Source organism: Cohaesibacter gelatinilyticus (assembly GCF_900215605.1).
Taxonomy (GTDB): Bacteria; Pseudomonadota; Alphaproteobacteria; order Rhizobiales; family Cohaesibacteraceae; genus Cohaesibacter; species Cohaesibacter gelatinilyticus.
Genome location: NZ_OBEL01000001.1, coordinates 1672026 through 1728969, shown reverse-complemented (window position 1 = coordinate 1728969; position 56944 = coordinate 1672026). Strand labels below are relative to the sequence as shown.

The window sequence follows — 56944 nt, the reverse complement described above, 5'->3', positions numbered from 1 at the left end:
GCAGCAGGTCATTCGGGCACGCCAAGGTCTGCCTGCTGAACGAGTGCACACGACCCGTATGACCCCCAAGCGTCAGAAAGAGATTCTGGAAGGTGGGTCCATGTATTGGGTGATCAAGGGCGTGGTGCAGGCTCGCCAGAAGATACTTGATCTTCGGGAAGTGACCGGGAGCGATGGAATTAAACGCTGTGAAATTGTGATGTCACCGCAATTGATACGCACAGAGAATCAGCCCAAACGCGCGTTTCAAGGGTGGCGTTATCTGAAACTGGAAGACGCCCCAAGAGATCTGGGCTCCTACTCAGAAGATGACGATTTGCCGCCTGCCTTTCGTCGCGAGCTGGCGGACTTGGGGCTTTTATAGAACCCGGATAATCCGGATTTTCTTTGGATTGTCAGGGTTGTGTGGAAATTGTCTGGTTTTCTATTCAGGTTTCGACAAGTGGTGCCGTCGGGGCACTTACATCAATCATCACTCCGTCAGGGTCCTGCAAGAGCATGCGACGCTGTCCGTATGGCATGTCTGTTGGTTCGCTGACAATAAGGGCACCAAGCTCTTTTGCCTTTGTATAAATGCGATCACAATCCTCAACCACAAAAGTGACGATCATGCCTCCTGCATCTGATCGAGAGGCGACTGGAACGATGGCATGGTCTTTTTGCAAGATGCCATATTCCAGATCATTGATGTTGGGATGCGTCAGAATGATGAACCAATCCGAATTGAAATGGCGCGTCATACCGAGTAAATTTTCATAGAACTCGGCTGTTTTGGCGACATTGTCGCTCAAGATGTTTACGAATGCTCGTTGCATTGCCGTCGCCTCACCAGATTGGATCAAATTACCATAAGTATTGCTACTTAATATCGAGCGGTAAGACAATGATATTGTTTGATCTGCTATTGGTGCATTGCAATTTCAGTATAGCCTTTTATCAGACTTCAATATTGTCGATCAGTCTTGTTTTGCCAAGGCATGCTGCAGCGAGAAGGCGGTAATCCCCGAGCTGCTCCTGTGTTAGGTTTGATCCTGTAAATGGTTTCAGATCCTGACTTTCGTGCAAGGCCAGATAGTCCGGCTTGAATCCGGCAGCCTTCAATGCATCAAGTCCATCTTGCAGAACTGCTTTACAAAGCTCGCCATGCTGAAGACGTTGGGCAGTTTGGCGCATGATGGTGATGAGTTGAACGGATTTGGTTCGCTCTTCATTGCTTAGATATGCATTGCGGGAAGACATGGCCAATCCATCTGATTCACGCATGGTGGGGCCGCCCTGAATTTCGGTCGGCAGATTCAGATCCTTGGCAAAGCGCTGAATGACGCGCAATTGCTGGAAATCCTTTTCGCCAAAGATGGCTATGTCTGGTTGTGCTGCGAGCAACAGCTTGGTTACCACTGTTGCAACGCCCTGAAAGAAATGGGGCCGGAAATCGCTTTCCAAGCCTTGTGCCGGACCGCTCAAACCAACATGAGTACAGAATCCTTCCGGATACATCTCTTTGGCATTTGGGCAGAAAACTGCTCCGATACGGTAACCTGAGAGTTTGATGCAATCATCATTCTCAGTGCGGGGATAGGAGCTGAAATCCTCATGAGGGGCAAATTGGGTTGGATTGACAAAAATCGAAACGAGAACATGATCAGCTTGATCTTGCGCCAGCTCAACGAGACTGAGATGACCTGCATGCAGGGCCCCCATGGTTGGAACCATGGCATAGGTTTGTCCATTCCGGCGCCATGCATTCGTGATGGAGCGCAAGTCTTCGATTGTGCGGACGATGGTCAGGTTATGAGTGCTGGTCATTTTCTGTCTCACGTTTGCAAGGCCGTTGATCCCAAGAAGCAAGTGGCTTTGATGGCTGCTATAGCGCATATTGCGCTGCAATAAAACTCCCCATGTGTCGCAGATGCAGGGCTGATGTTCGGGTGGTTGTTTGCGGGGCAAAAAGCCATACATAATAGAAGAAAGATTTATTTGCTCTGCCAAATCGGGAAATTGGCAAACAAGGGAGGATCGGGTGAAAAAGAAGAAGTCCAAACAAGGTGATCTGTCTCCTATTGAGACTGGAGAGGTCAACAAACCGGCCGTGCGCTCTGACAAATCGGAAGTAGCTTCTTTTTTATCCAAAACAAGAATGGTGCGGCAGGCCCGTGACCAAAAGGGACTTGGTCATCCTACCGGGAGACTGATCTTTGCGTTGGATGCGACGATGAGCCGTCAGCCGAGCTGGGATCTTGCCTGTTCCTTGCAAAGTGACATGTTTGTGGAATCTCAACGTCATGGGCGGTTAGCGACGCAGCTTGTCTATTTTCGTGGCACCAATGAATGCAAAGCCAGTCGTTGGACCTTGCTTGCCGATGACATGATTGGGTGGATGGAACGTTTTCAGTGCCGTGCCGGACGTACTCAATTGGGTCGGATTCTTCAGCATATTCAAGATGAAGCGGTAACCCAGCCTGTGCAGGCTGTGGTTTATGTGGGAGATTGTCTGGAAGAAGATGCGGATCATATAGCGGGCCTTGCAGGTGAGGTTGCGTTGCGTTCGGTTCCCGTTTTTTTGTTTCAAGAAGGGGACGATGCTTATGCAAAAACCATGTTTCGCGAAATTGCCCGGATTACTGGAGGGGCCTATGCGCATTTTGATGGATCTGCCCGATCGAAACTGGCAGCCTACTTGCGTTCCATTGCTGCTTATGCGGCGGCTGGCAGGAACAGAGATTTATTGCCAAGCGAATTGAGGCAACAATTGCCTCGGTTGACATCACGTTGATATAGAGAGACCAAATCTTATCAAACGCTGATGTTTTTATAAGGTTTAGGGACCCTTCTTAGAAGGTTGAGGAATTTATGATTTATTTGTTGGCTGGTGGCTTTTTTGTTGCGGGCGTCTGGCTTGTCCTGAAATGGATTGCCCATGCCAATCCTGTCGATATTGTACAATTTGTATATCGAGTGATGGGGGTTCTGCTGGGACTATTCAGTGCGTTTTTGATGCTTCGTGGTAATTGGGTTTTGGCTCTACCCGTTGGAGTCATGGCTGCAAGCATGTTGATACGCAAGCCATCCAGAGCCGGAGCTGACCGTGAGAGTGGACGGGGATCGACTGTCAGAACAGCTGCACTGGAAATGACGCTGGACCATGATACCGGGATCATTATTGGTCAGGTTCTGGTCGGAAATTTTGAAGGGCGACAGTTGGAGGGCCTGACAGAGACCGAGTTGTTCAGTCTCTATCAGGAAATTGCTACGGATCAGGAGAGCACAGCCCTACTTGAAGCCTATCTTGATGGTCGCGTGCCCGATTGGCGGAACGAGTTCGAGCCGCACATGGCAGCGGGGGAGGGCAGCGCGTCTGACACGGGCCCCATGACCGAGGAGGAAGCCTATGAGGTGCTTGGGCTTACGACGCAAGCTTCCCAGGACGAAATTGTTGCTGCGCATCGGCGTCTGATGAAGCGGGTCCACCCCGACCACGGCGGGTCGACGTTTCTTGCCGCTAAGATCAATGCTGCCAAGGCTATTTTGCTTCGGAAACATGGCTGATTTCCCAATACTCACTACAATTTACGGGTTCAGCGCCAGACAGGCGAATTTTTGTTTCTTCAGGATCTTGCAGGCTCTGCGGGCAGATTTCTTGGAAGAGAAACCAGCAAAGCGAGCGCGATACAGGACTTCATCATTCTTGGCAACGGTCTCGGTATGATTGAGAACTGCAGCCAAGAGGCGTTTGTTTTTCTTACGAGCCTGGACCAGCAATTTGTTGGCACCGGACAGGGTTGGCGTAGCACCCAACTGGATTTGCCAGCCAGCTGGTGCGGGTTTGGCTTCAAATGAAGCAATACCAGGATTTTGGGGTGATTTTGTGGCAGCAGCAGGCGCATAAGCAGATGCATGTGTCGACAGATCACCAATAGGGTCGTTTGCAGGGCGTGGCATTGGCGGAATGGCCAGAGATGCTACGGTCAGCTGTTTGGATCGTGTTGGTTGCTGCCGGATTGATGCTGTAGCCCGATTGTCCTGCAGACGCGCCTTTGGAAGTGCTGCCAATTGAATCGGAGCGTTCGCAATTGGTTGTTCTGCAACAAGTGCGACTGGTGCAGTCTGTGGAGCAGCTGCCGGAACTGGTGTCAGATCAACCTTGGCAAGCGCAACAGGAGCACCTGGTGCTACTTTTGCTTTAGGCAGGCGAATTTTGGAAGCCAATTGTATGTAATTGCGTTTTGTGGTTCCCGCGCGAGGGACAACAAGAGCAGTCAGACGTCGGCCAGTTTTTGCTTTTGGCAAGTATTTGGCAATCAATGACTTCATGTGTGCATCGCGAGATCGTCCAGTCTTACCCCCCATGACGACGGCCACGATATGCCGGTCACGACTTTTCACATTGGTGACAAGGTTGAAGCCGGATGCACGAGTGTAGCCAGTCTTGATGCCATCCACACCTCTGACCCTACCAAGGAGCTTGTTATGGTTGCCGTAGCGGCGCTTTCCATAACGAAAGCTCTTCGTGTTGAAGAATTTGTAGTAACGGGGAAAACGATCTTGCAGCGCACGACCAAGCAGAGCCATGTCGGCGGCTGTGGTTTTTTGTTTTGAATTTGGAAGACCGGATGCATTGCGAAAGGTGGTTCGACTCATTCCCATGGAGCGGGCTTTGCGGGTCATCAGGGTGCCGAAATTGCTCTCGGTTCCACCAATATGTTCAGCAATAACCGTGGCAACATCATTGGCAGACTTGGTGACCAATGCATAGATTGCATCGCGCACCTTAATTGAACTGCCTGCACGTAAGCCAAGTTTTGATGGTGGGCGTTTGGAAGCGTATCTCGACACCTTCATGCGACTGTCGAGTTTCAATTTGCCAGAATTGAGCTGCTCAAAGACCATATAAAGGGTCATCATCTTGGTTAGCGAAGCGGGATAGCGCAAGGATTTTCCATTGCGCGAAAATAGCACTTTGCCACTTTTAACGTCGATGACATAGGCTGCATATTTGTTGTTCGTGCTGCTTTTTTTTCGCTTTGCAGCGTCAGCCGAACTGATAGGGGCCACTGCCAAAAGCACTGCTACGCCTGCACAGACTGCACGGCGCAGAAGGGATGAGCCATTGAGGGCTTGGAACGCTACTCTAAACACGCGACGTCCTTCGACTGTTTACTCTATTGCAGTCCCACGGTGCACAACAAATGCCAGTGATTTGGGTGCATGACTGCCTTTACTTTGAATATCAAGGTTAATCAGTCACAGTTACGAAACGGTAAAAATTGCCTAGTTTGACGCAATTTGAGAGAAATTTGATGGATATGGTTAACCTAAGTCGCTGCGATGCCTGGCTAAATTAACCTGTGTAAGAATTTTGTATCTGCCGCTGACAAATTCTTGAACGCCGTGCTCTTAAAATTGGCTGTATGCTGACCTAAATGAAGAAATTGAAGGGCGTTTGGGAAGTTCTCCATTTTACCCGCTTGCGTCTATTTGGATATTCACTGCTTCTTTCTCTTGCCCTGATTGTTTTGTTGCAAAGGGAGAGGGCACAGCCGTTCTTTCTTGATCATAGTGTTATGTGCTAGGAAAGAAGCTACAATTTTGATTCCGGAGAATGGCTAGACAATGAGTAAATCTGTTCGTCGCCTGGATGAAGATACCGGGGTAGCGACTAAAACGCGCTCCAAAACCAAGCGACCGAATATGTATCGTGTCCTGTTGTTGAATGATGACTTCACGCCCATGGAATTTGTGGTTCATGTGCTGGAAGCTTTTTTCAACAAGGGACGGGAAGACGCAACGCGCATCATGCTGCATGTCCATCATCATGGTGTGGGTGAATGTGGCGTCTTTACCTATGAAGTAGCGGAAACCAAGGTGTCACAGGTGATGAATTTTGCCCATCAACATCAACATCCGTTGCAATGTGTCATGGAAAAAAAGTGAGGAGCGCTCGTGCCATCATTTTCCAACTCTCTTGAAATGGCCCTGCATAAGGCTTTGATGTCCGCGAATGAGCGACACCAGGAATATGCGACGCTGGAACATTTGCTGCTGGCGCTGATTGAAGACAGCGATGCGGCTGCGGTTATGCGTGCCTGTGGCGTAGATCTCAAAGTGTTGGAGTCCAATCTGGTCGATTATATCGACAATGAATTGTCTAATCTGGTACAGCAGAGCGATGATGATGCCAAGCCGACCGCTGGTTTCCAACGGGTGATTCAGCGTGCCGTCATTCATGTTCAATCCTCCGGTCGGGAAGAGGTAACGGGTGCGAATGTGCTGGTTGCGATCTTTGCCGAGCGCGAAAGCCATGCCGCCTTCTTCCTGCATGATCAGGATATGACACGCTATGACGCGGTCAATTATATCTCGCATGGTATTGCCAAGACCCCGGGCATGGAATCTGGTGCTATGCCGACTGGTGTAGATGACGATGAAGAAGAGTTTTCGTTTGAAAGTGATGACGAAGAGGATGAAAGCCAAGGATCTGCCGAAGCTTTGAAGGCTTATGCGGTCAATCTGAATGAGAAAGCCCGCAACGGCAAGATTGACGTGTTGATTGGGCGCGATATTGAAATTCACCGGACTATTCAAGTTCTTTGCCGCCGTGCCAAGAATAACCCACTGTTTGTGGGGGATCCTGGCGTCGGTAAAACCGCCATTGCGGAAGGTCTGGCAAAACGCATCATTGAGGATAAGGTACCTGATGTCTTGAAAGGTGCGACGATCTTCTCCCTTGATATGGGTACTCTTTTGGCAGGAACGCGCTATCGGGGTGATTTTGAAGAACGCCTGAAACGAGTCATCAAGGAAATTGAAGACTATGATGGGGCTATCCTTTTCATCGATGAAATCCATACGGTGATCGGAGCAGGTGCAACGTCTGGCGGTGCGATGGATGCGTCCAATCTATTGAAGCCGGCTTTGGCCTCTGGGTCTTTGCGCTGTATGGGATCAACGACATACAAGGAATATCGTCAATTCTTCGAGAAGGATCGGGCGCTTGTGCGTCGATTCCAGAAAATCGACATCAATGAACCGAGCGTTCCTGATGCCATCGATATCCTCAAGGGCTTGAAGCCTTATTTTGAGGACTATCACAGTGTCAAATATTCAAATGACGCCATTCAGTCGGCAGTGGAGCTTTCTGCGCGCTATATTCATGATCGCAAGTTGCCAGACAAGGCGATTGATGTGATTGATGAAACGGGTGCTGCACAGCAATTGTTAGCCGAGAATAAACGCCGTAAGACCATTTCTGCCAAAGAAGTTGAAGAAACCATTGCAACCATGGCACGGATCCCGCCGAAGACCGTTTCCAAGGATGACAAGGAGGTGCTTCAGCATCTCGAAGTCAACTTGAAGCGTGTGGTCTATGGTCAGGATCAGGCAATTCAAGCGCTTACATCGCAAATCAAGCTGGCCAGGGCTGGTTTGCGTGAACCCGAAAAGCCTATCGGCAATTATCTGTTCTCTGGTCCGACTGGTGTTGGCAAAACCGAGGTTGCTCGTCAGCTTGCTGAGCTGATGGGTGTGGAATTGTTGCGCTTTGATATGTCGGAATATATGGAGCGTCATACCATTTCTCGTTTGATTGGTGCTCCTCCAGGTTATGTCGGTTTTGATCAGGGCGGTCTGCTGACCGATGGCGTGGATCAACATCCGCATTGTGTGTTGCTACTCGACGAAGTGGAAAAAGCGCATCCGGATCTGTTCAATATTCTGTTGCAGGTGATGGATCACGGTAAGCTGACGGATCATAACGGCAAGAAAGTTGATTTCCGCAATGTCATTCTGATCATGACGACCAATGCCGGTGCTGCGGAAATGGACAAACAGGTTATGGGCTTTACTGCGACTTACCGGTCCGGCGAGGATGAAGAGGCCATCAACAAGCTGTTCACGCCTGAATTCCGTAACCGTCTGGATGCCATCATACCGTTTGGCCATCTGCCAACGGAGATTGTTCATCAGGTGGTGCGCAAGTTCGTTGTGCAGTTGGAAGCACAATTGGCTGATCGTGGGGTGACCTTCGAGTTGACCGATGCGGCGACACGTTGGCTCGCGGACAAGGGATATGATCCGAAAATGGGTGCTCGTCCTCTGGGACGCGTCATTCAGGAACATATCAAACGTCCGCTGGCAGAAGAGATCCTGTTTGGCAAGCTTGTTAAAGGTGGTACTGTTCAGGTGGATGTTATCAAGGCTGAGGAGGGTGGTGAAAAACTTATCCTTACTATGGTTGAGGACGAACCAAAGCTGAAGCGCAAACCTCGGCGAACCAGCAAATCCAAGACAGCCTCTGGTGCTGCAAGCAAGAGCAAAGCTGTTGCCAAGCGCAAATCAAGCGTTCCAACCGTTTCTGGTTCGGGTAAAAAATAGACCAAATGCCAATTCAATCAGACGGATTTGATCTGTCTGGTTGAAGTATTTGTCAGGATGGGCATAACAAGGCGGCTAGATGCCTTAATAAGTGAGAACACCATGTTTTCTGATATCCCCCCCTGGCTCCGAACAATCTTTCTTTATACTGCTTTTGCAATTGTTTCCCTGATGGGGGCGAGCGCTACAATGCGGGCGGCTTTTCCCAACGGGATATTTGGAAGTCTGGTCGATCCTGCGACCGGACGAGCAGACGGTTTGGAACTTCTGAAGAATATTATGACAGTAGCTGCCGGTTATATGCTTGTGATTACCTTGATCTATCAGCAATATTTTGACGGTGAATGATGCTATAGTTAGCGCTTGCTTTCCAGAAATGAGAGAGGCTGTATGTTGACATGCCTCTTTCCTGATTGGAGAAGGACAGAGCAAATGATTTCCATTCTCGGGTGCTTGATAGCTGTTTTGGGCAGCTTGATGTTTCTACCCGCAGCCATTGATCTGGCTTTTGTGAATGAAGATTGGCATGCATTTGTTGCGGCAGGTTGCATGTCTGTCAGTGTTGGTGTGGCTTTGTTTCTGGTTGGACGTCACCAGAATACCGGATGGACAACCAAAAATTCCATCATTTTTGTCAATGCCTTATGGATTTTTGTCTGTTTCTTTGCAGCATTGCCACTTTATTTGTCATCGCTTGAGCTTTCGTTCACGGATGCTTTTTTTGAGACAGCGTCTGGTCTGACCACGACAGGATCAACCGTATTGAACGGATTGGATAATATGGCACCGGGTATCTTGTTCTGGCGTTCCATGTTGCAATGGATTGGCGGACTTGGAATTGTTGCTATTGGCGTTAGCATCCTGCCATCACTTGGTACTGGAGGGCAGCGACTGTTCTACATGGAATCCTCCGACCAAAGCGATAAACCCTTTCCTCGAGTTAGAGAATTTGCCGGTCGTATCATCCTGATCTATTTGTTGCTGACAACTCTTTGCGCATTTGCATATTTCGAGTTGGGAATGAGCGTATTTGAAGCGATCAATCATTCCATGACGACTGTGTCGACAGGCGGGTTTTCGACATCGGATGATTCTATCTGGCATTTCCATAGCTTGGGGATCTTGGTGGTGGCGTCATTCTTCATGTTCCTTGGTGGATTGCCGTTTCTTTATCTAATCAAATTGTTTTCTCCCAATCCTGTTCATGATCCCCAGGTTCGCCTGTATTTCTTTGGAGTCATTGCGGCCAGCCTTCTGATCTTTACCTGCAAAGAGGTTCTGTACCCGGAAGGTGCATGGCATGATCTGGTATTTGCCTTGTTCAATGTCATTTCGATTGTCACCACAACGGGCTTTGCCGCAGGGGATTACCAACTTTGGGGAGCTCTATTTGGTGCTGTTTTTCTGGTGCTTACTTTCTTTGGTGCTTGTTCCGGCTCAACATCCGGTGGATTGAAACAGTTTCGTTTTGTCGTGATCTGGCAAATGATTCGTCAAAGCATCATGACATTGGGGCGACCGCATCAGATTGTGCCTATGCGCTATGCCAATCGGTCTATCAGTGATGACATTGTCTCCTCCACACTTGGTCTGGTTTTTATCTTCTTTGCCACTTTTATGATTTTTGGTTTGATGTTGGAAATCGGTGGTTTGGATTTTATCACCGCCATGAGCGCATCGGCGACGGCTCTTGCCAATGTTGGTCCTGGTTTAGGTGAAGTTATTGGTCCTGCTGGTAATTTTTCCTCTCTTCCCGACTTTGACAAGTGGCTTCTGTCGGTTGAAATGATTCTTGGTCGACTGGAGATTCTCTCCGGATATGCTCTTTTGTTGCCAAGTTTTTGGAAGTGGTAACTGTAAGGGGATCAAAGAAAAGAGCGAGTATATTTGCGTCCTTTTACGCTAGCGGGGCCATCATTGATGTGGTTTGATAAGCACTCATTCTGTCCAATCAAACCGCCCATGTGATCTGATTTCATGACTATCTCTCAAAGTGAGGTGGCCGATGAGCGGCTTTCTGCCTTCATCTGGTATCGCCGTGGTATGCGCCATTTGCTCACAACTCCTGCCATTGTGCTTTATCTATCTTTTATCGGCTTCGGCGGTTTTGCCCGCGAAAGTGGCGTTGAAATCGGCCATGCATTGGCCATGACAGGATTGATCTGGGCCTTGCCTTCTCAAGTGGTTTTGATTGGTGGTGTCGTATCAGGCGCCGGTTTGGCAGCTATTGCTCTTGCTGTGACATTGGCTTCCATCCGTTTGATGCCAATGGTTGTGGCGTTGGTCCCGGAATTGCGCGATAAAGACACGCCTAATTGGCAGCTATATGTGCTTTCTCATGTCACGGCCATTACTGGTTGGGTTTTTGCCATGCAAAACGTGCCAAAGCTGCCACGTTATGCTCGGGTGCCATTTTTTGCAGGTTTTGGTCTGACGCTTTGCTTCATCAATATCGGGGTGACAGCAATTGGTTACTCCATTGCCGGGATTGTACCGCCGCTTGCTGCTGCTGCGTTGTTTTTCATGACGCCGCTTTATTTTTTGCTGACGCTACCGAGTGCCGCGAGACTGCTTTCTGATCGTTTGGCACTGGTTTTTGGTATTATTCTTGGGCCGATCTTTGCGATCTATGTGCCGGGTTCTGATCTGGTTTGGACGGGTCTGGTGGGCGGTTTGAGTGCCTATGCTATTGGTCGGTATAAGAGGCGGGTGACATGACTTTTGATGCCATTGATAGCTTCTGGTGGCCTTATCTTTTCATTTTTCTGGCGGGGATGCTGCCAACAGAAGTCTGGCGCTGGCTGGGTGTTGCCTTTGCGGGGCGTTTGCGTGACGACAGTGAGTGGATCCTGCTTGCTCGTGCTGTTGCCAATGCGTTGGTGGCGGGTGTGATTGCACGACTTATTCTCTTCCCGTCTGGCGCCTTGATGGAAGTTCCGGTCTGGATCCGTTTGGCATCAGTCGGAATTGCATTGGTGATCTATTTCGGATTTGGTCGAAATTTGTTCCTCGGTGTGTTTTCCGGTGCAGGAAGCTTGATGTTGCTGGTTTGGACCATCATCGGGCTTTGATCACGACATCCTTTTCATGCTGTTCAAATATTGTGTCTGGAGCAGGGATTTCTCTTTTGATTTCCTGTGATAAGGCAGAGGAAAAATGGATGATGGCTTGTGGATTGAGCGGTGGATATCATATGGAGTTCTGAAGCATTACTTGTGTGTTGAGGGTGAGAACATTGTGCATGGATAATGAAAAGCCCTTGGAAGAGATATAAACTCCACAAGGACTTTTGAGATGTTTCTCTTTGAAAAATAATGGCTTATCTAGATCTTACCCATTCTTTTCCAAAGCATTGATCAGCGCCTGTGCATGAGTGGCAAGAATATCGTTTTCAGCCATGTTTCCGGTATGCGGACGCATGGTGATGCCGTCTTTGCGGGGGATGACATGCATGTGCAGGTGGAAAACCACTTGACCACCGGCGGGTTCATTGAACTGCTGAATGGTGATGCCATCGGCTTCAAATGCAGTCATCTGAGCCTTTGCAATTTTCTGAACTGTTGCCATGACAGCATTGACGTCATCTTGCCCCGCATCCAGCATATTACGGGATGGGTTTTTGGGGATCACCAATGTATGGCCGTCCGCACGAGGCATGATGTCCATGAAGGCCAGGGTTGCGTCATCTTCATAGACCTTGTGGCATGGCAACTCTTCACGCAGGATTTTGGCGAAGATATTATCGTTGTCGTATTCAGTGGCGGTCATGAATGTCTCTCGCTTGTCTTTTTGAGAAAGTGATTGGAACTGAGATTAGCAGGCTGGTGAACGCTTCACCATTACCCCTTTTTGAATGGGGCGAGATCTGTGAGGAAATCCTGTTCCGCAGCGGCTTCATGCCGTTCTGCTTGCAAATAGTCTTCAATGGCTTGTCGAAAGGAAGGATTATCGATCCAGTGACAAGACCAGGTAGCTTGTGGAATATAGCCACGCGCCAATTTATGCTCGCCCTGAGCTCCTGCCTCGACACGCGAAAACTCATGTTCGATGGCCCATTCAATAGCTTGATGGTAGCAGAGTTCGAAATGCAGGCTCGGATATTCACCGGTAGTTCCCCAATAGCGGCCATAGAGCGCATCCTTGCCGATGAAATTGAGGGCACCTGCAACAGGGGTGCCTCCATCCAAAGCCAAGAACAACAGCAGATCATCGTTCATTCGCTCGGAAAGCATGGCAAAGAAAGGGCGCGTGAGATAGGGGCGCCCCCATTTGCGCGCGCCTGTATCCATATAGAAGGAGAAGAAACTGTCCCAGTCGTCTGAGCTAATTTCGTCCCCTCGTTTCTGAAGCAGGGTTAGCCCATGACTCTGTGCTTGCCGTCGCTCTTTCCTGATCGCTTTTCTTTTGCGAGAAGAGAGTGCTGACAGAAAATCATCAAAGCTTTCATAGTTCTGATTGATCCAATGAAATTGTCGGTCTCTTCGTGGCAGCAATCCTTGCTCTGTCCAGTTTTCCTTTTCGCCATCCGGCAGGAATGTGAGATGGACCGAGGAAATATGGTAGCGGTCGCATAGCTGTTTCAGACCAGAGGCAAAGGCGGCTGTTGCCACATCTGAGTTCAGGCCTTCTCTTGTCAGCAATTTGGGGCTGGTGACCGGTGTGAAGGGAATGGAAGATTGCAGCTTGGGATAATAGCGTCCGCCTGCGCGCTCGAAGGCATCTGCCCAACCATGATCAAAGACATATTCACCCTGGCTATGGGCTTTCAGATAGAGAGGGAGGCAGGCAAGGGCCCCATCCGTTTCGTCTTTCAGTGCCAGATGATGAGGCAGCCAGCCGCTTTGTTCGCTGACGCAGCCCGAATCTTCCAGAGCGGAGAGAAATGGATAGGAAAGAAAGGGATTTCCCGCTGCAGATGGAGTGGCTTGTCGGCAGGACTCCCAACTCTCTTCTCCGATCTGAGCAATCGAATGACAGACTTCCAGATGAAGAGTTTGTTCGCTCATTCAGTCTGCCTCATCCAATCCGTTCAAGCTGTCGGGATCGTAACCTTCAAAGGTCACTTGATCGCAGTGATGCAGTGCCTTGGCATGCAAGGCTTCATCCGTTGTGGTCCAACAGATGGTGGGGATTGCGTAGAGGGATTTCAAAAGATCGACTGAGGGAGCAGGGAAATCCTTCACACCATAGGAGATGAAGTCAGGTTTTGATGTCGGGAAATGCAGCAAATGGGTGAGGGCATAGCACTCTTCATTGCTCAGATGTTCACCATCTTCATCGTTAAAATAGTCGCAAGAGACGATACCGCGTGGGCGATCCGTCAACTTGGTCAGATTGGTTACGATATCAGGGGAGAAGGACATGACTGCAGCCTCCCTAGAATAGTCTTGCAGGCAAGTGGCGACCACTTCTTCCAGTTTGGTGGTCTGGATTTGGGGGGCTTTCAGCTCAATCACCACGGGTACCTTGCCATCAATCAGTGCAAGAATTTCGGGCAGATTCTGAATTGGGTCTGCACTATGCTTCAGCTGAAGGCATCGCATCTGATCCATGGTTTTTTCAACGGTTTTACCAGATGAGGTAGTGAGACGATCCAGATCATGATCGTGGAAAACCACTGCGTGACCATCTTTTGTCAGCTGTACGTCCAGCTCGATTGAATAGTTTTTATCGATTGCCGCTTGAAAAGCAGTCGCGGTGTTTTCCTCGACATTTCGTGATATGTCATGCAGACCGCGATGGGCAATTGGTCGTTCTGTAAGCCAGGGAAAGGATTTTACAGACATAGGTAAATCTCCTGGCTCTTCATTCTCAGACTTGTCCTTTTTACAATTGCGTCAGTTGACAAAAGATACTGAAAACCGTCTCCATATATCTGCTGATGTTGGGAGACGGCAACTTCAATTTATGCTTAGTCCGCCAATTCTACGATGGCGTCGATTTCTACGGCTACACCGAATGGAAGTGCTGCAGCAGAGACAGCAGAGCGGGCGTGGCGGCCTTTTTCGCCAAAAACATCTACCATCAGATTGGAAGCCCCATTGATGACTGCTGGTTGATCACCAAAATCTGCGGTAGAATTGACAAAGCCACCCAGCTTTACAATTCGTGCAATTTTTTCCAAATCACCGGTCGCTGCCTTCATTTGGGCAATCAGATTGATTGCACACAGGCGTGCTGCTTCAGAGCCTTCATCGGCTGTGAAATCTTCACCCAATTTACCTTTGAACTGGATACCCTCGGCAGTCATTGGCAACTGGCCTGAAATATACAGCTGATTCCCGGTCTTTAGAAAAGGAACATAGTTGGCCGCAGGGGCCGCTGCTTCTGGCAGGGTGATACCAAGCTCGGCAAGCTTTGCTTCGATCTGTGCAGTCATGGATATTTCCTGTAAACTCGGTCCAGTTCGGTATTTTGGACAGATTGAGAATTAGACTTTCTTTTTACGGTAAGCATCTAGCCTTTGCTAGATGAAAAAGTATCTTGGAAGCGCACGTCTTACACAGAAATTTACTGTTTGCTCTCGTGCATCTCGGGACGTTGCATCCTTGTTCGGTTTTCAGATTTATTTTGCTATCTGATTATGCCACAACAGGAGCCTGTTGAGGAGGAATGGATATCGAAATGCCGTTTGCCAGGATATTGCACTCAGTCATGGTGTTGGTTGCCGCGCTTGGCGTGAATGTGGCCGATGTTGGTTTATTGTCGGCACAGGATAAACCGACCGAAACCACCCGATTTTCCTCCGAGATGGTGCAAATCAAAGATGACAGGCCTCGTAAGCCCTTGGCATCATTTCGTGCGGTTTATGACATCAATCTGGCTCCTGGCGCAAACAAGGCTGGCCTTTCTGCTCTGGATGGGCGGATGGTATATGAACTGAATGGCTCAGTTTGTGATGGATTTGCACTTACCCATCGTTTTGTGACACGCGTTGATCTGAGTGAAGGGCAGACGAGCCTTACGGATTTGCGCTCTGCCAGTTTTGAAAATCCTGTTGATCGCTCCTTCCAGTTCATTACGCGCACACTTATTGATCAGGAGTTGAGCCAGACCTCACGGGGCCTGGCGGTGCATGACAAGGAATTTACCTATGTAGCCCTGAGTGAACCGGAAGAAGATACGCTGGAGCTTCCAAAAGATGTTCTGTATCCGGTTGAGTTTACCGATGCTTTGCTGAAAGCTGCTGTTGCCGGAAATCGTTTTTTCGAGGCAACCATATATGACGGTACCGATACCGGAGATCTGGTGTTTGAAATAACGGCGGTGATTGGAGTTGCCAAGAGTAGTGGTGAATTGTCCAATATTTATAAGGAACTGGATGGCTTACGTCATTGGCCTGTTACCATCGCTTATTTTGAAACTGGCAAGGACGAGGATGATATGGCTCCGATTTATGAAATTTCCATGGAACTCTATGAGAATGGTGTGAGTGGCGAAGTCAAAATTGACTATCCGGATTTTTCATTGGTCGGGACATTGTCCGAGCTGAAAATTCTTTCAACTTCATCTTGCGATCCCAATGATGTGAAACGCACTCCTAACTCAAATGGCAACGGTTAGTTGCCAATGAGTCAGCCAATTCCGCTGTCTTCATCCGGTTTTTGAGCTGAATGAATTTCATCATTTCTTGTTCCAGATTTTTCCGTTGGATCCAACTTTCCTTTCAATGTCAGCCCCAGTTCCACGGTTCTTGCTCCGAATTTCTCACTGAGTTTGTCCATGGCCAGCTCGGCCTGCGCACGCTTGGTTGCTCCCTGATCTACCAAATCGGGTGGATCTGATAAATCTGAATCACATAATTCAGCAATTCCAATACCAATCAGGCGGTATTTCGTTTGGCCGCTCAGTTCCTTGAGCAGCATGTCTTTTCCGACAGAGTAGATTTTGTCAGCAAGTTTCGTTGGATCCATCAAGGAACGGCTGCGGGTGACGCTTTTGAAATTTGAAGATTTCAGTTTCAATGTGATGGTGCGACCTGCCAGGCCCGCCTTTTTGGCGCGGTAAGCGGTGGTCTCCGCCAGACGCCTTAGAATTGGGAGCAGATCGTCGGCAGAACATAAATCGCGATTGAAGGTGGTTTCGGAACTGATGCTTTTGGCACCTTGCGAAGGGGTGACGGAGCGAGAATCATTTCCTTTTGCCAATTTGGCCAACCTCAGTCCAAAGGTGCCATACCGTTTGGCAAGATTGGTTTCATCTGCAGTTTGTAGCTGACCGATGGTGTGATAGCCGTCTTGTGCAAGCTTCTTTTGAGAGACAGCACCAACGCCCCAGATTAGCGAGATCGGTTTGTCTTGTAAAAAGGAGTGTGTCTCTTCCTTGCCAATGATTGAATAGCCTCTAGGTTTTTCCAGATCTGAAGCGATTTTTGCTAAAAATTTGTTATGGCTCAGCCCTACGGAGACCGTGATGCCGATCTCATCTTCAATGCGTTTGGCGAACTGGGCGAGGGTCAGGGCGGGGTAGGCGTGATGCAGAAGATTGGTTCCTGTTAAATCCAGAAAGGCTTCATCAATGGAGAGCGGTTCGACCAGTGGAGTGAGTTCCTGCATCATGTTTCGGATTTGCTTGCCGACACTGCTATATTTTTTCATGTTTGGTCGTACGATCACGGCGTCCGGGCATAGTTTTTTTGCTTGGAACATGGGCATAGCCGAACGAACGCCGTTGATGCGGGCAATATAGCAACATGTAGCCACGACACCTCGTTGTGCGCCGCCAATAATGACGGCTTTGTCCTGTAGTTCAGGGTTGTCACGTTTTTCAATGGTTGCGTAGAAAGAGTCGCAATCGATATGAGCGATAGAAAGCTGTCTCAATTCTGTATGGGAAAGGCAACGAGGAGAGCCGCAATTGGGGCAACGCTGCACAGAGCCGGTGCCGTCATTCAGGCAGTCTCTACAAAGATAGAAACGCTTCGGTTGCTTGTCCATGCGTGCTTGTTCCATCGTTCGGATAAAGGGAGCGCTAGCTGATATAGCCTTCAATATAGTGCTGAACAAGCAACCAGTCACGACATAGTAGCGCTGTGCCGGTGACCGGACTTCGAGATGCAATACTGGCGAAGCGGGCATCTGCGATGAAATGGAGGCAGATTGGAGCGAGGGAAAGATCAAGCGCACTGCTGATATGGCTCGCGCTATCGTCCAGAAAGAATGCGGGTGCCTTCTGATGTTCCATCAGTTGAGCAATTTTCGGACCCTTTGAACCTTGATTGGTCAATAATGGTGCCACAAGTCCTAGTTGGGCCAGACGTTCTCGACGTTGATCTGCGAGATGTTCGGGAAAATTCGTAAGGAGGAGCAGGTTGCACTTTTTTTGCAGAGAAGAGAGTATTGATATGGAGTTTTCAACGGCTTCCTGATAATGAGATAATTCAATAAAAAGATTGTTTATCATATTCTTGATGGAGTTATTTGATAAATTACTTCCAGTTTTTCTATGATAGATATTGCCGTTTAGACTGTATGAGCTGGCTTTGAGTGCATAGTCATGACGTGCAAGGAATACTTCAAAATGCCGAATGAAATGCAGGATCACTTCGTCCACGTCACAGATGATCAGCGGGCGCTCGGGATCAATTTGTTCCTGCAACTCCGATGGTGTCATCATGATAATAGATTCCTTGAGCAGATAACTCGGGGTCTCAAAGCGCGCCGGTACTGGCACCCCCCATTGGATCCAAGGCGATCTTGGCTTTCAGAACGTCTTCTGGTGTCAGGCTGTGATTCGTAGAAAAGGCAAGCAAGGTGTCGTCATTGCTCATTAGAAAATCGAGCATGGCAGCCTGAAAGGATGGCTCGTTGATTACGGCTCTCAAACTGGCCGGATCCATACCTGACAAAGCCAGGAATTGTCCCAATAATTCAGGATCTTGGGATAGATAGGTCAGGGCTTTTACCGCGATTTCCTCAGCGAATGGTCTGGAGAGCCCTGAATGTTGGCCTTGCATGATATCTGTTTGCCCTTTTGAAAGATTTGCCTGCTATGACTTGTGATGAGCTGTCTTGTCCGGCATCTGTCATTGGGACAATGCTGATTTTGCAAGGCATCAGTATCACGAGTCAGAAGCATAAAGGCTAGGGCAGGAACTGTCGAATAGAGCCTTTTAGACTTCGCAGATTTCCGTTGAAATCTGAACGACCAATGAGATCTGCAGGCGGTATCATGGCCAAAAAAGTGCTGATAGTTGAAGACAATGAACTGAACATGAAGCTGTTTCATGATTTGTTGGAAGCCTATGGCTATGAGACAGTGGGTACACGCAATGGATTGGAAGCTCTGGATCTTGCGCGTACACATAGTCCGGATCTTATTCTGATGGACATTCAACTACCGGAAGTATCTGGCCTGGAAGTCACCAAATGGCTCAAGGAAGACGATGATTTACGATCTATTCCTGTTGTTGCCGTTACGGCATTCGCCATGAAAGGTGATGAAGAGCGTATTCGGCAAGGGGGATGTGAGGCCTATTTGTCGAAGCCTATTTCTGTGGCGAAATTTATTGAAACTGTGAAAACCTATATTGGTGATGCCTAGGGGTTGTACCCTGATATCTGTGGGGAGATGATATGACGGCACGCGTACTGATCGTCGATGACATACCTGCCAATCTCAAGCTGCTGGAAGCACGGTTGTTGGCTGATTATTTTGATGTGCTTTGTGCGCATTCGGGGCTAGAAGCCCTTGATATTCTGGACAAGCATTCTGTCGATATTGTTTTGCTGGATGTCATGATGCCCGGAATGGATGGATTTGAAGTTTGCCGCCGGATCAAACAGAATCCTCGGACCATGCATATTCCTGTTGTGATGGTAACAGCGCTCGATCAAGTCTCTGATCGTGTGGCCGGTCTGAAGGCTGGTGCTGACGATTTTCTTACCAAACCACTTAATGACATGGCGTTGATCTCTCGTGTCAAAAGCCTTGTCCGTATTAAAATGCTGACTGATGAATTGCGCACGCGTGCCAATACCTCCGAGGAAATGGGATTGGATGATGGTGCTCTGTTTGCAGATCTGAATAATATCGAAGGTGGGCGGATTCTGCTGGTTGACGATCAGCGATCCAACGCGGAGCGTATTCGAAAGCAGGTTCGTGGTGTCTTTGATCTTATCTGCGAGAATGATCCGCAGGCGGTCATAAAGCTTTGTGCTGATGAAGCTTTTGATTGTGTGTTGATTAATCTGAACATGCGTACGCATGATAGCTTGCGTCTTTGTTCCCAAATGCGCAGTCTTGAAAAGACCCGGATGTTGCCAATCCTCGTTCTGGCTGATGAGAGCGATGAACCGCGGATCATGCGTGCTCTGGATTTGGGCGTGAATGACTATATTCGTAAGCCGATTGATCGCAATGAACTGATGGCGCGCATGCATACGCAGGTGTTGCGAAAGCGCTATACAGATGCGTTGCGGAACTCCATTCAGCACACCATGGAACTGGCGATTGTCGATGGACTTACCAAGCTTTACAATCGCCGATATATGAGCACTCATTTGGATTCTTTGCTTGCTGCTGCTCAGCAAAAAGAAAAGCCGGTTTCGGTTCTATTGATGGATATCGACTTTTTCAAATCCGTGAATGATACTCATGGTCATGATGCAGGTGATGAAGTACTGCAAGAGTTTGCCAATCGCATGCGTAAAAATTGTCGTGGTATCGACCTGGTCTGCCGTTACGGTGGAGAGGAATTCGTGGTCGTGATGCCTGATACCGATATGGCCTTGGCCATGGTGGTGGCTGAACGTATTCGAAAGAAGGTAGCGGAGAAACCCTTTATCATTCACAAGGGACGTCAGATGATTGATGTGACCATTTCCATTGGGCTTGCATCGGTTGATAACGGAGCCAAGACACAGGATGAATTGTTGAAGCTTGCGGATAACGCACTTTATACGGCCAAACGAGATGGGCGTAACCGTGTTGTCTCCAATGCAGCCTGAGCACTCACATATATGACTTTGAAAAAACCTCGGTCAATTCGTTTGACCGGGGTTTTTATTGTTCAACTCTTCCTCTAGGCCTTGGCTGTTGCTTGCTCACGGAATCAGATCCGGGAAGGGGAGGTTTTCATTTATAATTTTGAGCATCTCTGTCTACATCATACGTATTTTTGCGCATTAAAATATTGTGGGAGTTACTAAAATTTGTATTTAACTCTCATTTGTGTGATGTTTGTGGTATTATTAACCTTAAAACTTCACTTAAATTGCGTAAACTTAATAAAGCTTTAAACTATTCGTTGAAAATCTCTTGCTTTTTGTTAGGCTGATGCAGTGCAACAGGTAGCGTGCGTAGCTGTGTGGTCACATTTGCGACACATGTTTGCCTTCAAGTTGTTTGAAAAAGTTCCCCCTACGGTATGCCAGGTCCGCCGCATCTCCTGGGGCCGTGGGGTTTGGTCGGTTCGGGCGCAGCAGAGTGGCCTCCTCAAGTGGTCTGCTTTCGAACCGGCCATCCTTTCTCTCATTCCTCCCTTACACATGTTTATTTATTGCCGAGTGTAGCCGTGTGCTGCGATTGAGGAACAAGAAACTCAGTTGCTAAAATGATTTTGCATGAAGGGAAGAGTGGGGTTGATACAAACAAAAACGCCGCCTGATGACCCATCAGGCGGCGTTTTTGTTTTGTGAAAATTCCAGAAACCTTATTTGATTTTGGCTTCTTTGAATTCTACATGTTTCTTGACAACCGGATCATACTTCCGCTTGACCATTTTTTCCGTCATGGTACGGGAATTCTTCTTGGTAACATAGAAGTAACCCGTGTCAGCGGTGCTGACGAGACGGATTTTGATTGTTGTAGCTTTTGCCATTTTAGACTTTTCCGTCTTTCTAGGCTGAGCGGAAAAGTCCGTCCCAGCTATAAAAATCTGTTTCGAGGCGACAAACTAAGCAATGTTGGCCTATTGTCAAGAGTTTGATGGTGATTATCGACGTCAAACTGCCTATCTTGATCAATTTGCGTGGCTTTTTACCCTAATATGCCATCTAGAGGCAGGCCCTAGATCATATCCTGTACCATTTTGCGGCCGACCATGTAGTAAAAAGGCGTTTTGACATTGGGTGAAAAGTCAGGATCTTGCTGCAAACGAACTTCCAGTTGGTCGAGAATCTCTAGTGTGATCCGCGGCAGTTCCAGGTTTTTGGCCTCGGGAATCGTTAACCAGTGCAAATCTTCCAATTCTTCAGTTGGTCCGCGGCCTTCAGGGAGGCGTTCGATGATATGGGTCGCATCGACTGCAAAGAAACGGGTATCGAATCGGCGAGTGCGGCCTGGAGGAGTAATTGCACGCGCGATGAAGCGAAACGGATCCAAGTCAGGGACAATACCCTTCTCGGTAAATGCTTCCCAACCTTCTATACCGATCTTCGGATCATCATCTTTGACACCTAAAAACAGGCCTGCTTCTTCGTAAGTCTCGCGAATTGCGCACATCAGGAGGCCACGCATGCGCGCATCACTGCTGCCGTTCTTGGCACGATGCTGAAGCTTCTTCATGACTTTGGGATTGATGTCGCGGGAATAGGGAACACTACTGTCGCTTGCATCCAGGCGGCCTCCTGGAAAGACGAACATGCCAGGCATGAAACGATGGCGCATGTGTCGGCGCCCCATCAAGACCTTCGGCTCTCCGTGTTCTCGGTCAAGAATGATCAGAGTTGCCGCATCTTTGGGCTTGATTCCGGTCAGGCTCTTGTCCCAATGGCTCAGGGCATTCTCGGTAAGAGCTGGATGAAATTGAGGGTTGCTTGTCATGATAATTTTCCGCTTTGTTCCAGACCGGGTCGCCACTGAAAAGAAAGGCGCAACTCCCGAGACATCATCAGGATGCTCGGGAGCTGGAATATGAGCGGATCATAGGCAGTTACACTATTGATGACAATCGCTTTGCCTGTTGAGTCATGCTGGGCTTTGGTAGTATTAAACAAAAGTTCGTTAGCTTTTGAGGTCAAACGGGTTTTTCGGCTGGTCTTTGTTCCAGTACATGATGACCTTTCGGGTCTTGAAGGAGAGTTCAGGCCTTCTCGGGGAAATCCGATTCTGAATTTGGATCAAAACCATGCATATAGTTAGCCCATTGCAAGGCAACGATTACGCCCTTGATGGGGCGCAAAAAAGCCAATGACATGGCAATGGTGATGGGAATCCAGATCAGCATATGAATGGTCAAACTCGGTCTGAATGTAATTTCTGCCCAGATGAGAAGCGGAATTACGATATGCCCGACAATGAAAATGGTGAAATAGGGTGGTGCATCATCTGCGCGCTGATGGGAATAGTCCTCACCACAATTGGTACAAGTATCAGCGACTTTCAAAAATCCATCAAATAACTTGCCTTGCTCGCAATTGGGGCAACGGCATTTGGCACCATTCACCAAAGCAGGCCATAATGGCCGTGCAGGTGTGGAGGTGATTGTGATCTGGCTATTCAAAGGTATCTCCTCACAGGTTCCAGTCCTGACAGAAGGGAATTGCGTTCACATAGTCCTTGTTATTTTATGGTTGTGACACTTTCGAGCCAACTGTCCGCGGCAAGATAAACATAGATCAACTGATTTGTCTGCAAAAATGCGTATAAAGACGTATATTTTCTATTGGCGACCGGATTTGCGGCGTGGACGTGTGGTCCCTGGCTTTTTTCGACCTGAATATCTGCCGTTTCGGCCTTTGCGAAAGGGGCCTTTGCTCACCCGGCCTTTTATGCTCGACTTCGTGCCAGGCGTTAACATCTCGAACCGCAATGCACCGGCCATAGGTGCTGCTTCCACAAGCCTCACTTCTACCTGATCACCCAAGCGGTAGGTCTCACCTGTGGCTTCTCCCACCATGGCATGATTGGCTTCGTCAAAATGATAATAATCGTGACCTAGTGTTTTTGCCGGAATAAAACCATCCGCACCAGTATCATGCAGTTGCACGAACAGGCCAACCTTGGTGACACCTGCGATTTTGCCATGGAATTTTGCGCCAACCTTGTCAGCCAGGAAGCTCGCTATCAGGCGATCCTTGGTTTCGCGTTCCGCTGCCATGGCACGTCGCTCGGTGCTTGAAATGGCGGCAGCAATGGCTTCCAGCTTGGGCTCAAAACCACCAGGAAGGCCATCGTCTCCCAAATTCAAGGCTGATATGAGGGCACGATGAACAATCAAATCTGCATAGCGGCGGATTGGTGATGTGAAATGTGCATATCTTTGCAGGTTTAGACCGAAATGGCCGATATTTGCCGGATGATATTCGGCTTGCGATTGCGTGCGCAAAATGACCGTGGAGACCAATGGACCATGTTCCGTGTTGCCCATCTTGCCAAGAATGCGATTGAACATTTCCGGGCGCAGATTTCCGCCTTTTGGCAGGTTCACGTCCAAGGATGCAAGAAATTCGCGAAGGCCTTCCAGCTTTGGCAAGGAAGGGACATCATGGATGCGGTAGATCAGAGCTTGCTTATGTTTTTCCAGACTTTCCGCAGCTGCCACATTGGCCTGGATCATGAATTCTTCGACGAGCTTATGCGCGTCCAGACGATCTGGCACAAAGACCCTGTCCAGCATGCCGTCAGGCTTCAGGATCAGCTTTCGTTCAGGGATATCCAACTCCAAGGGGGAGCGATCATCTCGCCCTTTTTTCAGAACTGCGTATCCATCCCAAAGAGGTTTCAGGATCGGGTCCAGCAATGGTCCGGTTTTGTCATCCGGTTCACCATCAATTGCGGCTTGCGCCTGATTGTAGGAAATGCCCGCGGCGACCTTGATCATGACACGATGGAAGCTATGGCGGATTTTTCTGCCATCCGCGTTATAGATCATGCGAACAGCAAGCGATGGACGATCTTCTTTTTCTCGCAAGGAACACAGATTGTTTGAGATCCGCTCTGGTAGCATTGGAACAACCCGGTCAGGGAAATAGACCGAATTGCCGCGCTTCAACGCTTCCTTGTCCAGATTGGAGCCAAATGGAATGTGATGAGCAACATCTGCAATTGCGACATAGGCAATGATGCCGTCGGGATTGTTTGGATCTTCGTCGGGCTCGGCAAAGATGGCATCATCGTGATCCTTGGCGTCCGCCGGATCAATGGTGACAAACGGAATAGCACGCCAGTCTTCTCGTCCCATCAGTCCGGGATGCGTGGCATTCTCGGCTTCTTCCAGTACCGCTGGCGGGAAGATGTAAGGAATGTCCAGAGCATGGATGGAGATCATGCTGACAGCCTGCTCTGATGCCATCGGGCCGATGACTTCCTGCACGCGAGCGCGAGGTGTTTTGCCACGACCAGTGCGGGTCAGAGTGACGGAAACCAGATCGCCTTCTTCCGCATCGCCTCGTCCGGAATCATCGATCGGCATTTCCTGGGTTTTCTTGTCGATCGGGACCAGACGACCGCCGCCATGGACGGTGTCGCGTCGATAGATTCCCAAAATCAGGTCTTGGCGTACAGGTAGGATCTTGATGACCCGAGCCGTGAATTTGGCTGTGTCATGTTCGATATCCTTATCGAGCTGCTTTGCAAGCACTCGGTCGCCAATTCCGGGAACAGCCTTGGATTTCTTGTCTGGTTGAATCAGAACCTTGGGGGCGGGGCCGTGCTCTTCCTCATCCCATTTCATGGGGAGGGCAAGCAAGTCGCCAAAAGAATCGCGCTCCGTGATGCGATAGACTCCGACGAAGGGTAGCTCTCCGGATTTGACCAGCCGCTTGCGGTTTTTCTCCAGATGCCCGTCTTCTGTCAGCTCTTTCAGGAGCTTCTTGAGTCCGATACGGGCTGCTCCTTTGATGCCAAAAGCGCGTGCAATTTCGCGTTTGCCTGCTTGACCCGGATTTTCTGCGATGAAAGCTAAAATATCCGCTTTGGTAGGCAGGCTGTCATCGATCCTGCTTCTGCGCTTTTGTTTCACTTAAGCTCAATCCTCGCCCGTTTCTCAGGCGTCGTCGGCAGCGTCGGCTTTTTTGGTCGCTGCCTTTTTTGTGGTTGTTTTCTTGGCTGTGGTCTTTTTCGCTGTCGTTTTCTTGGCGGCGGTTTTCTTTGCTGGCGCCTTTTTCTTGGTACCAGTTTTGCCCGCCTTGGCTGCGATCAACTCCAATGCCTGTTCCATCGTGACCGATTGTGGATCGGTGTCCTTCGGCAGTGTCGCGTTGATCTTGCCATGATTGACATAAGGACCATAGCGGCCGTCCTTGACCGAGATCGCTCCGCCATCAGGATGATCGCCCAGTTCTTTCAGGACCTGAGCGGTTCGGCGACCACCACCTTTGGCGCGTTTTTCAGCCAAAAGGGTCACTGCGTGGTTGAGGCCGACAGTAAAGATGTCATCGACACTTGGCAGATTTGCATAGGTACCGTCATGCAGAACAAACGGACCATAGCGACCAAGGCCTGCCTTGATCTCCTTGCCGTCTTCCGGATGCATGCCGACTGGGCGCGGCAATGACAGCAGTTGCAGGGCCTTCTCCAGATCAATGCTTTGTGGATCCCAGCCCTTTGGAATGGAGGAGCGAGGAGGCTTTTTCTCTTCGCCCAACTGGACATAAGGTCCGAAGCGACCAGTGCGCAGCGATACGTCAAGGCCGGTTTCCGGATCGACGCCCAGCATTTTGGGGCCATCGCCCATATTTTCCTGCTGTTCGCCATTTCCGTTGTCCAGCTGGCGGGTATAACCGCATTCTGGATAGTTGGAGCAACCGACAAAGGCACCATAGCGGCTGGTTTTCAGGCTAAGTTGACCATTGTCGCAGGATGGACATACACGCGGGTCCTTGCCTTCTTCCTTCTGCGGGAAGGCATAGGCGGCGAGTACTTCATTGAGGGTGTCCAGTACCTGAGAAACACGCAGCTCCTTGGTGCCATCGACATGTTGGGAGAAGTCTTCCCAGAATTCCTTCAGCACATCTTTCCATTGCAGCTCGCCTGCGGAGATCTTGTCGAGTTTTTCTTCCAGGCTGGCTGTGAAGTCGTATTGTACATAACGCTCAAAGAAATTGGACAGGAAGCCCGTGACCAGACGGCCTTTGCCCGATGGGATCAGACGTTTTTTGTCCAACTCTACGTAGTCGCGATCACGCAACACGGAAAGGGTGGCTGTGTAGGTGGAAGGACGGCCAATACCCAATTCTTCCATTTTCTTGATGAGGGTAGCCTCAGTATAGCGTGGTGGAGGCTCGGTATGATGCTGAGTAGCCGTCACACCTTTGCGGGCCAAAGCTTCACCTTCGCTCATTGGTGGCAAGCGTTTGCTTTCCTCGTCGTCCGAGTCATCCTTGGTCTCGGTATAGAGCGTCAGGAAACCATCAAAGCGCACAACAGAGCCGGTTGCACGCAGACCGGCAGAACGAGAACCATGTTGAGCTACGATCTCAACAGTGGTGCGTTCAATCTGGGCAGAGGCCATTTGGGATGCCATGGTTCGGCGCCAGATGAGAGTATAGAGTTTGAGTTGTTCTTCATCCAGATATCTGGCCATCTGTTTTGGATGGCGGAAAATATCGGTCGGGCGGATTGCCTCGTGAGCTTCCTGGGCGTTTTTGGCTTTTGAGGAATAGTAGCGCGGTTTTTCCGGTACATAATCCTTGCCAAATTCGTTTTCAATGGCACCCCGGATGGGGCCAATTGCTTCCGGTGCAATCTGCACACCGTCGGTACGCATATAAGTGATCAGACCTGTAGTCTCACCACCCAGAGAGATGCCTTCATACAACTTCTGGGCAATTTGCATGGTGCGGGCTGCGGCAAAACCAAGCTTGCGGGAGGCTTCCATCTGCAGGGTAGAGGTGGTGAAAGGTGCGAACGGATTGCGTTTGACCGGTTTCGCTTCAACAGACTGGATCGTTATGTTGGCTTGTTCGATCAGCTGTTTGATATCAGCTGCTTCGGTTTCACTACCAATGTCGTGCCGGTTTTTCTTGATGCCATCGACGGATACGACACGTGCCTGGACATCATCACTGCCAGCGGTCGACAGATCGGCAAAGATAGACCAGTATTCCTGCGGGAGGAATGCTTCGATCTCGGTTTCTCGCTGGCAAACAAGGCGTAGTGCAACTGATTGCACACGCCCTGCAGAACGTGCCCCGGGCAATTTACGCCATAGAACTGGTGACAGGGTAAATCCGACCAGATAATCCAGCGCGCGGCGGGCAAGATATGCTTCTACCAATGGCGCGTCGATGTCGCGTGGATTTTCCATGGCATCCAGAATGGACTTCTTGGTAATGGCATTGAACACCACACGTTGAATGGGCTTGTCTTTCAAAACCCGTTTATTCTTTAGAACCTGCAACACATGCCACGAAATGGCTTCCCCTTCGCGGTCGGGGTCAGTCGCGAGAATGACGCGGTCGGATTCTTTGACGGCACTGGCAATTTCCGTAAGGCGTTTCTTGGATTTTGCATCCGCCTCCCAGGTCATCTTGAAGTCATCATCTGGCAGAACGGAGCCGTCTTTGGACGGAAGATCGCGTACATGGCCATATGAAGCCAGAACTTTATAGTCCTTGCCGAGATATTTATTGATCGTCTTGGCTTTAGCCGGTGACTCTACAATGACAACGTCCATGTGAAATCCGTCTCTTCAAAATCTGATGCCATATCATTACGCCGAACCAAGGCATAAAGCATGGGCCTACCGCGCAATCTGGCAGATGATTCTTATCGTCCTAGTCCTGTCAAATGACCCTTCCTGATGCCAAGGTCAAGGCTTGTCGAGATGTTCCTAGACGATTGTGTTGCTTTCGCACAACAAGAAATTGGGAGGAGGAGAAACGGAATGTCACTCAAAAGATGTATTTTTACTACTACAACCTAAATTTCATTTGGGTGTTCCTTATATCGAAAAAATTATTAGAATGTTGAAAATATTGATAAATTAATATGAATTGATTTTTTTAAGTGCAGGAATGGCAATGAATTCAGAATTAGCCAACCGTATAGAGAAATCTACGGAATATTTGGGCCAATTTTTGAAGGATGCTAGTAAATTGGATGCGAAGTGGTTGGCGGGTGATGTTTCTATCTTCCGGATGGTATCTATGTGCTTATAGTATATACGCTCTATTGCGGACGAAGAGAGACGGTTTGATTTCCGTGACGTTCCAAGCGTCCTGCCAGATCCAATTCTAACAATATCATCTGTATCTGGTTGAGAGGCATCGAAGTGAGGCGTGCCAACTCATCAATGGCAATTGGTGTCAGATTGAGGCTACAGACCAACTTGTCACGCTCTATTTCCACGATTTGCAAGTCTGGTTCCAGATGGTCAGGTTCGATGGCTGAATATTCTTCCAATAGTGCTTTTGAGGAATTGGGTTTCGGTATGTAATGCGCAAGTGCCTCAAGTATGTCATCGACTTGGGTAACCAGACATGCACCTTGTTTGATAAGGTGGTTTGTTCCGGCTGATCGAGGATCCAGGGGCGAGCCGGGAATGGCGAAGACTTCGCGCCCTTGCTCCAGGGCATAGCGAGCGGTGATGAGCGAACCTGACCGTTTGGCTGCCTCGATCACCAATGTTCCTGCTGAAATGCCCGATATGATCCGGTTGCGGCGAGGAAAATCCTGTGCGCGGGCCTGCCATGAGAATGGTGCCTCGGATATGATCATGCCGTTATGGGATATTTGATGGGCAAGCGGGATATTCTCTTTGGGGTAGAGCTTGCCCAAGCCACCTGCAACCACTGCTATCGTTCCCGTCTCAAGGCTTGCAGTGTGGGCGGCGGTGTCAATGCCTCGTGCGAGGCCACTGGCAACGACAATATCATTTTGACCAAGCTGACTGGCTAATGTCTGAGTGAGTTTCAATCCGCTTGCAGAACAATTGCGGGAACCAACGATTGCTACAATTGTCTTTTGTGCCCAATGCTCCTGACCGGCAATGGTCAGAATTGGTGGTGGGGCATGGGTATGGGTAAGATCTCGTGGGTAATCTGGCTCACCAAGTGCGACCAGTCGGGCTCCGGTTTTGTAGACTGCTTCCCATTCCCGTTCCGTATCTTCCTTGGATGCAATCTGGATTTTTCGTTTGGCTCCACCTCGCTCGGAGAGCGTGGGAACTGCTTCAAGAGCTTTTTCTGCCGATCCGAAATGATTGAGCAGATCACGAAAGGTTGCGGGCCCAATATTCTCGCTGCGGATCAGGCGTAACCAATTGAAGCGTTGCTGATCGCTAAGTCGGTGAGCCATTGATTGTACTAGGTTGGCAGCGAGTTCTTGTGTGAAAGGTTGGTGATTTGTCTTTGTAGAGGAAATGTTTTTTCGGCTCATGAAATTGCCTTTCGGACTGGGTTATTCAGCCCTGCCGGGCGGAAAAATGCCCTGCAAATGATCTCGGTCGAGAGTCAAAAAGGAAATGGATTTGAGTGAAACCCTATAGGCTGTCTCCATCCTGTTTGCTGGTATCGCTTGCAAGATTTTCAGCCTGGTCAGTGGCGTCATCATCGTCCGCTGGCTGGTCATTCTGACCTATTTTGCTTTCTGTGCCGTCCAACAGGCGCATGATATTGGCCTTGTGTTTGATCCATAGCAGAGCGGTGAGAACTGCTACCAATTCGGCCAGTTGCCATTCTCCAAAGCCGAGCAATGCAAAAGGCGTTAGCGCACTGGCAATGAGAGCGGATAATGAGGAATATCGGGTTAAATAAGCACATGCCAGCCAAACCAATGCAAAGAGCAGAAAGGCAGGCCAATAAAGACCCAGAACGACACCGATATAGGTGGCAACACCTTTGCCACCTTTGAATTTCAGCCAGAACGGAAAGAGATGGCCAAGAAAAGCGCCCATGCCAGCCAATAAGGCGGTATCGGGACCCCATTCTTTCGCTATCAAAACAGCCAAGGTACCTTTCAGCATATCGCCTAGCAATGTGAGGGCGGCCAGTTTCTTGCTTCCGGTTCGCAAGACGTTCGTTGCGCCTATATTGCCTGATCCGATTTTTCTGACATCACCCATGCCCCCAAATTTGGTCAATACAAGACCGAATGGTGTGGAACCAAGGAGATAGCCAAAGGCCAACGCCATGAAGAGATAGGGCAGGGCTACGCCCCAATGTATCGGATCGGGCATTGCTGTTTCCTCCTGGACCCAATAGCTGTTGTTTTTGGATCACCTGGCGCGATGGGCTTTTCAGCATCGCAATTTTCACCGATATCACCAACAAGATGGTTTCGGATATCTTGCTGGTGATCGATTCGGATCATGCACATTCTACTGAGAGTAATGATGCACTTGCTGTCCTGCAACATAGGTTTGCAGAACCTTGCCTGAGAAACGGGCTTGATGGAATGCAGTATTCTTCGAGCGAGAGCTTAGATCTTCGCGATCAACCAGCCATGGATAGTCAGCGTCAAACAGGATGATATCTGCTGCCGATCCGATTTTCAAACTACCTGCATCGAGTCCCAACAAGCTGGCTGGCGTACTGGACATTGCGTTGATGAGCTGACTGATGGTCAGCTGCTCGGAATGAACCATGCGAAGACCTGCAGCGAGGAATGTTTCCAATCCAACCGCACCGTCCGCACATTCTGCAAAGGGGTGACGCTTGGTGTCCACATCCTGCGGGTCATGAGCAGACACAATGACATCGATTGTGCCATCTGCCACGCCTTCAATCATGGCAAGACGCTCATCTTCGCTACGGAGGGGCGGTGACATCTTGTAGAAGGTTCGGTAGAGGCCAATGTCGTTTTCATTCAAAGTCAGATGATTGATGGAAACACCACAAGTGACATCAAAGCCTTTTTCCTTTGCACGACGAATGATGTCGAGACTTTCGGCACAGGAAATCTGGCTTGCGTGATAGCGACAACCGGTGAGTTGCGCAAGGCGGATGTCACGTGCAACCATGATTGTCTCGGCTTCTGCCGGAATGCCGGGTAGTCCAAGTCGAGTGGATGTTTCGCCCAAATTCATTACGCCATTTCCGACCAAATCCGGATCTTCCGGATGATGGACAACCAGTGCGTCAAAATCGCGGGCATACATCATGACACGGCGCATGATCTGAGCATTGGTGATTGCTTTGCGGCCATTGGTCAGGGCAACTGCACCTGCTTCAAGCATCAAGCCGATTTCAGTCATTTCCTTTCCGGATAATCCGCGCGTCATGGCTGCGTAAGGATGCACATGAACCTTGGCTGTATCGCGTGCTCGGCGTTTGATGAAGTCTACAAGCGCAATATCATCAATAACCGGGTCGGTGTCCGGCATGGTGGCAATCGAAGTGACACCTCCCGCAGCGGCGGCACGGGAGACACTTTTCAGAGTTTCGCGATGTTCTGCACCAGGTTCGCCTGTCGTGACATGCATATCGACCAAACCAGGAGCGGCTATTTTACCGCCTCCATCAATGCGCAGGATATCGGATGGCAAATTTGCTGCGACTTCCCTGCCAACGGCTTTGATCTTGCCATCTTCAATCAGAATAGCCCCCATCTCGTCCAGATTGGTGGTTGGATCAATCAGGTGACAATTGGTTAGAGCGAACGGAGTTTGCTGTTTCTCTGGCATCGGACCCTTACTCGCCTTTATCATTGAATTTGCAGGCATTCTCAGCCAAAGTTTCGATCACTGCCATGCGTACGGCAACTCCCATCTCTACCTGCTCGCGAATAACCGATCGACCAGAGTCGGCAACGGAAGAATCAATTTCTACGCCCCGGTTCATTGGGCCGGGATGCATGACAATGGCGTCCTCACTGGCATTTTGAAGTTTATCTTCATCCAGACCATAAAAATGGAAATATTCACGCACACTTGGCACAAAGGCACCGCTCATACGTTCGAGCTGCAGGCGGAGCATCATCACGACATCTGTACCGTCCAAACCTTTGCGCATATCCCGGAAAACCTTGACGCCCAGCGCTTCAACATCCGCGGGTAGCAATGTTGATGGGGCGATCAGGCGAACTTCAGCACCCATTGCATTCAGCAGAATGATATTGGAGCGGGCAACCCGTGAATGCAGGATATCGCCGCATATAGCGACAACCAGATTTTGAATGCTTCCCTTATGGCGGCGAATGGTGAGGGCATCCAGAAGTGCCTGCGTGGGATGTTCGTGCGCGCCATCACCTGCATTGATTACCGCGCACCCAACCTTGCGGGCAAGCAATTGCGGTGCACCGGCAGCTGCATGACGAACCACTAGAATGTCAGGATGCATGGCGTTCAGGGTGAGGGCGGTATCCAGCAGGGTTTCGCCTTTGGAAACAGCGGAATTCTTTACCGCCATATTCATCACATCAGCACCAAGGCGCTTTCCGGCCAACTCAAAGGAACTTTGGGTGCGAGTGGACGCCTCGAAAAAAAGGTTGATTTGAGTGCGGCCCTTCAGGACTGCCTTTTTTTTCTCGGTTTGTTGAGAAACTTTCACCGCTTCTTCTGCTTTATCAAGCAGGGCGGTGATTTCCAAATGGTTGAGCCCGGCGATGCCGAGCAAATGGCGATGGGGAAAATCCACGTCAAAAATCCTAGCGTTTGGTGTCATTCGCTAGACATATAGCTATAGGCGGAATTTTTCCCCTTCGCAAGCATGCTCACGCAGTTATGAGCGCTAATATCATTTCTGTTATCCATTCCTTTGATCAATGGATGCAATCATTTGACAAAGGCCAGAAGTAACGGAATGGTTGCGGCTGACAGGAAGGTCTGCATGGTGACAATTGCTGCTAACAGCGGCGCATTGCCTCCCATTTTCTTGGCCAACACATAGCCGCTCATTGCCGTTGGTACTGCGGTGCAGATCACTGCGACTTCCAATACTTCTCCTGACAGGCCAAAGAAAAGCCCAAAGCCGATGGCGATCATCGGCATGCCGAGCAAACGCAACGACGTCCCGATCCAGATATCCTTGTTTGGCGGGAATGTATCACGCAGGCGCAGGCCAGCTCCGACAATCAGTAGGCCGGTTGCAAGACCAGCGCGCGCGGTTACTTCAATTGTCGTTTTGAGTGGATCCCAAAGAGAGATTTCTGCCATATTGACCAAAAGCCCCAGAATGGATGCCCAAATTAGTGGATTCTTGAAGATATTGATCAAGACGCTTCCAAGACTTGGCTTGGAGCTGGAGGCGAAGATTGCAAGAATTCCAACCACTATGACATTGATAAGCGGGATCATTGCGGCCATTGCAATGGCAACCAGTGCCATGGCATCTGCACCATATAGCTTTTGAACGACGGAAAGAGCAATAAAGCCATTCCAGCGCAAAACACCCTGATAGATGGAGGTATAAGAAGAACCATCTATCCTCAATGTATTTTTGAAGACTGGAGCAAGTGCTAGCAGCAGCACTGCTGCTGCAATAACCGTCAGTGCAAGTGTGGCTGTCATACCGCCCAATGGTACATTCTTTAGATTGGCGTTGATCAGTACGTTGAAGATCAGAGCCGGGAAAAAGAGCCAATATGAAAGTGATTCCAGACCTTCCCACTGGTCTTGTGGTACGAATCCCGAACGGCGAATATAGAGGCCCAGGCCGACGAGGAAAAAGGTAGGGATAAGGGCTTCGACAACCAGATACATGTGGTTTTCTCAAAATTGTAATGTCGATGCCCGCATGGAGATGGGGTCGGCATGGTAGGGCTGGAGGAAGAGGTGTGAAGATATGTCCTCTTCATTCAAAGAGGATGAGAGGTTAGACGATAGCGCATCCAGGTATCCGTTACTATCCCGGAAATGCATGGAGGTTTGAGGACAAACTATGTTGCTGTTGATTCCAATCCTGCTGCTTATCGTTCTCTGGCTGATTTTGTAAGGCTATCCCAGCCTAACTTTCACCATCATTGCTCTCTTGCTCGAAGAAATCGGGTGAACTCTCGTCTTCAAAACCTTGTTTGATGCGGTCCAATGCCCCTTGAAGGATGTAGGAAGCTGCCATTTTATCAACCACTTCGTCACGACGGGCACGAGAGGTGTCCGCATCCAGCAATGTGCGGGTGACCGCTACTGTTGATAGGCGTTCATCCCAGAAAGTCACCGGCAAAGGGCATTTTTCGCGAAAAGTGAGTGCAAAGTCTCGTGTGGCCTGAGAGCGTGGACCTTCGCTGCCATCCATATTGTAGGGCATGCCAAGTACGATGCCTGTGACACTGTTCTTTTCGATGATATCCAGCAAGGCTTCTGCATCTTGCGTGAATTTCTTGCGCCGAATGGTTTCCATCGGGCTTGCAATCATCAGTCCACCATCGCTCAAGGCCACGCCAATGGTTTTGGTGCCCAAATCCAACCCGATCAGGCGTTGGCCATATTTCATGCCTTCCGACAGGACCTGAAGGGAGACATCCATTGGTGGCTTTTTCTTCTTTTTGCGGGCCATGATGGCTCCTTTGAGCTGTGCGACGGGAAAATGCTGCTTTCCTCTATCATGTGAGGAAGAAATGGCAAGGAAAGTTTTCTGGCCTGGTTGGGGATTGGATGATTGTGCTTGATGATGGTCTTTTCATGAGCAAATGGGGAAAATACAGGCATTGGCGGCAATAGAGCTTGCAGGGAGTTGCGCTTGAATCTTATCAAGTGCTATAGGCTTTGAGATATCCCCGTGAGGGAATAAAAGGCGATATAGATCGACTATATCCTGTCCGATTTTCTGGAAGGTTTGATCATTCATGTCCATTGACAAGGATACGGTTAAACGTGTGGCCCGTCTGGCGCGCGTTGCTGTAACAGATGACGAGGCGGAAAGCCTGAAAGGCGAGCTGAACTCCATTCTCGATTGGGTCGAGCTGCTCAATGAAGTGGATGTAGAGGGAGTGACCCCGATGACCGCTGTTGTGTCACAGGAAATGCGCAAGCGCAGTGATGTGATCTCTGATGGTGGCTATGCTGATATTGTGACCAGTAATGCGCCGGCATCTGAAGACAATTATTTCATGGTTCCAAAGGTGATCGAGTAGATCACTCCTTTATTGCCCTGTCCCCGACTGAATCTGGGTTGATAGGGCTGGAACTGAATTGGTTTTGTAGATGGGCTTTGGAATTGGCTACGTTCGGTGGCTCACAAGGATTGCAAGCTCCATAATTTCAGAAGAGGATAGCCGCGTGACAGATCTCACGGCTTTGACCATTGCGGAGGCCCGGGAGGGCTTGAGCAAAAAAGAATTTACCGCAACCGAGCTGACCGAGGCTTATATCAGCGCTGTCGATGCAGCTGGTGACTTGAATGCTTATATCACCAAGACCCCGGAAAAAGCGCTTGAGATGGCCAAAGCCTCCGATGAGCGCCTTGCTAAGGGTGGGGCCGGTAATCTGGAAGGTATTCCGCTTGGTGTGAAGGATCTTTACTGCACCAAGGGTATTGGTTCCCATGCATGTTCTCATATTCTTGATGGCTTTGCGCCGGAATATGAATCCACCGTGACCCAAAACCTATGGGATGATGGTGCTGTGATGTTGGGCAAACTCAATATGGATGAGTTCGCCATGGGCTCTGCCAATGAGACCAGCTATTATGGCGCAGTGAAAAACCCTTGGCGTGCGAATGGTGAAGAGATTGACCGGGTGCCTGGAGGATCTTCCGGTGGTTCGGCTGCTGCTGTTGCCGCTCGTATCTGTGCTGGTGCGACTGCCTCTGATACTGGTGGTTCCATTCGTCAGCCAGCTGCCTTTACCGGTACGGTTGGTATCAAGCCAACCTATGGGCGTTGTTCTCGCTGGGGCATGATTGCCTTTGCGTCTTCTCTTGATCAGGCTGGCCCGATCACACGTACTGTTCGTGATGCGGCGATCATGCTGAAGAGCATGGCTAGCGTAGATAAGAAGGATACGACGTCCGTTGATCTGCCTGTACCGGATTATGAAGCGGCTCTGACCGGTGACATCAAAGGTATGCGCGTTGGTATTCCAAAGGAATATCGCGTTGACAATATGCCAGAAGAAATCGAGAAGCTTTGGCAGCAGGGCATCGACTGGCTGAAAGCTGCAGGTGCTGAGATTGTCGAGATCTCTCTGCCGATGACCAAATATGCTTTGCCTGCTTACTATATCGTGGCACCGGCGGAAGCGTCTTCCAACCTGGCGCGTTATGATGGCGTGAAATATGGCCTGCGTGTTCCCGGCGAAGATATCGTCGACATGTATGAGAAGACCCGTGCGGAAGGCTTTGGTGACGAAGTCAAACGCCGTATTTTGATCGGCACCTATGTGCTGTCTGCTGGCTATTATGACGCCTACTATCTGCGTGCTCAGAAAATCCGCACCCTGATCAAGCAGGACTTTGAGAAAGCCTTTGAAGGGGTGGACACCATACTGACTCCGGCAACTCCATCAGCTGCTTTTGAGCTGAACAGAAAAGTCACTGATCCGGTTGAGAACTATCTCAATGATATCTTCACCGTGACCGTGAACATGGCGGGTCTTCCTGGTATTTCTGTTCCGGCTGGCCAGTCTTCCAACGGTTTGCCACTTGGCTTGCAGTTGATTGGTAAGGCCTTTGACGAAGAGACCTTGTTCCGCACGGCTGGTGTGCTGGAAGACGCGGCTGGCATCATGGATGCGCCGACCAAATGGTGGTGAAGGTAACAGGGGCTGATCACAATGCGTGAGCCAAAAGATTGTACAGAAAAAGCCCATATTCGTGAGGCGATTGACGAACTGGATGCCCAGCTGGTCGATCTGTTCGCCAAACGCGATTCCTATGTGCGGCGGATGGCAGAAATCAAGACCCATCCGTCACAGGCACGTATCGAAGAGCGGGTGAAGGCTGTTTTGGACAAGGTTCTGGAGCGTTTGGAAGAGCGTGAACTGGCCCCTGATCTTTACATGCAATTTTGGGAAGATCTCATCGAGGTCAATATCGCTTGGGAAGAAGAGGCCATTGCGGCCCGTCTTGCGGGTGATAAGGAATAAGTGGCGCAGGCCACTCTATGTTTAAGAGCAGGGTTGGCTATCTGACCACCTTGCCAAGCTGAGGACGAAATTATGGCTGAAGCGTCTCGCAGCAAGCTGATTAAAGGGGCAACTGGCGATTGGGAAATCGTTGTGGGCATGGAAGTCCATGCACAGGTTGCTTCTGAAGCAAAGCTTTTCTCTGGTTCCTCCACCGAGTTCGGTGGCGAAGCCAATAACCACGTGTCTTTCGTTGATGCAGCGATGCCTGGCATGCTGCCTGTGATCAACGAAGAGTGCGTAAGACAGGCGATCCGTACGGGTTTGGGTTTGAGAGCCCAAATCAATAATCGCTCTGTATTTGATCGTAAAAACTATTTCTATCCCGATCTGCCGCAGGGCTATCAGATTTCCCAGTTCAAGGACCCGATTGTGGGCGAGGGCGTGGTTGTTCTGGATATGCTGGATGGTGAGCGGGTTGAGATTGGCGTAGAGCGGCTTCATCTGGAGCAGGATGCTGGTAAATCCATGCATGATCAGCATCCAACAATGTCTTTCGTGGATTTGAACCGCTCTGGTGTCGCTTTGATGGAGATTGTCTCCAAGCCCGACATCCGCACTTCAGAAGAAGCAAAAGCTTATATGACCAAGATGCGTACTATTTTGCGTTATCTCGGTACCTCTGATGGCAATATGGATCAAGGATCCATGCGCGCCGATGTGAATGTCTCTGTTCGCCGTCCCGGTGATGAGCTTGGTACACGTTGCGAGCTCAAAAACATGAACTCGATCCGCTTCATCGGTCAGGCGATCGAATTTGAAGCACGGCGTCAGATTGCCATTCTGGAAGATGGTGGTTCCATCGATCAGGAAACTCGCCTCTATGATCCAAAGAAAGGCGAAACCCGCTCGATGCGGTCCAAGGAAGAAGCACATGATTATCGCTATTTCCCCGATCCTGATTTGCTGCCCTTGGAATTCGACGATGCTTATGTCGATGCCTTGCGTGTTGATCTGCCTGAATTACCGGATGACAAGCGCGAGCGTTTCATCTCGGAGTTCGGCTTGAAGCCATATGATGCGTCGGTTCTGGTTGCTTCCCGTCGTTCTGCCGACTATTTCGAAGCCGTTGCCAAAGGTCGCGACCCGAAACTGGCTGCGAACTGGGTGATCAATGAATTGTTTGGTCGTCTGAACAAGGAAGGTCTGGATCTGGATGACAGCCCGATCTCTGCTGATCAACTTGGTTCCATCGTTGATCTGATCAAGGCTGGTGACATCTCCGGCAAGATCGCCAAGGATCTGTTCGAGATCGTTTGGACCGAGGGTGGTGACCCAGCCAAGATTGTCGAAGAAAAAGGCATGAAGCAGGTAACCGACACCGGTGCAATTGAAGCGATCATTGATGAGATCATCGCAAACAATCCGGATCAAGTCGAAAAGGTAAAAGACAAGCCGGGTCTGATTGGTTGGTTCGTCGGTCAGGTGATGAAAGCATCGCAAGGTAAGGCAAACCCGCAAGCGGTGAACCAGATCCTGAAAGAAAAGCTGGGCCTCTAATTCCAGCTTTCAAGAATTCACGGCGCGGTCTTAACCGCGCCGTTTTTGTTTGTAGTCTATGCATGTGTCTATTTTAACTCTGCAGATTTTATGAGAATTTTGAAGTTTTTTCTGGTGGCGATTGTTATTGCTCTCGTTGCCTTGATTGCATGCTTTCCATCACTTCGTTCCTACGCTGTATGGCTGGTTACTCAGCCCAATCAGGGACAAAGCCAGTGTTTTGGATCGGTGAAATCTGGCCGGTTGGCTTATGGGATTCATCTTCCGTTTAGCGGGGAAAACTTCCGCGCATACTCATTTCCTGGCTGGTTGATTGGACGAGCCAACGCTCATACCAAGGTGCGCGATATTGTTCTTGCGACTTATCAAGCCCTCTCTACCAGTCATCCAGATCTGAAATTTACTTTTGGTGAGATCAGCTGGCCCTGGGGAGGGAAGTTATGGCCGCATGTTACGCATCGCAATGGTGAAGCGGTTGATTTCTTTGTACCTGTCATCGATAAGCGATCAGGAAAATCTGACTTCTTTCCCAGTTCTCTCTTTAACAAGCTTGGCTATAATTTTGAGTTTGATGCGAAGGGTAGAAGCTCTGTCTATGACATAGATTTTGCCGGGCTCGCAGTGTTTCTGCACGAGCTGCGGAAGCAGGCAGCAATAGCGGGTGCCCCTGTGCAATTGGTTATTTTTGCTCCAGAGCTTCAACAATTTCTGTTCAGGACATCAGAAGGTGCAGACTTAAGCTCGATATTGCGGTTTTCCAGAAAACGCTCCTGGGTACGCCATGACGAGCATATTCATGTGGTGTTTGATTTGCCCTGCAAACGAGGCTAACGTGAGTTCTCCTTCTTTCTTTCTCGACTGACTTACATATCATATGGATTTGATCATGAGCGATCTCAGAATACGCTTGGCGCGTCGCGAAGACGTGCCTGCAATCGTTGCCTTGTTGGCTGACGATATGTTGGGAAAGGGGCGTGAGGATGCGTCTGATCTGGAGCGCTATTATGCTGCCTTTGATGCGATGGATGTTGAGGCGACCAACAATCTTTATGTTGTCGAGACGGATGCATTGCCTGTCGCTGGGACTTTTCAACTTATCTATATGCAAGGACTGTCTTTAGGAGCCTGCAAGCGAGCAGAGATTGAGGCTGTGCGTGTGCATGCCGATTTGCGTGGGCAGGGGATGGGCACCAGGATGTTTGACTGGGCAATTGAGAAAGCCCGCGCAGACGGCTGTCGTCTGTTTCAACTAACGACCAACAGGACGCGGGATGATGGTCAGCGCTTCTATGATCAGCTTGGCTTTGAAGCCAGTCATGTTGGCTACAAGATGAAGCTCTGATCCATATCCCAATGTTTGTGCCTTTCTTTTCAAGCGAGCGGCTGTATGCTTGTTTGGGGCGTGGGGTGGAGGTAAAACATGGCCGATCATAAATTCGGACTGCATAAGGCAAAAGAGGCAGATTTTGTCAAAGAAGGTTTACGGGCTTTCTTTTCCTATCGTGATCTTGGCATCAAAGAAGCAACAAATGGTGATTTTGCAGCGCATGTGATCCGTGCAGAAGAACTGATTGATAAGCCGGGTGGCAAACATACTCATCAACTGGAATTCCAGATGGTCTATATGCTCAAGGGCTGGGCGAAGTTCTGGTATGAAGATAAAGGGGAGTGTGTGCTGGAAGTTGGCGATTGCGTCTATCAGCGCCCCGGTATTGTCCATGAGTTGAGAGATTTCTCTGCTGATTGTGAAATGCTGGAGATTGTCTCGCCGGCAAAGTTCGGAACGCAAGCTGCAGATTAGGAATGATATTACCCCCTTTTCCCAAGGACTTTGATTGGGCCTTCACATGGAATTCTATATTCGCTAGTTTGCAATTAACAAAAATGCGTATGAGGGACTTTAAATTTGACCACATGGTCTTAAATAGTTCTTCGAGCATTGATTGCACATCTCTATTCAACCCCGAGGCACCTATGATTGAACAAACCAAACCTATTGAGCTTTTCTATTGGCCAACTCCAAACGGCTGGAAAATTTCCATCATGCTGGAAGAACTGGGCGTTCCCTACAATGTTCATTATATCAATATTGGTGCTGGTGATCAGTTCCAACCAGATTTCTTGAGTATTGCCCCAAATAACAGAATGCCAGCCATCATTGATCCGGAAGGACCTGATGGAAAGCCGATCTCCATTTTTGAGTCCGGTGCCATCATGCAATATCTGGCCCGCAAGTTTGACAAATTCCTGCCAGCTGACGAGCGCGGCCGGGTTGAGGTGGAGCAATGGCTGATGTGGCAGATGGGCGGCTTTGGCCCGATGCTTGGTCAGAACCATCATTTCGCCGTCTATGCTCCAGAGAAGATCGATTATGCGATCAAGCGCTATCGTGACGAAACCCATCGCCTTTATGGTGTGCTGAACAAAGCGCTCGAAGGTAAGGATTACGTGGCTGGTGATTATTCTATCGCTGACATGGCAATGATCGGTTGGGCGCGTCCGCATGAGCGCCAGGGTATCAATCTGGATGAGTTCCCTAACGTGAAGCGTTGGTTTGAAGCTCTGAATGCGCGTGAAGCCGTTCAAAAAGGCCTCGCGGTCGGTGCTGAAGAGCGAGAACGCCTGGATTTGGCGACGAATAAGGATGCGCAGGCCGTTCTGTTCAATCAGCGTGCCAGCTGATATCGATCACTTTGCTGAATTGAGATAAGGAAGACCCGTAAGGTGTATATCTTGCGGGTCTTCTTACGTTCTGAAGGCATCGTTACTGTATTGATGTGCATTTTTGATAAAATTGGAACTATTAAGCTTTCCGATCCTTTGAGGAAAATCTTTTGCATGGTTTACCAAATCTTACTTTGATCTTTAAAAATATGTCGGTTTTGGAAGAGGAATTAGCGGAAATCTGCCAAAGTCAAGGTTAGCGGAGTTTTAAATTTACGCTCGTGAAAGATTTTGTTGTCATTGTGCTAACCATTGTTTTTTACGAGCTTTTCAAAAAGTTGCACCATGATGACCTCATCAACCGGACGCTAGATCCGATCAAACAAGGCCCGTGAGTGGGCGACGAGTATAGATGAGGTAAGACAAATGGCACGTCTTGAGTTTCAGTCTTCTGACATGAATGGTGTAGGTGTTGACGCCAACGGGGAAATTTTCTTTCAGCTTGGTCTGTCCCATGCGATTGGCAATGATGGTGAGCCAGATCTGGTAGCTGCACATAAGTGGTTTAATCTGGCCGCCATGAAAGGCAATCGCGAAGCCATGATCCGCCGCAAGGAACTGACCAACGAAATGTCTCCATGCGAAGTATCCCGCGCGCAGCGCGAAGCCCGTGAATGGATCCGTATGCACTAAGCCTGTTTGTTCTGTTTCCTGTCTTTGGGTGCTTGAAAAAGACGGAAGAAGCAGACTTGATCATCATTTCAAGAAGAGCGACTGCTTCTTGGAAGATGAGGCAATCAGGCTTGATGCAAGTGGAGAGCTCCATGCATGTTTATGGCTAACGGGTACCAGATGATCTGGTGCCCGTTTTTTATTGTTTGGAATTCGCTTTTTAGACTGCCAGGGATTCGGCAACCTGCTTCATACCGGCCTGACCATGGACAAATCCATTGATGAAGTGATGACTTGGCATCTCTTTCTCCATGGCTTTGTGGGCTTCAATCGCCTCTACCTCTCCGGCCAATAGTGAGCGGAAGATTTTGGCAACTGCAATCATGTCTCCGGTATGAGGGGACAGGCGGAAGGCACCTATACCCATCTTTGCAAGGTCAGGTAACTCCTCAAGCAAGAGCTGACTGCCATAAGACATGGTTTGAATACCATTGACGGCGAGGAATGGCTGACCGGTGAGACTGTTGACATCACGTCCATCCAGATCCTGATCGCAAACGAAGCGGCAGCTATCCTTGGACAGCTTGTTTAGTCGGGCATGATAGCAGCGGGCAGATAGAGCCAGTGGCAAACGGCCAAAGACTTGCAGTTCGTAAACGGGATCTGGCGCAGCCTTGATCAGTTTGGATGCGGTTTCTGCAGAAAGCTCTGTCGGGAGAACAAAGCGAGTGGCACCCCGCTTGCTCAAGGCTTCGATGCTGTCTTCATTATAGAGATTGATATAGGGACCGATGACATGCTTGCGACCCTTTAGAAAGGCCAAGGCGGTCAGATCGTTGGCTTCGACCATCCATTCGTCCTGGTCGCATTGGCCAGACAACGTCTTGCGCTCCGGTTTTGTAGTGACCAGCGCAAGGGTCGAGAGAACGACCTTTTTACCAGCGGACTCCATGCGCTCCAGAATATCTGGTAGGACGGAATCGCGAAATGGCAGGCGTTTGGAACAGACCGGTTCGCCAATATAGATGAGATCAAAATCGCTCTCGTCGGCCATGCGGAAATAGAAATCGCGCCACATTGCTTCTGGCCAATTGAAAAGACAGGGACCGAGGGTCAATTCTGGTTTGTTGTTCATGAGTTTGGGCCCGCTTTTTGTTATCGCCATGTTTTCTGATAGGAGCCTTTGGTGCTCTTCTGTCCCTCAGTCAGAGGGGCGAGCAGATTTTCCAGTGGTACATTCTCACCGCTTGCAAGGGCATCGACTGCTTTGCGAAAGCTTGAAACCACTTGCGCCATATAGGCTTTGCCGCGCTGGCGGCCTTCAATCTTCAAGGCGGTGACGCCTGCCTTCTGCAAAGCTGGAAGCAGATGAGCGGCGTTGAGGCTAACCGGGTCTTCGAACACATATCCGGTGACACCGCCAGACTCGAAACGTCCCTTGCAAAGGGTTGGATAGGCAGCAGCTTCGCCTTTTGGATATTGATTGATGGTGATACCGGATAGCGAGCTTTCCAAATGGTCGGAATGCTCTTCATAGCTGACATCGCCAGGAGGAGAGCAAACCCCGTTCATATTCGGGCTTTTACCAGTACAGTAGGATGAAAGGGCACAACGTCCCTCGGCCATGACGCAAAGGCCACCAAATATGAAGACTTCTGTCTCGCAGCTAATCTCGGTATTTATGGTCGAGATTTCCTGGACTGTCAGTACGCGAGGCAGGACAACGCGTTTCACGCCAAACTCTCTTGCATAATAATTGACCATGTCCGCATTGGCTGCGGCTGCCTGAACCGAGAGATGCAAGCGTAGATCCGGATGGGTACGAGCTGCATAATCAAGCATGCCAAGATCGGCGAGGATGACGGCATGGGCACCCGATTGGGCAACATCATCAATAGACTTTTTCCATAGATCAGTCTTTCCCGCCTGCGCAAAAGTATTGATAGCCACCAGAACATTGGAAGCGTGATCGGAAGCGTATTGAATGCCGCGCTGGAGTTCCTTTAGTGAAAAGTTCAAGCCGGGGAAGTTTCTTGCATTGGTCTCATTGCGAAAGCCGCAATACACCGTGTCTGCTCCCGCATCAACTGCTGTGCGCAGGGCCGCTGGTGTGCCTGCTGGGCAAACCAATTCCATCGGTTTTACAATCTGGTCTGGCATTTCGGTCTCTTATCTGGCGGTCAGGAAGGATAGGGGCCGTGCATCTCACCCATGCTATCCATGGAATTGTCGGGGGATGCTTTTTTTCTTCGCAAATGGTTCATGAGGGTCTTCGCCCCATTTTCTACCGGGCGGCTGAATGGACCTGTCAGCTGGGCAATCTGATAGAGGAAGTCGATCTCGGCATCATCCAAAGCGTTGCGCAGTGCTAGGACTGCTTCGGTATCACCCTCAATGCTCAGATCACGGGAAAAGAACAGGGCATCGCCATCTTCTTCGCCATCCAACAAGTTGAGCAGCGAGAGAATAGGTGCCTTGACCAAGACATCTCGGTTTGGAAAGGCATTCAGAGAGCGGGATAGGCGCAATTGGACATGTTCATTTTGAAAGGACAAGCCTGCTATCCAATCCAGATCCGTCGGGACGATGACATAGGATTTGTCGGCATATTCGTCCAAACGATCAAAGAATTCCGGATGCTCCTTGGCAACCCGGTCTGCTGTCTTCGAAATCAGGCGCTCCAGTGGTGCAAGGGGCAGGAATTTTGTCATGTGAGCAACATAAGAGGGCAAGCGCCGGGCGGTCATGTTGGTCATGCTCTGTCTCCATCCTGTTCCGGTTCAGCTGCCGGTTCTGGGCCAGTTCTGACGAGCCAATGACTCGATTTTGATTCTCTTGATTTGAGACATCTGGCTTATCCAGCCTGTCATGCCAAATATGACAGAGGGATGGATTGATTAAGGTCATGCCCGGATGTGCTAAATTGGCGCAAGTATTAATGCTTATTTTTTAATATAATAAGTATTGAAGTAATAATTCCGAATTGGAATTTGTTAGTTATATATTTCTAACATAATATTCAATATATTCTTGTCTGTTATTTTTGTCGAAAGTCAATTTGGTTTTTAAAATATTTATTGTATCAGGGTGGCGGGCGTCTTTTTATTTTCTGGAGGAGAGTTTTGCCATTATGGGCGATGAAGTATTTTTTGATCCAGGTGAAGTCATCATATCTAAAACTGATTTGAAGGGGCGCATTACATACGCAAATCGATCTTTTTGCAATATTGCAGGCTACGAACTAAAAGAACTAATGGGTGAGCCACATAATCTAATACGCCATGAAGATATGCCGCGGGCAGTATTCAAGTTACTATGGGACACCTTGGATGCCGGTAATGAAGTCTTTGCGTATGTGAAAAATGCAACCAAATCTGGTGGTTTTTATTGGGTTTTTGCCCATGTGACCCCTACATTTGGGGCGGATGGAGGCGTGATTGGTTATCATTCCAGTCGTCGTTGTCCAAACCGTGACTTAATTACATCAACGATTGAACCGCTATACAGACAATTGGTTGCGATTGAACAAAAACCCGCCAATCGAAAGGAAGGGCTTGAAGCCTCTTCTGAGCATTTGAGCTCTGTTGTCAGCACTCATGCACGTACCTATGCAGAATTCATCTTCAAGTTGACGCATGCTGCCGCCTGATTGAGTTTGTCGCAGTGCAGATACAAAAAACCTTCCGAACGGATGGTTCGGAAGGTTTTTTGTTGTTTTGACAATGATATCAAAGCTCAAAGGCGCTATGGAAAGGATAGAAGTCCAGAAGATCAGCTTCTCTGACGCCTTCAGCAGAAATGGGAAGAGCAGCCAGTCCATCTGCATTGATCAGGGGACGTAGGCGGGCTGAGCCTCCTCGGCCGATTTTTTCAAGTTTTGGCAAGCCGTCCGGACTTTCACCGATGATCCTGACAGGAACGAATTCCAGTCGCTTGCCGCCTTTTGCGGTAGAAAAGGCGGCTTGGCCTTTGAGTGGTTGTGGGTGATTTGCCATTCCAGCGATATGGGAAAGTGCTGCCTGTGCGAAAAGCAAATATCCCACCAAGGCGGCATAAGGGTTGCCGGGCAGGCCAACGAAAATACAGTCCTTGATCCGGCCAAAACCAAGTGGTTTTCCTGGTTTCAGGCGGATTTTCTTGACTTCAAAATTGCCTGCTTCAGCGGCTACCGCACGGCGGATATAATCTTCATCACTGACGCTCATCCCGCCCGATGTCAGCAGCAGATCGTGATCTTCTGCCAGTGATGCAATTGAGCTTTGGATGGTTTCAAAGTCGTCTTTGACCGGACGATGCAAGGTCAAATCGATATGGGGTTGGCTAAGCAGTGCGACCAGCATTGGCGTGTTGGAATCGTAGATGCCGCCGGGAGGAAGCGGTGCACCCGGCTGATTGAGTTCAGAGCCGGTTGCAAGCAAGGCGACACGAATAGGGCGAGTAACGGTAAGTTCTGCCAATCCAGATGCAGCAGCGATGGCGATATGGCGCGTATCGATCTTTGCACCTTTCTCGATTATCACGGAGCCTTTGGGAACATCTTCGCCTGAGAAGCGGATATTGGCATTTTTCTCGGGAATGAACGGAAAGGATGCTTGGTTTTCATCTTCAGATAGAGTGGTGTCTTCCTGCATGATAACCGCATCAGCCCAATCGGGCAGACTTGCTCCGGTGAGGATACGGATGCAGACGCTATCAGGAGCAATCTTTTCTGGATTGTCTCCAGCAGCGACACGTCCGGTGATCGGCAGGGAATAGGGTGGTTCGCCCTGCATGGCATTCAGCCTTACTGCATATCCGTCAACGGCGGAATTGTTGCTGACAGGTAGAGGAATGGCGCTTTTGACGTCTTCTGCCAAAATACGTCCTAATGTTTTTCCCAGTTGCAACTTCTTGGCCTGGTTTAGAGGCTGGACCAGATTTGCCATGCGCTCCAGGGCTTCATTCAAGTCGGTCAGGGGCAATTTTTCGACATCTTCCCTGTCGCAGGCAGAGCAGCAAGAGTGGGGGGAATGGTTGCTCATGATTTCTCCGTCGGGTACAGCATCTTGCCATGCATCAATGCTGATCTGGTTTGGCATGACTTTTAGCACATCATGGGGGAGGGTGCCTATGCTACCAATCAGCCTAGAATTCTTGCAGGTATGAGCCTTGATCTTCATCAACGTGACATCAATGCCTATGAAGAATGAACCGATATTGTCTGGATGATGCTGAAACGGCAGCAAAAAAAGTGGTTATGAGGACAATAAAGGCTCTATGCAACGGCGGACAACCATGGTAGTCACCAGCGTCAACTTCTAATAAAAATACCCTGAATCGTCCCGGGCCTGTTTGTATTATCTGAAGCAGGGAACGGGTCGGTTTTTTGTATCCTTTTGGCACCGTGTTTGTTTCGGCTCTCCTTTTGAAGCCTCCAAACCAAACTCTTGAGGTAGTTGGCATGGCCACGATTCTTGAACCCTCCACCGGCCGCGAAGCTCTGACATTTGATGATGTTTTGTTGCAACCTGATCATTCGACTGTGATGCCAGGTGAGGTGAATATTTCCACCAATGTGACCAAGGAAATTGAGCTTAGTCTGCCAATTCTTTCTTCAGCCATGGACACAGTATCCGAGGCGCGCATGGCCATTGCCATGGCACAGGCAGGGGGCATGGGTGTGATCCATAAGAACCTGTCCGTTGCTGAGCAGGCCGAACAGGTTCGGCAGGTCAAGAAATTTGAAAGTGGCATGGTGGTCAATCCTCTGACCATTACACCTGATTTCACCGTTGCTGAAGCAAAAGCGCTGACCAAGGAACATGGTTTCTCCGGGGTGCCGGTTGTCGAGGGAACCAAGGATGGTGAAAAAGGTGGCCGTCTGGTTGGTATTCTGACTCATCGTGATTTGCGCTTCGCACAAGACCCGGATCAGCGTGTCTATGAATTGATGACCCGCGATAACCTGGTAACTGTTACAGAGCAGGTTTCTCAAGAAGAGGCCAAGCGCCTTTTGCACCAGCATCGCATCGAGAAGCTTCTTGTGGTGGATGACAAATATCGCTGTACTGGTCTGATCACTGTGAAGGATATCGAGAAATCCCGTCTCAACCCCAATGCGTGTAAAGATGCGCAAGGCCGTTTACGTGCAGCTGCTGCCTGTTCTGTGGGTGATGCTGGTTTTGAGCAAGCAATGGCTCTGATTGATGCCGAGGTTGACTTGCTGGTTGTTGATACTGCGCATGGTCATTCTCAGGCTGTTCTGGATGTCGTCTCTCGCATCAAAAAAGCAAATAGTGCAATTCAGCTTGTGGCTGGCAACGTTGCTACCCGTGACGCGACCAAGGCGTTGATCGATGCTGGTGTTGATGCGGTGAAGGTCGGGATTGGTCCAGGCTCCATCTGTACAACTCGTATCGTTGCTGGTGTTGGTGTTCCGCAGCTCACTGCAGTTATGGATTGCGCGGAAGAAGGCGAAAAGGCTGGGATTCCGGTGATTGCCGATGGTGGTATCAAATTCTCTGGTGATCTGGCGAAAGCTCTTGCTGGGGGTGCACGTGTTGCCATGGTTGGCTCGTTGCTGGCTGGGACCGATGAAAGTCCGGGCGAAGTTTATCTCTATCAGGGCCGTTCCTTCAAATCCTATCGTGGTATGGGTTCCGTTGGTGCCATGGCACGTGGGTCTGCCGATCGTTATTTTCAGGCTGAAGTGCGTGATAAACTGAAATTGGTGCCCGAAGGTGTCGAAGGCCAGGTGCCGTATAAAGGTCCTGTTTCTGCGGTTCTGCACCAGCTTGCAGGCGGGCTTCGTGCTGCCATGGGATATACCGGTTCTGCAACACTGGAAGATTTCCGCACTCGTGCCAAATTTGTGCGTATTTCCTCTGCCTCCTTGCGTGAAAGTCACGCCCATGACGTGACCATCACTCGTGAGAGCCCGAACTATGGCGGCGTCAGCTAGGCTGGCTGAAAATTGGTTTTGAATTGTCGATCCCGGTCAGTTTTGTAAATTGGCCGGGATTTTTTCTTCTCGATAACCCTGTAGGCAGGGATCTCTTGGACTATCCGGGGGATTCAGATCGGTGTCATAGATTGCGATCTGGCCCCAGTTATCATTACTAGCGGTATTCTGAAGATCAAAGATCATCGCTTGCACTCTGTTCATTAGGATTGAACTTCCAGGTTGTTGTGATTGATATGGCTGAAAACCTGATCGTTATGGCCATCAAATGGGTGTTTTCGGTGTTAAACCGTGCCTTTTTCAAAAGAAACGAAAAATCTGCTTGAGTCTCAGACGCTATTTCATGCTATCAGCCGTGCAACAAATGCGTTCGAGCGGACGTGTGATTGATGAATGGGATTGAAACATGAAACTTGGCGGGCGAATTCAGGCGGCAATTGAGGTTTTGACCGAGGTTGAGGAACGCAAGCGTCCTGTAGGGGAGGCTTTGAAGGATTGGGGGCGGTCTCATCGCTTCGCTGGATCCGGGGATCGTTCTGCTATTGGCAATATTGTTTATGATGCTCTGCGTCGCCGCTCTTCTCATGCATGGAAAATGGAGGCAGAAACGCCGCGTGCTTTGGTTTTGGGAACCATGGCTTTTGATTGGGGTGAGAATGCTGACAAACTGATGGCGACCTTTGCGGATGACAATCATTCTCCTGATGCCTTGAGTGAAGCGGAGATTGCCGCAATCAATGCTGCTTCCATGAAAGATGCCCCTTTCTGGGTGAAAGGGGATATCCCGGAGTGGGTGGCGCCCGCTTTCCTCGAAAGCTTTGAGGATGACGCTTTGCTGGAAGCCAAGGCTTTTGCACAACGTCCCCCGGTTGATATTCGTGTGAATAGTCTGAAGGGCTCGATTGAGAAGGTTGAGAAGGAACTAAGCCGTTTCAATCCGCAACGTGTCAAGTTGGCGCAGGATTGTTTGCGTTTTCCTGCAGGGCGGGGAGCGTCTCGTCAGCCTAACATCCAAGGTGATCCTGCTTTCCGTAAAGGTCTGTATGAAATTCAGGATCAGGGCAGTCAAGTGGTTTCCCGCTTGATCTTTCCGCAAAAGGGCGAGCAGATTCTCGACTTTTGTGCCGGTGGCGGTGGCAAGACACTCGCTATGGCGGCGCAAATGGAAAATAAAGGTCAGATCTATGCCTATGATGCAGATGCCTCCCGCCTTGCACCCATTGTTGATCGACTGACGCGGGCAGGGGTTCGCAATGCGCAAACCCGTACGCCGAATGATGGGGCATTGAATGATCTGATTGGACGTATGGATCGTGTGATTGTTGATGCGCCTTGTACTGGTACCGGTACTTGGCGTCGCCGTCCGGAAACCAAATGGAAGTTGACCGAGGATCAACTTGCCAAACGCGTGGAAGAGCAGCAGTTGGCATTGGCACAAGCGCGTGAATTTGTCCGTCCCGGTGGTTATCTGGTCTATATCACCTGCTCTGTTCTACCTGAAGAAAACGAAGAGCAAATATATCGTTTCATTGAAAACAATCCAGACTATGAATTGGTTTCTGCCGGTGAGGTTTGGCAGGATATGTATGGATTTGATTCACCCAAACCATGGTCATCAGATATGATGAGTGTTACGCTAACTCCGGGATCTACGGATACTGACGGCTTCTTTTTCTGTGTTTTAGAACGTAGACCCGAATAGAATAGTTCACATAAACAATGCTTTGTGAAAAACTCAATTCCAATGAATTGAGTTTTTTTCTTTTTGGATCTATGAAACTCATATGTAGAATTTATTCGGGTGGTCGCTGATTGTCAGCGATTGCAGAATCGGATTATCTTTCTTTCTGGAACATTACAAGGGAAATGAAGTGATGGCGAAGCTGGATGATGCCTTTCAGGTTTCCATGTTTGACAGCTTGCCTGATATGGCACCTCCTGAGACTGTTGAGCCAGAAGACAAAAAGCCAATCAAGGCTGCGAAGAAAAACAAGGCCTCACTGGCACCTTTGGCAGCTGAAGAGGCCTTTACACTTGAAAATTTCCTTCCCTATCGCATTCTTGCCGGAGCTCAGTCCATATCTCGTCGGATTTCCAAAGTGTTGCTTGATGAGTGGGATATGAGCCTTGCCGAATGGCAAGTTCTGGCTTCACTTTCTCGCGAGGGAGCAGTCTCTGTGCGTGAGGTTGAACCGAAGACCTTGCTTGATACCGTTGCGGTATCGCGTGCTGCCAAGCGTCTGACTGATCGTAAATTTCTCAAGCGCGATGTGAACAAGCAAGACAAGCGTCTGGTTGTCTTGAAGCCGACCAAAAAGGGACGTGACATCGCTGCTGCTATTGGTCTGAAGGTCATGGAACTGGAAGGCGAATTTCTTAAAGGTATGAATGTTCAGGATCGTATCCGTCTTTCTCAGTTGCTCAAGACCCTGTCTTAGAAGTTTGGGACGGGAACGGATTTTCAAAGCTATCCCCGAAGATCGACTGCCTTTGGGCCGAGATCATTCCATGCTGGTGGATCCCGGTTTTATTTCCCAGAGTAAAATCTTGTTGGTGACTGACGCTCGTCCACATCCATCTGATATATGCAGCTATCTGTCAGATGATGATGGAGGCAAATGCATGGAACGGTTTGTGTGATTTTGATGCCATTATGTGCCTTACTGTTGGAATTACGGAAATGCCGGGTTGGAAAACCCGGCATTTTTTCTTTGAGGGGCATGGAATCGGCTTTGGGGTGATTGCCTTCTGCAAGGCTTCGTCCTAAGACCTTATTTTAACGAGATCACCCTGCCGGACTTTCAATGGGGCTGGTCGGGGTGGTTCATACAGCAAGGGTAAAGGGACATATGGCAGATAAGATCCTTATTATTGATTTTGGTTCGCAGGTCACCCAGCTGATTGCGCGTCGTGTGCGCGAAGCTGGTGTTTATTCCGAGATTGTTCCTTTTCAGAGCGCTGAAAAAGCCTTCCATGAGATGAAGCCAAAGGGCGTCATTCTTTCTGGTGGTCCAGCATCAACCACCGAAATGGGTTCGCCACGGGCTCCTCAGGCGGTGTTTGAAGCTGGTATCCCTGTTCTTGGCATTTGCTATGGCGAGCAGACCATGTGTGCTCAGCTGGGCGGTGTGGTGGAAAGCTCCGATCATCGTGAGTTCGGCCGCGCTTATATCGACATCAAGGAGAAGAGCGAACTCTTTGCCGGTGTCTGGGACGTTGGAACCCGTCATCAGGTTTGGATGAGCCATGGTGATCGCGTTGCTTCCCTTCCAGACGGCTTCGATGTGATTGCTACCTCCGATGGTGCGCCATTTGCTGCCATTGCAGATGAGGACCGTCACTTCTATGCGGTTCAGTTCCATCCGGAAGTGGTGCATACACCAGATGGCTCCAAGCTTTTGTCCAACTTCGTGCATCACATTTGTGGTTGTGCAGGTGACTGGAGCATGGCGCAGTTCCGTCAGCAGGCAATTGACAAAATCCGCGCACAGGTTGGTGATCGCAAGGTGATTTGTGGCCTGTCTGGTGGTGTCGATTCGTCTGTTACCGCTGTTCTCATTCATGAAGCTATCGGTGATCAACTGACTTGCATCTATGTTGATTCAGGTCTTATGCGCCAAAATGAGAGCGAGCAGGTCGTTGGTCTGTTCCGCGAGCATTTCAACATCAAGCTGGTGCATGTGGACGCCAGCGAGATCTTTATTTCTGCTCTGGAAGGTCAGACCGACCCTGAACGTAAACGCAAGATCATTGGCGGTCTCTTCATCGATGTGTTTGAAGATGAAGCCAATCAGATTGGTGGCGCTGACTTCCTGGCACAAGGCACGCTTTACCCAGATGTGATCGAGTCTGTTTCCTTCACTGGTGGACCTTCGGTTACCATCAAATCTCACCACAATGTGGGTGGTTTGCCAGAGCGAATGAATATGGAACTGGTTGAGCCACTTCGCGAGCTGTTCAAGGATGAGGTTCGCGCACTTGGTCGCGAGCTTGGGTTGCCAGACAGCTTTGTCGGTCGTCATCCATTCCCTGGACCTGGTCTTGCCATTCGTTGTCCCGGCGGTATCTCTCGCGAGAAACTGGATATCCTGCGTCAAGCTGATGCGATCTATCTGGATGAGATCCGCAAAGCTGGTCTTTATGATGCCATCTGGCAGGCATTTGCAGTTCTGCTGCCGGTTCAGACCGTTGGTGTTATGGGGGATGGCCGGACCTACGAATTTGTCTGTGCTTTGCGTGCTGTGACGTCTGTCGATGGAATGACTGCCGATTTCTATCATTTTGATATGGACTTCCTGTCCAAGGCAGCAACCCGCATCATCAATGAGGTCAAAGGCATCAATCGCGTGGTCTATGATGTGACTTCCAAACCACCCGGAACCATTGAGTGGGAATAAGCTTTTAGCTACCTGATCAGAGATTTTTGAAAGGTGCGTTGTCTAGGCAATGCGCCTTTCTTTTTGTTAGGCTGCAAGTCGGAGGAATGCCATGGCATATGATGAAGAGGTTGCGGATCGATTTCGAAATGCCATGCTTGGGCTGCCCGACGTTTCCGAGAAAAGGATGATGGGCGCGCTTTGCTTTTTGCTCAATGGAAATATGATCGGCGGAGCCTTTCGAACGCGGGAAGGGGTGCCCAGTTTTCTGTTTCGTGTGGGCAAGGATAATGAAAGTGAAGCTTTGAGCCGCCCTCATGCTTCTGTCATGAATAATGGCGGACGTCGCATGGGTGGTTTCATCATTGTACCTGATGAGATGTGCGATGATGAGGCGCTGGCCGGCTGGGTAACGTTATGCTTGAGTTTTGTTGGCAATTTGCCGCCGAAATAATGAGGAGCGAGGGAAGACTATGATATCGGATCAATCCAGCTTTGCTTTTCCGGAAGATAGTGCGAGGTTTTTGGCAGACTTGAAGGCCAATAATGACAAAGTATGGTTCGCCGAGAACAAGAAGCGCTATCAGGATATCATTCAGGCACCCGCTAAGGAATTTGTCAGTCATGTCGAAGAGCTACTTCGGGAGCGAAGCGGTTTGGTGCATCAATCTCGCATTTTCCGTATCTATCGTGATCTTCGTTTCTCCAAGGACAAGACACCTTACAATACGCATTTGCATATCTCTTTTTCGCCACTGGAACGTTGCCAGGAAGGGCCCGTTTGGTTCTTTGGTCTTGAGGTGAACCATCTGGTTATGGGGTGTGGTCAGTTTGCTTTTGCCAAGGATGTGCTGACCGCTTATCGGAATGCGGTTTTGGACGGACGAGGAGAACAGTTGCAATCCATAATCGAAGAATTGAAAGCAGTCGGTGGTTGCATACATGAACCAGACTTGAAACGTATTCCTCGAGGTTTTGATGCTGAGCATCAACGGGCCTCTCTTTTGCTGCATAAAGGCCTGTCTGGTTGGATCGATATGGATGTGAATGATGCCAGTTTGCCCGGCCTGGTTTCCAGATTAGGAAAAAAAATGAATGATTTACAGCCACTTTATAATTGGCTTGGCAACTTGACGGATGATCAATTGGTTTAAGGCGTCGAGATGATTGATATTACAAAAAAAGCGCGCAGTGCCGGGGAGGAACGGCGATTGCGCGCTTGAAAAGAGCCTTGGAATGCCTTGGGAGGAAATCGGCAAAAGGCTCTATTTTGATTTGAAATCTATCTGGCTGTATCAGATTTTTGATGAACGAACTTTTTTCGCATCATCAAGCTTAAGCCATGTAAAAGCACAAGAAGAAAAGCAGCTTTCACGATAAAATCCAGCATGCCCTATTCTCCTTTTGCTTAAAACTTATTTCAAATTTTATCTAATTGTTTCTCATTGCTGTAAACAAAATATGAATACGCATAAATAAAGCGCCACTTTCATATGAAAGGGCGCTTCTTTATCTGGTATGGTTAAAAAACAATTAGCGAGGTTGGTTTTTTGCTTGTTAGCGTTGGATAGTAATTCGTGTATTACGCGGGCCGTTATTTCTTACGAGCTTAAAGAGTTTGCGTGCATTGTTCGGATGTAGGCGAATGCAGCCATGAGAGGCAGGACGTCCCAAGCGTTTGATCTGATTGGTTCCGTGAATTGCATATCCGCCATAGAAGAAGATTGAATGTGGCATGGGAGAGCCATTATATTTCTTTGAGAAATATCGGCGATGCATACGGGTGGGGCGATAATTGCCAACCGGTGTTCTATATCCCCGTCTTGCGGTCGAAACCGGCCAGCTATGACGGGTGCGGCCATTGATCAGCACTTTCATTTTTTGTTCGGAAAGGTCAATTTTCACGCGTACATTCCCCGCTGTAGCGTATGTGCTGCCGGCGGGAAGCAATGCACATGAAAGCAGGGTGGAAAGGGCGATAGGTGTAATGGTGTTTTTTGCTTTGCGGAGATGAAGTGCAAGAGAATTGATAAGGGTCCGCATAGATGTAAACCTCCCAACAATATGCAGTTTTGTAATATAAGATCAGTATAGCAGTTTTGGGTCAGTGGTTGCACAAAGTCACGAAAAAGTGTGTACTTGGGTTAATCTACAAATGTAAGGGGCTTTGCTCAATCTTCGTTTTGGGAGCCGTCACAGTTCGGGCAAAGGGATTTGGCAGGATCCTGCTCCAGTTGGGTCAGAGGGATTTTGGCATCACATTTGATGCAATAGCCGAAATTGCCGTTTTCCATGCGATCAAATGCTCTTTCAATCCTCAATAGGTCTTGTTCATTGAGAAATCTGATCGCTTTTGCCTTGGCACGTCCTTGCAAATTGTTCATGCGGACCAACCTTCTGGAATTGTCGGAATCAAGCCTTTTGACACTGCATGGCGACAAAGATGTCAGATGTGCATCCTTTTTTATCTCAATACGATGATCCGCGAGTAGATCCAGTGCAATCTTGAGTGGAACAGGCATGGTTGGCTCCCTTCGGACAGTGAGAGGTTGGGCGATCCTTTCGCAAAGTCTTGTGCGCGATTATTTGGTCATTTCATTCACGACATATGTTGTTGCCGTCTGGAGAAATGTAAGGTGGAAAATTAGGTTTCCCAAAGGTAAGCATCGCCTGTCTTGAAGGCGACGTCAATCTGTTTCAAAAAAGACAATCAGGAATAGAGGACCTACATAGTGGTAATTTGTAGATGCCGGGTCTGAGGGGGGAGGAAAGACTAAAAAAGATCAACCTTGTAGGGGCAATACAAGATTGATCTTCATCAGTTTTCAAGGTCTGGAACAATTCGCCAAGAGCGAATTATATGGTAGGTATAATACCGTATTATCCCGGATGTGACAAAACACGCTTTTGTGAGAAAGGGGATTCATGAGAATATTTCTCATAAAACAGGCTGATATTGACTTGGGACAAGTTCAAACGGCTCTGGATTGCTATAGCTAGGTCAGATAATCGTTGTGGGTCAATTATGACCGGGTCGAGCAGTCGTTGCCAACATATCTGGTCTTTACGGTTGAGGTAGGACTATGACCTTTCTAATTCTCGGTATCATTCTGTTTCTTGCCATTCATTTGGTGCCGCAGTTCCCTGATCTGAAAGATCGCTTTGTAGATAAAATCGGCATGACGGGATATCGCGCCTTGCACGGAGTGATCGCGCTTGGTTCTGTTGCCCTGATTGTCTATGGCTATTTCGAAAGCCGTAATGATCCGGTGATTATCTGGTACCCGCCCTTCTGGACCCGTCATCTGGCGGCAACCCTGATGATCATTGCATCCATTCTGGTGTTTGCGGCTCCTTTTGCTGGGAAGATCAAGGAAAAGCTTACCTCGCCGCTATCCGTTGGCCTGAAGCTTTGGGCTTTGGCACATTTGATCGGCAATGGCACCTTGGGTGATATTGTTGTCTTTGGATTTTTCCTCGCCTTTGCTGTTTCCTATCGTATCTCTCTGAAGAAACGTATCGCAGCCGGACTTGTGAGTG

At 49.3% G+C, this 56944-nt stretch carries 56 protein-coding genes (2 of these 56 only partly in view); 29 read left to right on the top strand and 27 right to left on the bottom strand.

The window, feature by feature from the left end:
- A protein-coding gene (locus CRO57_RS07670; protein ID WP_097153285.1) for a DUF1489 family protein crosses the window boundary here: on the top strand, window positions 1-364 show its 3' portion. The gene continues 71 nt to the left of window position 1, outside the view; only the last 364 of its 435 coding nucleotides appear in the window; its start codon lies beyond the left edge, outside the window; its stop codon occupies window positions 362-364.
- A 64-nt stretch (window positions 365-428) separates the two neighbouring features.
- Here the strand turns inward: CRO57_RS07670 and CRO57_RS07665 are convergent, their stop codons facing one another.
- Window positions 429-815, bottom strand: a complete 387-nt coding sequence (locus CRO57_RS07665; protein WP_097152688.1) for a VOC family protein — start codon at window positions 813-815, stop codon at window positions 429-431.
- 121 nt (window positions 816-936) lie between these two features.
- Window positions 937-1806 (bottom strand): pantoate--beta-alanine ligase, encoded by an 870-nt coding sequence (panC, locus tag CRO57_RS07660; RefSeq protein WP_097153284.1) that lies wholly within the window; start codon window positions 1804-1806, stop codon window positions 937-939.
- Between the two features lie 214 nt (window positions 1807-2020).
- Between panC and CRO57_RS07655 the strand changes: the two genes are divergently transcribed.
- Together CRO57_RS07655 and CRO57_RS07650 are read left to right on the top strand one after the other, a co-directional pair.
- Complete coding sequence (locus CRO57_RS07655) at window positions 2021-2773, top strand: hypothetical protein (protein WP_097152687.1); 753 nt, start codon at window positions 2021-2023, stop codon at window positions 2771-2773.
- Between the two features lie 77 nt (window positions 2774-2850).
- The gene (locus CRO57_RS07650; RefSeq protein WP_097152686.1) at window positions 2851-3546 is read left to right on the top strand and encodes a J domain-containing protein; all 696 of its coding nucleotides are present in this window, start codon (window positions 2851-2853) and stop codon (window positions 3544-3546) included.
- Between the two features lie 21 nt (window positions 3547-3567).
- Here CRO57_RS07650 and CRO57_RS24725 read toward each other — a convergent pair whose 3' ends face one another.
- Window positions 3568-5136 carry a D-alanyl-D-alanine carboxypeptidase gene (locus CRO57_RS24725; RefSeq protein WP_170955989.1) on the bottom strand — a complete coding sequence of 523 codons (1569 nt, stop codon included), beginning with the start codon at window positions 5134-5136 and terminating at the stop codon, window positions 3568-3570.
- A 474-nt stretch (window positions 5137-5610) separates the two neighbouring features.
- Here CRO57_RS24725 and clpS point away from each other — a divergent pair, with 474 nt between their 5' ends.
- From clpS to CRO57_RS07615, 6 genes are all read left to right on the top strand, one after another.
- Entirely contained in the window at window positions 5611-5931 is a 321-nt protein-coding gene (gene clpS, locus CRO57_RS07640; protein ID WP_097152685.1) for an ATP-dependent Clp protease adapter ClpS, read from the top strand.
- 9 nt (window positions 5932-5940) lie between these two features.
- Entirely contained in the window at window positions 5941-8370 is a 2430-nt protein-coding gene (gene clpA / locus CRO57_RS07635; protein WP_097152684.1) for an ATP-dependent Clp protease ATP-binding subunit ClpA, read from the top strand.
- A gap of 102 nt (window positions 8371-8472) precedes the next feature.
- Complete coding sequence (locus CRO57_RS07630) at window positions 8473-8718, top strand: hypothetical protein (protein WP_097152683.1); 246 nt, start codon at window positions 8473-8475, stop codon at window positions 8716-8718.
- Window positions 8719-8802: 84 nt separating this feature from the next.
- A complete protein-coding gene (locus CRO57_RS07625) occupies window positions 8803-10224 on the top strand; it encodes a TrkH family potassium uptake protein (protein ID WP_170955988.1) in 1422 nt (473 codons plus the stop codon).
- Between the two features lie 123 nt (window positions 10225-10347).
- Window positions 10348-11088, top strand: a complete 741-nt coding sequence (locus CRO57_RS07620; protein WP_097152681.1) for an AzlC family ABC transporter permease — start codon at window positions 10348-10350, stop codon at window positions 11086-11088.
- Window positions 11085-11441, top strand: a complete 357-nt coding sequence (locus CRO57_RS07615; RefSeq protein ID WP_097152680.1) for an AzlD domain-containing protein — start codon at window positions 11085-11087, stop codon at window positions 11439-11441. Before CRO57_RS07620 ends, CRO57_RS07615 begins: the two co-directional genes overlap by 4 nt.
- A gap of 259 nt (window positions 11442-11700) precedes the next feature.
- On the opposite strand, the gene CRO57_RS07610 is transcribed toward CRO57_RS07615, so the two are convergent.
- The 4 genes from CRO57_RS07610 to CRO57_RS07595 all read right to left on the bottom strand — a co-directional run bounded on the left by CRO57_RS07610 (window position 11701) and on the right by CRO57_RS07595 (window position 14749).
- Window positions 11701-12138 (bottom strand): HIT family protein, encoded by a 438-nt coding sequence (locus CRO57_RS07610; RefSeq protein WP_097152679.1) that lies wholly within the window; start codon window positions 12136-12138, stop codon window positions 11701-11703.
- 71 nt (window positions 12139-12209) lie between these two features.
- The gene (locus tag CRO57_RS07605; protein ID WP_097152678.1) at window positions 12210-13376 is read right to left on the bottom strand and encodes a GNAT family N-acetyltransferase; all 1167 of its coding nucleotides are present in this window, start codon (window positions 13374-13376) and stop codon (window positions 12210-12212) included.
- Window positions 13377-14156, bottom strand: a complete 780-nt coding sequence (locus CRO57_RS07600; RefSeq protein ID WP_097152677.1) for a glycerophosphodiester phosphodiesterase family protein — start codon at window positions 14154-14156, stop codon at window positions 13377-13379.
- Between the two features lie 125 nt (window positions 14157-14281).
- Window positions 14282-14749: a RidA family protein gene (locus tag CRO57_RS07595; protein WP_097152676.1), complete on the bottom strand. Its 468-nt coding sequence runs from the start codon at window positions 14747-14749 to the stop codon at window positions 14282-14284.
- A 233-nt stretch (window positions 14750-14982) separates the two neighbouring features.
- Between CRO57_RS07595 and CRO57_RS07590 the strand changes: the two genes are divergently transcribed.
- Window positions 14983-15933 (top strand): EipB family protein, encoded by a 951-nt coding sequence (locus CRO57_RS07590; protein WP_097152675.1) that lies wholly within the window; start codon window positions 14983-14985, stop codon window positions 15931-15933.
- A gap of 11 nt (window positions 15934-15944) precedes the next feature.
- On the opposite strand, the gene CRO57_RS07585 is transcribed toward CRO57_RS07590, so the two are convergent.
- The 3 genes from CRO57_RS07585 to CRO57_RS07575 are packed head-to-tail and all read right to left on the bottom strand — an operon-like array spanning window position 15945 to window position 18325.
- Complete coding sequence (locus CRO57_RS07585) at window positions 15945-17306, bottom strand: DNA polymerase IV (protein WP_097153283.1); 1362 nt, start codon at window positions 17304-17306, stop codon at window positions 15945-15947.
- A gap of 34 nt (window positions 17307-17340) precedes the next feature.
- Window positions 17341-17985 carry a hypothetical protein gene (locus tag CRO57_RS07580; protein ID WP_097152674.1) on the bottom strand — a complete coding sequence of 215 codons (645 nt, stop codon included), beginning with the start codon at window positions 17983-17985 and terminating at the stop codon, window positions 17341-17343.
- A gap of 34 nt (window positions 17986-18019) precedes the next feature.
- Window positions 18020-18325 (bottom strand): DUF3572 domain-containing protein, encoded by a 306-nt coding sequence (locus tag CRO57_RS07575; protein ID WP_097152673.1) that lies wholly within the window; start codon window positions 18323-18325, stop codon window positions 18020-18022.
- 215 nt (window positions 18326-18540) lie between these two features.
- Here CRO57_RS07575 and CRO57_RS07570 point away from each other — a divergent pair, with 215 nt between their 5' ends.
- The gene (locus tag CRO57_RS07570; RefSeq protein WP_097153282.1) at window positions 18541-18912 is read left to right on the top strand and encodes a response regulator; all 372 of its coding nucleotides are present in this window, start codon (window positions 18541-18543) and stop codon (window positions 18910-18912) included.
- Between the two features lie 32 nt (window positions 18913-18944).
- Window positions 18945-20318 carry a PleD family two-component system response regulator gene (locus CRO57_RS07565; protein ID WP_097152672.1) on the top strand — a complete coding sequence of 458 codons (1374 nt, stop codon included), beginning with the start codon at window positions 18945-18947 and terminating at the stop codon, window positions 20316-20318.
- Window positions 20319-21022: 704 nt separating this feature from the next.
- Here CRO57_RS07565 and rpmG read toward each other — a convergent pair.
- From rpmG to ruvX, 11 genes are all read right to left on the bottom strand, one after another.
- The gene (rpmG, locus tag CRO57_RS07560) at window positions 21023-21190 is read right to left on the bottom strand and encodes a 50S ribosomal protein L33 (protein ID WP_097152671.1); all 168 of its coding nucleotides are present in this window, start codon (window positions 21188-21190) and stop codon (window positions 21023-21025) included.
- Window positions 21191-21378: 188 nt separating this feature from the next.
- Entirely contained in the window at window positions 21379-22134 is a 756-nt protein-coding gene (locus tag CRO57_RS07555; RefSeq protein ID WP_210200777.1) for an NUDIX hydrolase, read from the bottom strand.
- 259 nt (window positions 22135-22393) lie between these two features.
- Window positions 22394-22813 (bottom strand): DUF983 domain-containing protein, encoded by a 420-nt coding sequence (locus CRO57_RS07550; protein ID WP_097152670.1) that lies wholly within the window; start codon window positions 22811-22813, stop codon window positions 22394-22396.
- A 159-nt stretch (window positions 22814-22972) separates the two neighbouring features.
- A complete protein-coding gene (rnr, locus tag CRO57_RS07545; protein WP_210200776.1) occupies window positions 22973-25273 on the bottom strand; it encodes a ribonuclease R in 2301 nt (766 codons plus the stop codon).
- Between the two features lie 24 nt (window positions 25274-25297).
- On the bottom strand, window positions 25298-27928 hold the full coding sequence (gene topA / locus CRO57_RS07540) for a type I DNA topoisomerase (RefSeq protein ID WP_097152669.1): 2631 nt from the start codon (window positions 27926-27928) through the stop codon (window positions 25298-25300).
- Window positions 27929-28422: 494 nt separating this feature from the next.
- Window positions 28423-29550, bottom strand: coding sequence for a DNA-processing protein DprA (gene dprA, locus CRO57_RS07535; protein ID WP_097153279.1), 1128 nt, complete (start codon window positions 29548-29550; stop codon window positions 28423-28425).
- Between the two features lie 184 nt (window positions 29551-29734).
- Complete coding sequence (gene plsY / locus CRO57_RS07530) at window positions 29735-30430, bottom strand: glycerol-3-phosphate 1-O-acyltransferase PlsY (RefSeq protein ID WP_097152668.1); 696 nt, start codon at window positions 30428-30430, stop codon at window positions 29735-29737.
- Window positions 30431-30571: 141 nt separating this feature from the next.
- Window positions 30572-31876, bottom strand: a complete 1305-nt coding sequence (locus tag CRO57_RS07525; RefSeq protein WP_097152667.1) for a dihydroorotase — start codon at window positions 31874-31876, stop codon at window positions 30572-30574.
- A 7-nt stretch (window positions 31877-31883) separates the two neighbouring features.
- On the bottom strand, window positions 31884-32855 hold the full coding sequence (locus CRO57_RS07520; RefSeq protein ID WP_097152666.1) for an aspartate carbamoyltransferase catalytic subunit: 972 nt from the start codon (window positions 32853-32855) through the stop codon (window positions 31884-31886).
- Between the two features lie 110 nt (window positions 32856-32965).
- Complete coding sequence (locus CRO57_RS07515; RefSeq protein ID WP_097152665.1) at window positions 32966-33892, bottom strand: AEC family transporter; 927 nt, start codon at window positions 33890-33892, stop codon at window positions 32966-32968.
- 244 nt (window positions 33893-34136) lie between these two features.
- Window positions 34137-34655 (bottom strand): Holliday junction resolvase RuvX, encoded by a 519-nt coding sequence (gene ruvX / locus CRO57_RS07510; RefSeq protein WP_097153278.1) that lies wholly within the window; start codon window positions 34653-34655, stop codon window positions 34137-34139.
- A gap of 319 nt (window positions 34656-34974) precedes the next feature.
- Between ruvX and gatC the strand changes: the two genes are divergently transcribed.
- The 9 genes from gatC to CRO57_RS07465 all read left to right on the top strand — a co-directional run bounded on the left by gatC (window position 34975) and on the right by CRO57_RS07465 (window position 42109).
- A complete protein-coding gene (gene gatC / locus CRO57_RS07505) occupies window positions 34975-35262 on the top strand; it encodes an Asp-tRNA(Asn)/Glu-tRNA(Gln) amidotransferase subunit GatC (RefSeq protein WP_097152664.1) in 288 nt (95 codons plus the stop codon).
- Window positions 35263-35407: 145 nt separating this feature from the next.
- On the top strand, window positions 35408-36880 hold the full coding sequence (gatA, locus tag CRO57_RS07500) for an Asp-tRNA(Asn)/Glu-tRNA(Gln) amidotransferase subunit GatA (protein WP_097153277.1): 1473 nt from the start codon (window positions 35408-35410) through the stop codon (window positions 36878-36880).
- Between the two features lie 21 nt (window positions 36881-36901).
- Window positions 36902-37213 (top strand): chorismate mutase, encoded by a 312-nt coding sequence (locus CRO57_RS07495; RefSeq protein WP_097152663.1) that lies wholly within the window; start codon window positions 36902-36904, stop codon window positions 37211-37213.
- Between the two features lie 72 nt (window positions 37214-37285).
- The gene (gatB, locus tag CRO57_RS07490) at window positions 37286-38752 is read left to right on the top strand and encodes an Asp-tRNA(Asn)/Glu-tRNA(Gln) amidotransferase subunit GatB (protein ID WP_097152662.1); all 1467 of its coding nucleotides are present in this window, start codon (window positions 37286-37288) and stop codon (window positions 38750-38752) included.
- Between the two features lie 90 nt (window positions 38753-38842).
- The gene (locus tag CRO57_RS07485; RefSeq protein WP_097152661.1) at window positions 38843-39583 is read left to right on the top strand and encodes a replication initiation protein; all 741 of its coding nucleotides are present in this window, start codon (window positions 38843-38845) and stop codon (window positions 39581-39583) included.
- A 55-nt stretch (window positions 39584-39638) separates the two neighbouring features.
- Window positions 39639-40094: a GNAT family N-acetyltransferase gene (locus CRO57_RS07480; protein ID WP_097153276.1), complete on the top strand. Its 456-nt coding sequence runs from the start codon at window positions 39639-39641 to the stop codon at window positions 40092-40094.
- A gap of 78 nt (window positions 40095-40172) precedes the next feature.
- Window positions 40173-40553 carry a cupin domain-containing protein gene (locus CRO57_RS07475; RefSeq protein WP_097152660.1) on the top strand — a complete coding sequence of 127 codons (381 nt, stop codon included), beginning with the start codon at window positions 40173-40175 and terminating at the stop codon, window positions 40551-40553.
- Between the two features lie 173 nt (window positions 40554-40726).
- The gene (locus tag CRO57_RS07470) at window positions 40727-41434 is read left to right on the top strand and encodes a glutathione S-transferase family protein (protein WP_097152659.1); all 708 of its coding nucleotides are present in this window, start codon (window positions 40727-40729) and stop codon (window positions 41432-41434) included.
- Between the two features lie 408 nt (window positions 41435-41842).
- The gene (locus tag CRO57_RS07465; protein WP_170955986.1) at window positions 41843-42109 is read left to right on the top strand and encodes an SEL1-like repeat protein; all 267 of its coding nucleotides are present in this window, start codon (window positions 41843-41845) and stop codon (window positions 42107-42109) included.
- A gap of 199 nt (window positions 42110-42308) precedes the next feature.
- Here CRO57_RS07465 and ubiV read toward each other — a convergent pair whose 3' ends face one another.
- Genes ubiV through ubiT form a run of 3 tightly spaced genes read right to left on the bottom strand, consistent with a single transcriptional unit; the run spans window position 42309 to window position 44844 of the window.
- The gene (ubiV, locus tag CRO57_RS07460) at window positions 42309-43223 is read right to left on the bottom strand and encodes a ubiquinone anaerobic biosynthesis protein UbiV (RefSeq protein ID WP_097153274.1); all 915 of its coding nucleotides are present in this window, start codon (window positions 43221-43223) and stop codon (window positions 42309-42311) included.
- A gap of 20 nt (window positions 43224-43243) precedes the next feature.
- Window positions 43244-44224 (bottom strand): ubiquinone anaerobic biosynthesis protein UbiU, encoded by a 981-nt coding sequence (ubiU, locus tag CRO57_RS07455; protein WP_097153273.1) that lies wholly within the window; start codon window positions 44222-44224, stop codon window positions 43244-43246.
- A 44-nt stretch (window positions 44225-44268) separates the two neighbouring features.
- Window positions 44269-44844: a ubiquinone anaerobic biosynthesis accessory factor UbiT gene (gene ubiT, locus CRO57_RS07450; RefSeq protein ID WP_097152658.1), complete on the bottom strand. Its 576-nt coding sequence runs from the start codon at window positions 44842-44844 to the stop codon at window positions 44269-44271.
- 374 nt (window positions 44845-45218) lie between these two features.
- On the opposite strand from ubiT, the gene CRO57_RS07445 reads away from it, so the two are divergent.
- Window positions 45219-45737, top strand: a complete 519-nt coding sequence (locus CRO57_RS07445; protein ID WP_097152657.1) for a PAS domain-containing protein — start codon at window positions 45219-45221, stop codon at window positions 45735-45737.
- A 79-nt stretch (window positions 45738-45816) separates the two neighbouring features.
- On the opposite strand, the gene CRO57_RS07440 is transcribed toward CRO57_RS07445, so the two are convergent.
- The gene (locus CRO57_RS07440; RefSeq protein ID WP_170955985.1) at window positions 45817-47109 is read right to left on the bottom strand and encodes a molybdopterin molybdotransferase MoeA; all 1293 of its coding nucleotides are present in this window, start codon (window positions 47107-47109) and stop codon (window positions 45817-45819) included.
- A 419-nt stretch (window positions 47110-47528) separates the two neighbouring features.
- Between CRO57_RS07440 and guaB the strand changes: the two genes are divergently transcribed.
- The 6 genes from guaB to CRO57_RS07410 all read left to right on the top strand — a co-directional run bounded on the left by guaB (window position 47529) and on the right by CRO57_RS07410 (window position 54558).
- Window positions 47529-49028, top strand: a complete 1500-nt coding sequence (gene guaB, locus CRO57_RS07435) for an IMP dehydrogenase (protein WP_097152655.1) — start codon at window positions 47529-47531, stop codon at window positions 49026-49028.
- Window positions 49029-49434: 406 nt separating this feature from the next.
- Window positions 49435-50730 carry an RsmB/NOP family class I SAM-dependent RNA methyltransferase gene (locus CRO57_RS07430; protein ID WP_097152654.1) on the top strand — a complete coding sequence of 432 codons (1296 nt, stop codon included), beginning with the start codon at window positions 49435-49437 and terminating at the stop codon, window positions 50728-50730.
- Window positions 50731-50902: 172 nt separating this feature from the next.
- Window positions 50903-51466 carry a MarR family winged helix-turn-helix transcriptional regulator gene (locus CRO57_RS07425; protein WP_097152653.1) on the top strand — a complete coding sequence of 188 codons (564 nt, stop codon included), beginning with the start codon at window positions 50903-50905 and terminating at the stop codon, window positions 51464-51466.
- 411 nt (window positions 51467-51877) lie between these two features.
- The gene (gene guaA, locus CRO57_RS07420; RefSeq protein ID WP_097152652.1) at window positions 51878-53425 is read left to right on the top strand and encodes a glutamine-hydrolyzing GMP synthase; all 1548 of its coding nucleotides are present in this window, start codon (window positions 51878-51880) and stop codon (window positions 53423-53425) included.
- Window positions 53426-53516: 91 nt separating this feature from the next.
- The gene (locus tag CRO57_RS07415) at window positions 53517-53858 is read left to right on the top strand and encodes a TfoX/Sxy family protein (protein ID WP_097152651.1); all 342 of its coding nucleotides are present in this window, start codon (window positions 53517-53519) and stop codon (window positions 53856-53858) included.
- 19 nt (window positions 53859-53877) lie between these two features.
- Entirely contained in the window at window positions 53878-54558 is a 681-nt protein-coding gene (locus CRO57_RS07410; RefSeq protein ID WP_097152650.1) for a DUF2461 domain-containing protein, read from the top strand.
- Between the two features lie 403 nt (window positions 54559-54961).
- On the opposite strand, the gene CRO57_RS07405 is transcribed toward CRO57_RS07410, so the two are convergent.
- Both CRO57_RS07405 and CRO57_RS07400 read right to left on the bottom strand, forming a co-directional pair.
- Window positions 54962-55447, bottom strand: coding sequence for a L,D-transpeptidase (locus CRO57_RS07405; RefSeq protein WP_097152649.1), 486 nt, complete (start codon window positions 55445-55447; stop codon window positions 54962-54964).
- Window positions 55448-55575: 128 nt separating this feature from the next.
- Window positions 55576-55926 carry a TraR/DksA family transcriptional regulator gene (locus CRO57_RS07400; RefSeq protein WP_097152648.1) on the bottom strand — a complete coding sequence of 117 codons (351 nt, stop codon included), beginning with the start codon at window positions 55924-55926 and terminating at the stop codon, window positions 55576-55578.
- A 561-nt stretch (window positions 55927-56487) separates the two neighbouring features.
- Here CRO57_RS07400 and CRO57_RS07395 point away from each other — a divergent pair.
- On the top strand, window positions 56488-56944 hold the 5' portion of the coding sequence (locus tag CRO57_RS07395; protein WP_097152647.1) for an NnrU family protein. Its footprint extends 116 nt past the window's final position; the window shows 457 of its 573 coding nt (coding positions 1-457); its start codon is at window positions 56488-56490; its stop codon lies beyond the right edge, outside the window.

What these genes read in the sequence shown, in the direction of transcription:
- CRO57_RS07475 (WP_097152660.1), top strand. Translation starts at nt 40,173, where the DNA reads ATGGCCGATCATAAATTCGGACTGCATAAGGCAAAAGAGGCAGATTTT.
- CRO57_RS07445 (WP_097152657.1), top strand. Translation starts at nt 45,219, where the DNA reads ATGGGCGATGAAGTATTTTTTGATCCAGGTGAAGTCATCATATCTAAA.
- dprA (WP_097153279.1), bottom strand. Translation starts at nt 29,550, where the DNA reads ATGGCTCACCGACTTAGCGATCAGCAACGCTTCAATTGGTTACGCCTG.
- CRO57_RS07565 (WP_097152672.1), top strand. Translation starts at nt 18,945, where the DNA reads ATGACGGCACGCGTACTGATCGTCGATGACATACCTGCCAATCTCAAG.
- guaB (WP_097152655.1), top strand. Translation starts at nt 47,529, where the DNA reads ATGGCCACGATTCTTGAACCCTCCACCGGCCGCGAAGCTCTGACATTT.
- CRO57_RS07580 (WP_097152674.1), bottom strand. Translation starts at nt 17,985, where the DNA reads ATGATGACACCATCGGAGTTGCAGGAACAAATTGATCCCGAGCGCCCG.
- CRO57_RS07485 (WP_097152661.1), top strand. Translation starts at nt 38,843, where the DNA reads ATGAGAATTTTGAAGTTTTTTCTGGTGGCGATTGTTATTGCTCTCGTT.
- CRO57_RS07520 (WP_097152666.1), bottom strand. Translation starts at nt 32,855, where the DNA reads ATGACACCAAACGCTAGGATTTTTGACGTGGATTTTCCCCATCGCCAT.
- CRO57_RS07570 (WP_097153282.1), top strand. Translation starts at nt 18,541, where the DNA reads ATGGCCAAAAAAGTGCTGATAGTTGAAGACAATGAACTGAACATGAAG.
- CRO57_RS07425 (WP_097152653.1), top strand. Translation starts at nt 50,903, where the DNA reads ATGGCGAAGCTGGATGATGCCTTTCAGGTTTCCATGTTTGACAGCTTG.
- CRO57_RS07415 (WP_097152651.1), top strand. Translation starts at nt 53,517, where the DNA reads ATGGCATATGATGAAGAGGTTGCGGATCGATTTCGAAATGCCATGCTT.
- gatC (WP_097152664.1), top strand. Translation starts at nt 34,975, where the DNA reads ATGTCCATTGACAAGGATACGGTTAAACGTGTGGCCCGTCTGGCGCGC.
- CRO57_RS07620 (WP_097152681.1), top strand. Translation starts at nt 10,348, where the DNA reads ATGACTATCTCTCAAAGTGAGGTGGCCGATGAGCGGCTTTCTGCCTTC.
- CRO57_RS07625 (WP_170955988.1), top strand. Translation starts at nt 8,803, where the DNA reads ATGATTTCCATTCTCGGGTGCTTGATAGCTGTTTTGGGCAGCTTGATG.
- CRO57_RS07615 (WP_097152680.1), top strand. Translation starts at nt 11,085, where the DNA reads ATGACTTTTGATGCCATTGATAGCTTCTGGTGGCCTTATCTTTTCATT.
- CRO57_RS07585 (WP_097153283.1), bottom strand. Translation starts at nt 17,306, where the DNA reads ATGGACAAGCAACCGAAGCGTTTCTATCTTTGTAGAGACTGCCTGAAT.
- CRO57_RS07555 (WP_210200777.1), bottom strand. Translation starts at nt 22,134, where the DNA reads ATGACAAGCAACCCTCAATTTCATCCAGCTCTTACCGAGAATGCCCTG.
- CRO57_RS07600 (WP_097152677.1), bottom strand. Translation starts at nt 14,156, where the DNA reads ATGTCTGTAAAATCCTTTCCCTGGCTTACAGAACGACCAATTGCCCAT.
- CRO57_RS07605 (WP_097152678.1), bottom strand. Translation starts at nt 13,376, where the DNA reads ATGAGCGAACAAACTCTTCATCTGGAAGTCTGTCATTCGATTGCTCAG.
- CRO57_RS07610 (WP_097152679.1), bottom strand. Translation starts at nt 12,138, where the DNA reads ATGACCGCCACTGAATACGACAACGATAATATCTTCGCCAAAATCCTG.
- panC (WP_097153284.1), bottom strand. Translation starts at nt 1,806, where the DNA reads ATGACCAGCACTCATAACCTGACCATCGTCCGCACAATCGAAGACTTG.
- CRO57_RS07495 (WP_097152663.1), top strand. Translation starts at nt 36,902, where the DNA reads ATGCGTGAGCCAAAAGATTGTACAGAAAAAGCCCATATTCGTGAGGCG.
- rpmG (WP_097152671.1), bottom strand. Translation starts at nt 21,190, where the DNA reads ATGGCAAAAGCTACAACAATCAAAATCCGTCTCGTCAGCACCGCTGAC.
- ubiU (WP_097153273.1), bottom strand. Translation starts at nt 44,224, where the DNA reads ATGGAATTGGTTTGCCCAGCAGGCACACCAGCGGCCCTGCGCACAGCA.
- plsY (WP_097152668.1), bottom strand. Translation starts at nt 30,430, where the DNA reads ATGCCCGATCCGATACATTGGGGCGTAGCCCTGCCCTATCTCTTCATG.
- CRO57_RS07515 (WP_097152665.1), bottom strand. Translation starts at nt 33,892, where the DNA reads ATGTATCTGGTTGTCGAAGCCCTTATCCCTACCTTTTTCCTCGTCGGC.
- CRO57_RS07410 (WP_097152650.1), top strand. Translation starts at nt 53,878, where the DNA reads ATGATATCGGATCAATCCAGCTTTGCTTTTCCGGAAGATAGTGCGAGG.
- CRO57_RS07405 (WP_097152649.1), bottom strand. Translation starts at nt 55,447, where the DNA reads ATGCGGACCCTTATCAATTCTCTTGCACTTCATCTCCGCAAAGCAAAA.
- CRO57_RS07595 (WP_097152676.1), bottom strand. Translation starts at nt 14,749, where the DNA reads ATGACTGCACAGATCGAAGCAAAGCTTGCCGAGCTTGGTATCACCCTG.
- ubiT (WP_097152658.1), bottom strand. Translation starts at nt 44,844, where the DNA reads ATGACCAACATGACCGCCCGGCGCTTGCCCTCTTATGTTGCTCACATG.
- CRO57_RS07590 (WP_097152675.1), top strand. Translation starts at nt 14,983, where the DNA reads ATGGATATCGAAATGCCGTTTGCCAGGATATTGCACTCAGTCATGGTG.
- CRO57_RS07470 (WP_097152659.1), top strand. Translation starts at nt 40,727, where the DNA reads ATGATTGAACAAACCAAACCTATTGAGCTTTTCTATTGGCCAACTCCA.
- CRO57_RS07575 (WP_097152673.1), bottom strand. Translation starts at nt 18,325, where the DNA reads ATGCAAGGCCAACATTCAGGGCTCTCCAGACCATTCGCTGAGGAAATC.
- CRO57_RS07400 (WP_097152648.1), bottom strand. Translation starts at nt 55,926, where the DNA reads ATGCCTGTTCCACTCAAGATTGCACTGGATCTACTCGCGGATCATCGT.
- gatB (WP_097152662.1), top strand. Translation starts at nt 37,286, where the DNA reads ATGGCTGAAGCGTCTCGCAGCAAGCTGATTAAAGGGGCAACTGGCGAT.
- topA (WP_097152669.1), bottom strand. Translation starts at nt 27,928, where the DNA reads ATGGACGTTGTCATTGTAGAGTCACCGGCTAAAGCCAAGACGATCAAT.
- CRO57_RS07525 (WP_097152667.1), bottom strand. Translation starts at nt 31,876, where the DNA reads ATGCCAGAGAAACAGCAAACTCCGTTCGCTCTAACCAATTGTCACCTG.
- CRO57_RS07480 (WP_097153276.1), top strand. Translation starts at nt 39,639, where the DNA reads ATGAGCGATCTCAGAATACGCTTGGCGCGTCGCGAAGACGTGCCTGCA.
- CRO57_RS07665 (WP_097152688.1), bottom strand. Translation starts at nt 815, where the DNA reads ATGCAACGAGCATTCGTAAACATCTTGAGCGACAATGTCGCCAAAACA.
- guaA (WP_097152652.1), top strand. Translation starts at nt 51,878, where the DNA reads ATGGCAGATAAGATCCTTATTATTGATTTTGGTTCGCAGGTCACCCAG.
- CRO57_RS07465 (WP_170955986.1), top strand. Translation starts at nt 41,843, where the DNA reads ATGGCACGTCTTGAGTTTCAGTCTTCTGACATGAATGGTGTAGGTGTT.
- CRO57_RS07630 (WP_097152683.1), top strand. Translation starts at nt 8,473, where the DNA reads ATGTTTTCTGATATCCCCCCCTGGCTCCGAACAATCTTTCTTTATACT.
- ruvX (WP_097153278.1), bottom strand. Translation starts at nt 34,655, where the DNA reads ATGGATGTCTCCCTTCAGGTCCTGTCGGAAGGCATGAAATATGGCCAA.
- clpS (WP_097152685.1), top strand. Translation starts at nt 5,611, where the DNA reads ATGAGTAAATCTGTTCGTCGCCTGGATGAAGATACCGGGGTAGCGACT.
- CRO57_RS07440 (WP_170955985.1), bottom strand. Translation starts at nt 47,109, where the DNA reads ATGAGCAACCATTCCCCCCACTCTTGCTGCTCTGCCTGCGACAGGGAA.
- CRO57_RS07650 (WP_097152686.1), top strand. Translation starts at nt 2,851, where the DNA reads ATGATTTATTTGTTGGCTGGTGGCTTTTTTGTTGCGGGCGTCTGGCTT.
- ubiV (WP_097153274.1), bottom strand. Translation starts at nt 43,223, where the DNA reads ATGAACAACAAACCAGAATTGACCCTCGGTCCCTGTCTTTTCAATTGG.
- CRO57_RS07430 (WP_097152654.1), top strand. Translation starts at nt 49,435, where the DNA reads ATGAAACTTGGCGGGCGAATTCAGGCGGCAATTGAGGTTTTGACCGAG.